The organism is Puerhibacterium puerhi, assembly GCF_009846865.1.
Classification (GTDB): domain Bacteria; phylum Actinomycetota; class Actinomycetes; order Actinomycetales; family Cellulomonadaceae; genus Puerhibacterium; species Puerhibacterium puerhi.
The window spans coordinates 1-52,779 of sequence record NZ_WUWN01000016.1; the positions used below are offsets into that span (position 1 = coordinate 1).

72 protein-coding genes and 3 pseudogenes (1 of these 75 only partly in view) are annotated in these 52,779 nt (G+C 69.2%); 18 read left to right on the plus strand and 57 right to left on the minus strand.

Annotated elements, in window-relative coordinates; genetic code table 11:
• Positions 1–851 (plus strand): annotated as a pseudogene (locus GSF02_RS10180) (SARP family transcriptional regulator); the annotation flags it as partial.
• Here the strand turns inward: GSF02_RS10180 and GSF02_RS10185 are convergent.
• Positions 817–1,236: a VOC family protein gene (locus tag GSF02_RS10185; protein WP_159795531.1), complete on the minus strand. Its 420-nt coding sequence runs from the start codon at positions 1,234–1,236 to the stop codon at positions 817–819. The pseudogene GSF02_RS10180 and the gene GSF02_RS10185 sit on opposite strands and share 35 nt — an antisense overlap.
• Positions 1,233–2,462 (minus strand): acyltransferase family protein, encoded by a 1,230-nt coding sequence (locus GSF02_RS10190; protein WP_159795534.1) that lies wholly within the window; start codon positions 2,460–2,462, stop codon positions 1,233–1,235. Before GSF02_RS10190 ends, GSF02_RS10185 begins: the two co-directional genes overlap by 4 nt.
• A 284-nt stretch (positions 2,463–2,746) precedes the next feature.
• Here GSF02_RS10190 and GSF02_RS10195 point away from each other — a divergent pair, with 284 nt between their 5' ends.
• Positions 2,747–4,042, plus strand: a complete 1,296-nt coding sequence (locus tag GSF02_RS10195; RefSeq protein ID WP_159795537.1) for a glycosyltransferase — start codon at positions 2,747–2,749, stop codon at positions 4,040–4,042.
• A 91-nt stretch (positions 4,043–4,133) separates the two neighbouring features.
• Here the strand turns inward: GSF02_RS10195 and GSF02_RS10200 are convergent, their stop codons facing one another.
• From GSF02_RS10200 to GSF02_RS10225, 6 genes are all read right to left on the minus strand, one after another.
• Positions 4,134–4,778, minus strand: a complete 645-nt coding sequence (locus GSF02_RS10200; protein WP_159795540.1) for an HAD-IA family hydrolase — start codon at positions 4,776–4,778, stop codon at positions 4,134–4,136.
• A 127-nt stretch (positions 4,779–4,905) separates the two neighbouring features.
• On the minus strand, positions 4,906–5,289 hold the full coding sequence (locus GSF02_RS10205) for a cupin domain-containing protein (RefSeq protein WP_159795543.1): 384 nt from the start codon (positions 5,287–5,289) through the stop codon (positions 4,906–4,908).
• Positions 5,290–5,436: 147 nt separating this feature from the next.
• A complete protein-coding gene (locus GSF02_RS10210) occupies positions 5,437–6,039 on the minus strand; it encodes a TOPRIM nucleotidyl transferase/hydrolase domain-containing protein (RefSeq protein WP_159795546.1) in 603 nt (200 codons plus the stop codon).
• Positions 6,040–6,192: 153 nt separating this feature from the next.
• Positions 6,193–6,768 (minus strand): potassium channel family protein, encoded by a 576-nt coding sequence (locus GSF02_RS10215; protein ID WP_201308874.1) that lies wholly within the window; start codon positions 6,766–6,768, stop codon positions 6,193–6,195.
• 33 nt (positions 6,769–6,801) lie between these two features.
• Positions 6,802–7,110, minus strand: coding sequence for a hypothetical protein (locus tag GSF02_RS10220; RefSeq protein WP_159795549.1), 309 nt, complete (start codon positions 7,108–7,110; stop codon positions 6,802–6,804).
• Between the two features lie 79 nt (positions 7,111–7,189).
• Complete coding sequence (locus GSF02_RS10225) at positions 7,190–7,672, minus strand: hypothetical protein (protein ID WP_159795552.1); 483 nt, start codon at positions 7,670–7,672, stop codon at positions 7,190–7,192.
• A gap of 145 nt (positions 7,673–7,817) precedes the next feature.
• On the opposite strand from GSF02_RS10225, the gene GSF02_RS10230 reads away from it, so the two are divergent.
• Positions 7,818–8,792: an alpha-hydroxy-acid oxidizing protein gene (locus tag GSF02_RS10230; protein WP_235915494.1), complete on the plus strand. Its 975-nt coding sequence runs from the start codon at positions 7,818–7,820 to the stop codon at positions 8,790–8,792.
• Here the strand turns inward: GSF02_RS10230 and GSF02_RS10235 are convergent.
• The 24 genes and pseudogenes from GSF02_RS10235 to GSF02_RS10350 all read right to left on the minus strand — a co-directional run bounded on the left by GSF02_RS10235 (position 8,763) and on the right by GSF02_RS10350 (position 20,015).
• Positions 8,763–8,999, minus strand: coding sequence for a glutaredoxin family protein (locus GSF02_RS10235; protein WP_159795555.1), 237 nt, complete (start codon positions 8,997–8,999; stop codon positions 8,763–8,765). The genes GSF02_RS10230 and GSF02_RS10235 overlap by 30 nt on opposite strands.
• 71 nt (positions 9,000–9,070) lie before the next feature.
• Positions 9,071–9,265, minus strand: a complete 195-nt coding sequence (locus GSF02_RS10240; protein WP_159795558.1) for a hypothetical protein — start codon at positions 9,263–9,265, stop codon at positions 9,071–9,073.
• Complete coding sequence (locus tag GSF02_RS10245; protein WP_201308875.1) at positions 9,262–9,609, minus strand: nucleoside triphosphate pyrophosphohydrolase family protein; 348 nt, start codon at positions 9,607–9,609, stop codon at positions 9,262–9,264. Before GSF02_RS10245 ends, GSF02_RS10240 begins: the two co-directional genes overlap by 4 nt.
• Positions 9,609–10,193, minus strand: coding sequence for a DUF3310 domain-containing protein (locus GSF02_RS10250; protein ID WP_201308876.1), 585 nt, complete (start codon positions 10,191–10,193; stop codon positions 9,609–9,611). The genes GSF02_RS10245 and GSF02_RS10250 overlap by 1 nt, the downstream gene beginning before the upstream one ends.
• Positions 10,194–10,207: 14 nt before the next feature.
• Complete coding sequence (locus GSF02_RS10255; RefSeq protein ID WP_159795560.1) at positions 10,208–10,771, minus strand: hypothetical protein; 564 nt, start codon at positions 10,769–10,771, stop codon at positions 10,208–10,210.
• 35 nt (positions 10,772–10,806) lie between these two features.
• Positions 10,807–11,457: pseudogene (locus tag GSF02_RS10260) on the minus strand (hypothetical protein); the annotation flags it as partial.
• 65 nt (positions 11,458–11,522) lie between these two features.
• Positions 11,523–11,732: a hypothetical protein gene (locus GSF02_RS10265; RefSeq protein WP_159795563.1), complete on the minus strand. Its 210-nt coding sequence runs from the start codon at positions 11,730–11,732 to the stop codon at positions 11,523–11,525.
• Complete coding sequence (locus tag GSF02_RS10270) at positions 11,729–12,160, minus strand: hypothetical protein (RefSeq protein ID WP_159795566.1); 432 nt, start codon at positions 12,158–12,160, stop codon at positions 11,729–11,731. Before GSF02_RS10270 ends, GSF02_RS10265 begins: the two co-directional genes overlap by 4 nt.
• On the minus strand, positions 12,126–12,413 hold the full coding sequence (locus tag GSF02_RS10275; RefSeq protein WP_159795569.1) for a hypothetical protein: 288 nt from the start codon (positions 12,411–12,413) through the stop codon (positions 12,126–12,128). The genes GSF02_RS10270 and GSF02_RS10275 overlap by 35 nt, the downstream gene beginning before the upstream one ends.
• The gene (locus GSF02_RS10280; protein WP_159795572.1) at positions 12,397–13,533 is read right to left on the minus strand and encodes a metallophosphoesterase family protein; all 1,137 of its coding nucleotides are present in this window, start codon (positions 13,531–13,533) and stop codon (positions 12,397–12,399) included. The genes GSF02_RS10275 and GSF02_RS10280 overlap by 17 nt, the downstream gene beginning before the upstream one ends.
• Positions 13,534–13,574: 41 nt before the next feature.
• Positions 13,575–13,802: a hypothetical protein gene (locus GSF02_RS10285; protein ID WP_159795575.1), complete on the minus strand. Its 228-nt coding sequence runs from the start codon at positions 13,800–13,802 to the stop codon at positions 13,575–13,577.
• Positions 13,799–14,005 (minus strand): hypothetical protein, encoded by a 207-nt coding sequence (locus GSF02_RS10290; RefSeq protein ID WP_159795578.1) that lies wholly within the window; start codon positions 14,003–14,005, stop codon positions 13,799–13,801. The genes GSF02_RS10285 and GSF02_RS10290 overlap by 4 nt, the downstream gene beginning before the upstream one ends.
• Complete coding sequence (locus GSF02_RS18870) at positions 14,002–14,661, minus strand: toprim domain-containing protein (RefSeq protein ID WP_235915495.1); 660 nt, start codon at positions 14,659–14,661, stop codon at positions 14,002–14,004. The genes GSF02_RS10290 and GSF02_RS18870 overlap by 4 nt, the downstream gene beginning before the upstream one ends.
• A gap of 28 nt (positions 14,662–14,689) precedes the next feature.
• Positions 14,690–14,866, minus strand: a pseudogene (locus GSF02_RS19155) (CHC2 zinc finger domain-containing protein); the annotation flags it as partial.
• Complete coding sequence (locus GSF02_RS10305; RefSeq protein WP_159795586.1) at positions 14,863–15,417, minus strand: hypothetical protein; 555 nt, start codon at positions 15,415–15,417, stop codon at positions 14,863–14,865. The pseudogene GSF02_RS19155 and the gene GSF02_RS10305, both read right to left, overlap by 4 nt.
• Positions 15,414–15,794 carry a hypothetical protein gene (locus GSF02_RS10310; protein ID WP_159795589.1) on the minus strand — a complete coding sequence of 127 codons (381 nt, stop codon included), beginning with the start codon at positions 15,792–15,794 and terminating at the stop codon, positions 15,414–15,416. The genes GSF02_RS10305 and GSF02_RS10310 overlap by 4 nt, the downstream gene beginning before the upstream one ends.
• Positions 15,795–15,799: 5 nt before the next feature.
• On the minus strand, positions 15,800–16,567 hold the full coding sequence (locus GSF02_RS10315) for an AAA family ATPase (RefSeq protein ID WP_159795592.1): 768 nt from the start codon (positions 16,565–16,567) through the stop codon (positions 15,800–15,802).
• A 61-nt stretch (positions 16,568–16,628) separates the two neighbouring features.
• The gene (locus GSF02_RS10320; RefSeq protein ID WP_159795595.1) at positions 16,629–16,820 is read right to left on the minus strand and encodes a hypothetical protein; all 192 of its coding nucleotides are present in this window, start codon (positions 16,818–16,820) and stop codon (positions 16,629–16,631) included.
• Positions 16,817–17,230, minus strand: a complete 414-nt coding sequence (locus GSF02_RS10325) for a hypothetical protein (protein WP_159795598.1) — start codon at positions 17,228–17,230, stop codon at positions 16,817–16,819. Before GSF02_RS10325 ends, GSF02_RS10320 begins: the two co-directional genes overlap by 4 nt.
• A gap of 12 nt (positions 17,231–17,242) precedes the next feature.
• Positions 17,243–17,620 (minus strand): hypothetical protein, encoded by a 378-nt coding sequence (locus tag GSF02_RS10330; protein ID WP_159795600.1) that lies wholly within the window; start codon positions 17,618–17,620, stop codon positions 17,243–17,245.
• Positions 17,613–18,161: a hypothetical protein gene (locus tag GSF02_RS10335; protein ID WP_159795603.1), complete on the minus strand. Its 549-nt coding sequence runs from the start codon at positions 18,159–18,161 to the stop codon at positions 17,613–17,615. The genes GSF02_RS10330 and GSF02_RS10335 overlap by 8 nt, the downstream gene beginning before the upstream one ends.
• A gap of 71 nt (positions 18,162–18,232) precedes the next feature.
• Entirely contained in the window at positions 18,233–19,141 is a 909-nt protein-coding gene (locus GSF02_RS10340; protein ID WP_159795606.1) for a YqaJ viral recombinase family protein, read from the minus strand.
• On the minus strand, positions 19,142–19,405 hold the full coding sequence (locus tag GSF02_RS10345; RefSeq protein ID WP_159795609.1) for a hypothetical protein: 264 nt from the start codon (positions 19,403–19,405) through the stop codon (positions 19,142–19,144).
• 154 nt (positions 19,406–19,559) lie between these two features.
• Positions 19,560–20,015, minus strand: a complete 456-nt coding sequence (locus tag GSF02_RS10350) for a hypothetical protein (RefSeq protein WP_159795612.1) — start codon at positions 20,013–20,015, stop codon at positions 19,560–19,562.
• 274 nt (positions 20,016–20,289) lie between these two features.
• Here GSF02_RS10350 and GSF02_RS10355 point away from each other — a divergent pair, with 274 nt between their 5' ends.
• Entirely contained in the window at positions 20,290–20,430 is a 141-nt protein-coding gene (locus tag GSF02_RS10355) for a hypothetical protein (RefSeq protein WP_159795615.1), read from the plus strand.
• A 64-nt stretch (positions 20,431–20,494) separates the two neighbouring features.
• Here GSF02_RS10355 and GSF02_RS10360 read toward each other — a convergent pair whose 3' ends face one another.
• The 25 genes from GSF02_RS10360 to GSF02_RS10475 form a co-directional block, all read right to left on the minus strand.
• Positions 20,495–20,683, minus strand: coding sequence for a hypothetical protein (locus GSF02_RS10360; protein WP_159795618.1), 189 nt, complete (start codon positions 20,681–20,683; stop codon positions 20,495–20,497).
• Positions 20,684–20,771: 88 nt separating this feature from the next.
• Positions 20,772–21,014, minus strand: coding sequence for a hypothetical protein (locus tag GSF02_RS10365; protein ID WP_159795621.1), 243 nt, complete (start codon positions 21,012–21,014; stop codon positions 20,772–20,774).
• The gene (locus tag GSF02_RS10370; RefSeq protein WP_159795624.1) at positions 21,011–21,934 is read right to left on the minus strand and encodes a M15 family metallopeptidase; all 924 of its coding nucleotides are present in this window, start codon (positions 21,932–21,934) and stop codon (positions 21,011–21,013) included. The genes GSF02_RS10365 and GSF02_RS10370 overlap by 4 nt, the downstream gene beginning before the upstream one ends.
• An 81-nt stretch (positions 21,935–22,015) precedes the next feature.
• Positions 22,016–22,195: a hypothetical protein gene (locus GSF02_RS10375; protein ID WP_159795627.1), complete on the minus strand. Its 180-nt coding sequence runs from the start codon at positions 22,193–22,195 to the stop codon at positions 22,016–22,018.
• The gene (locus GSF02_RS10380; protein ID WP_159795630.1) at positions 22,188–25,466 is read right to left on the minus strand and encodes a hypothetical protein; all 3,279 of its coding nucleotides are present in this window, start codon (positions 25,464–25,466) and stop codon (positions 22,188–22,190) included. Before GSF02_RS10380 ends, GSF02_RS10375 begins: the two co-directional genes overlap by 8 nt.
• Positions 25,466–26,590 (minus strand): hypothetical protein, encoded by a 1,125-nt coding sequence (locus GSF02_RS10385; protein ID WP_159795633.1) that lies wholly within the window; start codon positions 26,588–26,590, stop codon positions 25,466–25,468. The genes GSF02_RS10380 and GSF02_RS10385 overlap by 1 nt, the downstream gene beginning before the upstream one ends.
• Positions 26,587–27,447 (minus strand): hypothetical protein, encoded by an 861-nt coding sequence (locus GSF02_RS10390; protein ID WP_159795636.1) that lies wholly within the window; start codon positions 27,445–27,447, stop codon positions 26,587–26,589. The genes GSF02_RS10385 and GSF02_RS10390 overlap by 4 nt, the downstream gene beginning before the upstream one ends.
• 83 nt (positions 27,448–27,530) lie before the next feature.
• Positions 27,531–28,400: a phage distal tail protein gene (locus GSF02_RS10395; protein WP_159795639.1), complete on the minus strand. Its 870-nt coding sequence runs from the start codon at positions 28,398–28,400 to the stop codon at positions 27,531–27,533.
• A complete protein-coding gene (locus GSF02_RS10400; RefSeq protein ID WP_159795642.1) occupies positions 28,390–32,418 on the minus strand; it encodes a hypothetical protein in 4,029 nt (1,342 codons plus the stop codon). The genes GSF02_RS10395 and GSF02_RS10400 overlap by 11 nt, the downstream gene beginning before the upstream one ends.
• On the minus strand, positions 32,400–32,681 hold the full coding sequence (locus tag GSF02_RS10405) for a hypothetical protein (protein WP_201308879.1): 282 nt from the start codon (positions 32,679–32,681) through the stop codon (positions 32,400–32,402). The genes GSF02_RS10400 and GSF02_RS10405 overlap by 19 nt, the downstream gene beginning before the upstream one ends.
• Before the next feature lie 143 nt (positions 32,682–32,824).
• Complete coding sequence (locus tag GSF02_RS18610) at positions 32,825–33,166, minus strand: phage tail assembly protein (protein ID WP_201308880.1); 342 nt, start codon at positions 33,164–33,166, stop codon at positions 32,825–32,827.
• Between the two features lie 107 nt (positions 33,167–33,273).
• On the minus strand, positions 33,274–33,834 hold the full coding sequence (locus GSF02_RS10410) for a phage tail tube protein (protein WP_159795645.1): 561 nt from the start codon (positions 33,832–33,834) through the stop codon (positions 33,274–33,276).
• 78 nt (positions 33,835–33,912) lie between these two features.
• On the minus strand, positions 33,913–34,419 hold the full coding sequence (locus GSF02_RS10415; protein WP_159795648.1) for a hypothetical protein: 507 nt from the start codon (positions 34,417–34,419) through the stop codon (positions 33,913–33,915).
• A gap of 3 nt (positions 34,420–34,422) precedes the next feature.
• Positions 34,423–34,839, minus strand: a complete 417-nt coding sequence (locus GSF02_RS10420) for a hypothetical protein (RefSeq protein WP_159795651.1) — start codon at positions 34,837–34,839, stop codon at positions 34,423–34,425.
• Positions 34,832–35,203: a phage head-tail adapter protein gene (locus GSF02_RS10425; protein WP_159795654.1), complete on the minus strand. Its 372-nt coding sequence runs from the start codon at positions 35,201–35,203 to the stop codon at positions 34,832–34,834. The genes GSF02_RS10420 and GSF02_RS10425 overlap by 8 nt, the downstream gene beginning before the upstream one ends.
• Positions 35,200–35,667: a hypothetical protein gene (locus tag GSF02_RS10430; RefSeq protein WP_159795657.1), complete on the minus strand. Its 468-nt coding sequence runs from the start codon at positions 35,665–35,667 to the stop codon at positions 35,200–35,202. The genes GSF02_RS10425 and GSF02_RS10430 overlap by 4 nt, the downstream gene beginning before the upstream one ends.
• A gap of 80 nt (positions 35,668–35,747) precedes the next feature.
• Positions 35,748–36,782, minus strand: coding sequence for a phage major capsid protein (locus GSF02_RS10435; RefSeq protein ID WP_159795660.1), 1,035 nt, complete (start codon positions 36,780–36,782; stop codon positions 35,748–35,750).
• Between the two features lie 73 nt (positions 36,783–36,855).
• Complete coding sequence (locus tag GSF02_RS10440) at positions 36,856–37,431, minus strand: DUF7239 family protein (RefSeq protein ID WP_159795663.1); 576 nt, start codon at positions 37,429–37,431, stop codon at positions 36,856–36,858.
• Between the two features lie 165 nt (positions 37,432–37,596).
• The gene (locus tag GSF02_RS10445; RefSeq protein WP_201308881.1) at positions 37,597–38,757 is read right to left on the minus strand and encodes a VG15 protein; all 1,161 of its coding nucleotides are present in this window, start codon (positions 38,755–38,757) and stop codon (positions 37,597–37,599) included.
• Positions 38,758–38,770: 13 nt separating this feature from the next.
• Entirely contained in the window at positions 38,771–40,264 is a 1,494-nt protein-coding gene (locus GSF02_RS10450; protein ID WP_201308882.1) for a phage portal protein, read from the minus strand.
• 18 nt (positions 40,265–40,282) lie between these two features.
• Complete coding sequence (locus GSF02_RS10455) at positions 40,283–41,944, minus strand: terminase (RefSeq protein ID WP_159795666.1); 1,662 nt, start codon at positions 41,942–41,944, stop codon at positions 40,283–40,285.
• A gap of 32 nt (positions 41,945–41,976) precedes the next feature.
• Positions 41,977–42,519 carry a phage terminase small subunit gene (locus GSF02_RS10460; RefSeq protein ID WP_159795669.1) on the minus strand — a complete coding sequence of 181 codons (543 nt, stop codon included), beginning with the start codon at positions 42,517–42,519 and terminating at the stop codon, positions 41,977–41,979.
• A 21-nt stretch (positions 42,520–42,540) separates the two neighbouring features.
• Positions 42,541–42,855, minus strand: coding sequence for an HNH endonuclease (locus tag GSF02_RS10465; protein WP_159795672.1), 315 nt, complete (start codon positions 42,853–42,855; stop codon positions 42,541–42,543).
• A 10-nt stretch (positions 42,856–42,865) separates the two neighbouring features.
• Positions 42,866–43,501: a hypothetical protein gene (locus tag GSF02_RS10470; RefSeq protein WP_159795675.1), complete on the minus strand. Its 636-nt coding sequence runs from the start codon at positions 43,499–43,501 to the stop codon at positions 42,866–42,868.
• Positions 43,483–44,928 (minus strand): glycosyltransferase family 2 protein, encoded by a 1,446-nt coding sequence (locus GSF02_RS10475; RefSeq protein ID WP_159795678.1) that lies wholly within the window; start codon positions 44,926–44,928, stop codon positions 43,483–43,485. The genes GSF02_RS10470 and GSF02_RS10475 overlap by 19 nt, the downstream gene beginning before the upstream one ends.
• Positions 44,929–46,546: 1,618 nt before the next feature.
• Here GSF02_RS10475 and GSF02_RS10480 point away from each other — a divergent pair.
• From GSF02_RS10480 to GSF02_RS10545, 14 genes are all read left to right on the plus strand, one after another.
• Positions 46,547–46,873, plus strand: a complete 327-nt coding sequence (locus GSF02_RS10480) for a hypothetical protein (RefSeq protein WP_159795681.1) — start codon at positions 46,547–46,549, stop codon at positions 46,871–46,873.
• 185 nt (positions 46,874–47,058) lie between these two features.
• Positions 47,059–47,436: a hypothetical protein gene (locus GSF02_RS10485; RefSeq protein WP_159795684.1), complete on the plus strand. Its 378-nt coding sequence runs from the start codon at positions 47,059–47,061 to the stop codon at positions 47,434–47,436.
• A gap of 100 nt (positions 47,437–47,536) precedes the next feature.
• Entirely contained in the window at positions 47,537–47,725 is a 189-nt protein-coding gene (locus tag GSF02_RS10490; protein WP_159795687.1) for a hypothetical protein, read from the plus strand.
• Between the two features lie 153 nt (positions 47,726–47,878).
• On the plus strand, positions 47,879–48,535 hold the full coding sequence (locus GSF02_RS10495) for a hypothetical protein (RefSeq protein WP_159795690.1): 657 nt from the start codon (positions 47,879–47,881) through the stop codon (positions 48,533–48,535).
• 101 nt (positions 48,536–48,636) lie between these two features.
• Positions 48,637–49,638, plus strand: coding sequence for a hypothetical protein (locus GSF02_RS10500; RefSeq protein WP_159795693.1), 1,002 nt, complete (start codon positions 48,637–48,639; stop codon positions 49,636–49,638).
• Between the two features lie 2 nt (positions 49,639–49,640).
• Positions 49,641–50,264: a hypothetical protein gene (locus GSF02_RS10505; RefSeq protein WP_159795696.1), complete on the plus strand. Its 624-nt coding sequence runs from the start codon at positions 49,641–49,643 to the stop codon at positions 50,262–50,264.
• 18 nt (positions 50,265–50,282) lie between these two features.
• Entirely contained in the window at positions 50,283–50,486 is a 204-nt protein-coding gene (locus tag GSF02_RS10510; RefSeq protein ID WP_159795699.1) for a histone-like nucleoid-structuring protein Lsr2, read from the plus strand.
• Positions 50,479–50,733: a hypothetical protein gene (locus GSF02_RS10515; protein ID WP_159795702.1), complete on the plus strand. Its 255-nt coding sequence runs from the start codon at positions 50,479–50,481 to the stop codon at positions 50,731–50,733. The genes GSF02_RS10510 and GSF02_RS10515 overlap by 8 nt, the downstream gene beginning before the upstream one ends.
• Entirely contained in the window at positions 50,730–50,993 is a 264-nt protein-coding gene (locus GSF02_RS10520) for a hypothetical protein (RefSeq protein ID WP_159795705.1), read from the plus strand. Before GSF02_RS10515 ends, GSF02_RS10520 begins: the two co-directional genes overlap by 4 nt.
• Before the next feature lie 22 nt (positions 50,994–51,015).
• Positions 51,016–51,180: a hypothetical protein gene (locus GSF02_RS10525; RefSeq protein WP_159795708.1), complete on the plus strand. Its 165-nt coding sequence runs from the start codon at positions 51,016–51,018 to the stop codon at positions 51,178–51,180.
• Positions 51,181–51,392: 212 nt separating this feature from the next.
• Positions 51,393–51,767 carry a hypothetical protein gene (locus GSF02_RS10530; protein WP_159795711.1) on the plus strand — a complete coding sequence of 125 codons (375 nt, stop codon included), beginning with the start codon at positions 51,393–51,395 and terminating at the stop codon, positions 51,765–51,767.
• Positions 51,764–51,907, plus strand: coding sequence for a hypothetical protein (locus tag GSF02_RS10535; protein ID WP_159795714.1), 144 nt, complete (start codon positions 51,764–51,766; stop codon positions 51,905–51,907). The genes GSF02_RS10530 and GSF02_RS10535 overlap by 4 nt, the downstream gene beginning before the upstream one ends.
• Before the next feature lie 254 nt (positions 51,908–52,161).
• Complete coding sequence (locus tag GSF02_RS10540) at positions 52,162–52,443, plus strand: hypothetical protein (protein WP_159795717.1); 282 nt, start codon at positions 52,162–52,164, stop codon at positions 52,441–52,443.
• Positions 52,440–52,779, plus strand: the 5' portion of a protein-coding gene (locus GSF02_RS10545) for a hypothetical protein (protein WP_159795719.1). 26 nt of this gene lie beyond the right edge of the window; 340 of the gene's 366 nt are visible here — the first part of the coding sequence; its start codon is at positions 52,440–52,442; its stop codon lies off the right edge, out of view. The genes GSF02_RS10540 and GSF02_RS10545 overlap by 4 nt, the downstream gene beginning before the upstream one ends.

Sequence of the window (52,779 nt, forward strand, 5' to 3'; positions counted from 1 at the left end):
TCGCGCGCGCGTCGGCGGACCCCGGCACGCTCGTCGCCGCCCTCGGCGCGCAGGCTCTGCAGACGGCCTGGCGCGCGGGGCTCGCCCCGGACCGGGACGCGATCGGCGCCGAGGTGCTGGACGTCGCCGGGCGGCACGGGGCCCCGACCGGGCAGATCCTCGGGCACCTGCTGCGCATGCAGGCCCGCGGCGCCCTGGGCGACCTGCCCGCGGCCGAGCAGCACGCCGCCCGGGCGGCGGCCCTGGGGCGACGGCACGAGCGCCCCCTGGTCGAGGTGCTCGTCGCGTGGTTCCGCGCGATGCGGCTCGCCGTCGAGGGTGCGCCGCTCGCGCAGGCCGAGGACGCCTACCGCGCGGCGGACCGCGCGCTGGCGGGCGCCGGGATGCCGGGCATGCGGGAGGGCCTGCTGCCGCTGGCGCTGCTGTGCCTGCGTGTCGCCCGGACGCCGGCGGACGCCGACCCCCGCGACGTCGTGCCCGCCGCCGTCGCGGGCGCGACGGTCGACGACGGCCCGTACGCCCCCTGGACGCGGCCCTGGCGCCTGCTCGCCGCGGGCCGCCCGGACGAGGCCCGGGCGGCCGTCGCGCGGCTGCCCGACCCGCCGCCGGGCCTGCTGCTCGAGGCGCAGTGGGTGCTCGCCGGGCGCGCCGCGGTCGCCGTCGGCAGCCGGGCCGTGGCCGAGCGGGCCCGGCGGGCGCTCGCGCCGGCAGCGGCGGAGGTCGCCGGCGCCGGCAGCGGCACGCTGACGGCGGGGCCCGTCGCCGACCACCTCGCCGCGCTCAAGGCGTTCCTCGGCGCCCCGGAGCCCGGTCGTCTCACTCCGCCGGGCCGAGCTCCTGGAAGATCGTGAGCTGCAGCCCGGCGGGAGCCTCGAGCCGGGCGTTGAGGGAGCGCCAGGGGGTCTCGGTGGGCGGCGCGAGGAGCTCGGCGCCGCCCTCGTCGACGAGCCGTGACGTCGTGGCGCGGGAGTCGTCCACCTCGAACGCCACCCGGACGTGGCGGGCCACCTGGCGGCCGACCTCGACGTCGTCGATCAGGCGCTTCTGGGCCGGGTTGGCGATCTCGAGCGTGGCCCGGCCGGCGTCGAGGATCGCGACGTGGGCGCCGTCGCCGCCCTCGTAGGCCTCGAGCTGGGGCAGGCCGAGGACGTCGCGGTAGAAGGCCAGCGCGGCGTCGTAGTCCTCGGCCTCGACGACGAGGCGGAGCTGGCGGACGGGCGGTGCGGGCTCGGTCATGGCGCGATCGTGGCACGGCCCGGCGCGCTGCGGTGCGAGGTGCTGCGGTGCGAGGTGCTGCGGTGCGAGGTGCGCCGGCCCGTCGGCCACAGCCGCGCCGGACGCCGCGCCGCCAGGTCCTCCACCCAGCCCACCGCGAGGATCACGAGCCCGAGCATCGCCCACACCAGGGCGAGCTGGAGCCAGGAGCTGTCCAGCAGCCACGGGATCGACAGCTCGAGCGCAGGGACCGCCCACAGCACGTCGACCAGCGGGACGGTGAGCGCGAGCAGCACGTTGTGCCACAGGTAGATCGTGACGGCCCGGTTGTTGATCAGCGTGACGGCTGGGTCGAAGGGCCGCAGGAGGCGCGGCAGGCTCGACCACGACGGCGAGACCCGCAGCAGCATCAGGCACGCGCCGAGGGACCACAGGGCCTGGGCGAGCGGGTTGAGGTTGAGGTCCCAGCCGTACTCGTCCGCGGCGCTCCCCGCCCACCCGATCCCGGCCAACATCAGCACCGTGCCCCCGACGAGCACGCGGCGCAGCGGGACCCGCTGGAGCACCCCGTCGTTGTGGGCGAAGCCGAGCATCCAGCACGCGGCGAACGTGACGACGTCGGTGACGGGGCTGTCGATCGGCTCGGGCAGCGCCACGACGCCGACGCCCAGGACGACGGCCGGCACCAACGGAGCCAGCAGCGTGGGCCACGGCCACCGCCGGAACACCCGCAGCAGCAGCGGTGACAGCAGGACGAGCCAGAAGTAGGTGCGGACGTACCAGAGGATCTCGGCCGACTGGAACGCCCAGGACGGTTCCACCGCGCCGTCAGCCGGCCCGACGCTCGCGGGGGCGGCGGGGTCGCCGACCGGCACGAACCACAGCACCACGCCCCACCAGCCGCCGGGCGCGGTGGCGGGGCGCCAGCCGGCCCACAGCAGCCCCGCGAGGATCGCGGTGACGTAGACCCACAGGGGCAGCAGCAGCCGCCGCGCACGCCCGCGGACGACGGACGGCGCGGGCCGCTGGAGCGAGCGGGCCATCAGCGACCCGGCGAGCGCGAACATCACGCCCATGGCGGGGAACACGATGCTCAGCCAGCCGGCACCGGTGAACGCGTGGTAGGCGACCACACGGACCAGCGCGACGGCGCGCAGGAGGTCGAGATACCGGTCGCGGCCGGCGGTCCGCCGCGACGGCGGGGCGGCGACGGTCTGGACGGTGGTCGGAGGACGATCGGCGCTCATCGGCACGGCTCGCGCCGGCCGGACGCGGGGACCGTCGCGGGCGGCGCGTCGCGCCGGCAGGACGGGCTCGCGGACGTCGCTGTCATCGGTGGACCTCCCCGTTGCCGACCGCCGTCGAAGCGCCCCCGCCCGTTCAGGGTAGGCGTGCGCCGGGGACCGCGGAACGGCGGCCGTGGGTGAATCGGGGGCGCGCCGCCGCCCTGGTGGCCCGTGCCCCGCCCCTGCCATAGTCGGACGCATGGCGACGGCGAGGATGGACGCATGGCGTCGGTGATGGTGGACGCATGGCGTCGGTGATGATGACGGCCATGCCGTTCGCCGGGCACGCCCTGCCGCTGTGCGCGGTGGCGGCCGAGCTGGTGCGGCGCGGGCACGACGTGCGCGTGCACACCGGCCGGCAGTACGCGAGGACCGTCGAGGCGGCCGGGGCGCGGCCCGTGCCCTGGCAGCGCGCCCCGGACCTCGACGAGCGCGACCTGGCCGCGACGTTCCCGCGGATGCGCGAGCGCAAGGGCTTCCGCCAGGTGCTCGTCAACCTCGAGGACCTGTTCTTGGGCACCGCCCCGGCGCAGGCCGCCGACCTCCTGGCCGCGTACGACGACGAGCCGTGGGACCTGCTGGCCGGGGACCCCATGGCCCTCGGCACCCGTCTCGCGGCGGAGCGGCTGGGCTGCCGCTGGGCCACCGTCTCGCCCATCGCCGTGTGGCCGCCCGGCAAGGGCATCCCGCCCACCGGCCTGGGCCTGACGCCCGCGCGGGGCCCGGTCGGGGCGGCACGCGACGCCGTGCTCGGCGCCGCCGTCGCCGCCGGCACGCGCCCGCTCGTGCGCCGGTACCGCCGCGCCCGCGCCGCCGCCGGCCTGCCGCCCGACCGGGAGAGCTTCGCCACGCTGTGGTTCTCGCCCCGGCTCGTCGTGGCGGCGGGCTCGCCCGCCCTCGACTACCCGCGCGCCGACCTGCCGCCGCACGTGCGCTTCGTCGGGGACCTCACCGCCGGCAGCGCCGCCCCGGCGGGGGCGGTGCTGCCGGCGTGGTGGGACGACGTGGCGCGCGCCGAGGTGCCGGTGGTGCACGTGACCCAGGGGACGGCGAACGTGGACCCGCGCGACCTCATCCTGCCCGCGCTCGAGGCGCTCGCGGACCAGGAGGTGCTGGTCGTGGTGGGCACGGGCCACCGCACGCCGCCGCTGCCCGGCCCGCTGCCCGCCAACGCGCGGGTGGCGTCGATGGTGCCGTACCCGGCGCTGCTGCCGCGCACCGCGGCGATGATCACCAACGGCGGCTACGGGGGAGTGCTCCAGGCGCTGCGGCACGACGTGCCGCTGGTCGTCGCGGGCGGCGACCTCGACAAGCCCGAGATCGCCGCCCGCGTCGCCTGGCACGGCGCGGGGGTCGACCTGCGCACCGGCACGCCGCGCCCGGCGGCGGTCGCCGCGGCCTGCCGTCGCGTCCTGGCGGACCCCGGCTTCCGGGCCGCCGCGGCGCGCCTCGGGGCCGACCTCCGCTCCCGCGGCGGGACGCGGACGGCGGCGGACCTGCTGGAGGAGCACCTGCGCACGCCGGTGCCCCGCGGCGAATAGTGTGCCAAGCACCGCGAAGACCACGCGCCGCGGACGTCGCGTGCGCCGGCTGCACCGCGCCCGTGGCCCACGGGTGACCCCGCCGGCCCGGCTACCCGACGGTCACCGCGAGGCGGTCGGGCAGGACGGCGAGGGCGACGGAGGTCAGGTCGGCCACCACGGCGTCGGCGGCCGTGAGCCGGGCGGCGTCGTGCGAGGTGGCGACGGCGAGCGTGCGCGCCCCGGCGGCCGCGCCCGCGGCGATGCCGGCGGGGGCGTCCTCGACGACGAGGCACCGGCGGGGGTCCGCGCCGAGCGCCGCCGCGGCCTTGAGGTAGCCCTCCGGGTCCGGCTTGCCCGCGCTGACGTCCTCGGCGGCGACCAGCACCTCGGGCAGCGGCAGCCCGGCCGCGGCCAGCCGGGCGCGCATGATCGGCCGCGCGCCGGAGGTGACTGCCGCCCAGCGCCGTCGGGGCAGCCGCGCGAGCAGCGCCGGGGCGGCGGGCAGCGCCGTCACCTCGTCCAGGTCCGTGAGCTCGAGCTCGGCGAGCTCGGCGACGGCGGCGCCGCGCTCGCCGGGCGGCAGGAAGAGCGCGAGGGTGTCCTCGGTCCGGCGCCCGTGGCAGACGCGCAGGATCTCCTCGGCGTCGAGCCCGCGACGGCCGGCCCACGTCCGCCAGATCCGCTCGACGGCGGGCGTCGAGTCCACCAGCGTGCCGTCGATGTCGAACAGGACGGCCTCGACGTCGAACCTCATGGCCGCCACGCTATCCGCGGGGCACCTCCGGGGCGCGGCGGCGCACGGCCGGCCGGCCGCGCGGGCGCGGCGGTGCCCCGCGGCTCCCCTCGCGGGGCCGCCGTCGCCCGTCCCGGCCGGTCACGGCTCAGGGCGTGGTGGACCCCCCGGCGTCGGCCGCCTTCGCCCAGTTCGTCGACCCGTACCAGTCGACGACGATCACCGTCTCGTCCCCGACGACCCAGGCGTCGTGCCCCTGCGGCAGGCTGGTGACGTCGCCGGGGCCCGCCTCGATCTCCCGGCCGTCGGCCATCCGGATCTTCAGGTGGCCCTGCAGGTGGTACTGGAAGTGCGGGGCCTCGCACAGCTCGGTCCCCGCGATCGGCCTGACGTCGTTCGACCAGCGCCAGCCCGGCTCCAGGACGAGCCGGCCGATGGTGCTGTCGCCGACCTCCAGGATCTCGGCCTTCCCGTGCGGGAAGGTGCGCACCTCCGCCGGCTTGGCGAAGGTCTCGTGCTCCACCGTCTGCATCGCCGTCTCCTCTCACGGCTCGCGACTCACGCTCCGGTGCGTGGGTGGTGCACCCAGGATCGGTCCCCCCGCGGGCGGGGGACCAGGGCCCTTCGGCCCGTCGCGTCCCGGCGTCGCGCCGGCGTCGCGCCGGTGGGGTCGCGCCGGTCAGGTCTCGTCGGTCGCGCCGTGGGGGAGCGGCACCGGCCGGCCGGCGGCGCGGGCGACGACGTCGTCGAGCAGCGCGCCGATCGGCGGCGGTTCGGCGGGCGCCGCGGCGGCGAGCGCGCGCCCGTAGTGCTCCTTGCGGCCCGCCGTCGTGCCCCAGAACCGGTGGAGCCGGTCGACGGCGGGCCGGCCGCGCCACTCCGGCTGGCCGCTGAAGGTGCGGAACCGGTCCAGGTGGCCCTCCTGCTCGACGACGGCGAGCGTCGCCTCGACACCGAGGGCGCGGACCAGCTCGTCCTCGAGGTCGCGCACGCAGGCGTGGAAGCCGAGGGCCGCGAGCTCGGCGCGGTCGCCGCTCTCGGTCAGCCCGTGCCGGCGCAGCGCGCGGGCGACGAAGCGCTCCTCGGCCGCGTCGTACAGCCCGCAGACGCCGGCCCCGCCCGCGAGGGCGGCGTCCACCGCGCGGCCGGCGCCGCCGGCCCCGCCCATCGTCACGACGACGGCACCGGCCGCGCGCAGGTCGAGCCCGCGGCGCGCGGCGAGGGTCTCGACGGCGGCGCGGTCGCTCGCGCCCTCCACCAGGACCACCGTGCGTACCGGCATGCGCCCCAGCGTCCCGCGGCCGGCGCGGCGGGGCAACGGCATACCCGCCCCGGCGGCACGGAGCGAGGGAATGGCCACTGAATAGTGTGCCAAGCGACCGTGTCACCCGCCCGGTCCGCCCATGCGGGGGGCGCCGGGCCTCGACGACCGGGGTCACCGGTCGCGCGGGTCCTCGACGGCCGGGTCGGGCGCCGGGTCGGCGGTCTCGGGCGCGGTGGTCGGTGCGGGCGCGGGCGCGGGCACCGCCGAGGACAGCAGCCGGACCGCCGTGCCGAGGTAGATCAGGTCGAACAGCATGTGCACCGTGACGACGAGGCGTGCCCCCGTGCCGGCGGCGTGGATGTCGCCGAACCCGACGGTGCTGACCACGGTGACGGCGAAGTAGAGAGCGTCGGTGCGGGTGCGCAGGCCGACGAACTGGCCGGGCCACAGCGTCGCGACGGCGTAGTACACGAGCGCCGCGGCGAGCACGAGCACGTACAGGGCGGTCAGCAGCCGTTCGATGCGCCGGTAGGCGACCGGGAGCCGGCGGATGCGGCGGCGGTTGCGGGCCAGCAGCACGCCCAGGCCGGCGAGCGCGGCGACCGCGCCGGTCAGCCGCAGCCAGGGGTGCTGGGCGTCCTCGAACCGCAGCGGCAGCAGGAAGTAGGCGGCCGTCAGCAGCGCCAGGACCACCGTCGTGGTGGTCAGCAGGCGGATGACGTCACGGCCGGGGCCTGCCGGCGGCATGAGCCGAGTGTGGCACGCGCCGGCCGGGGCGGCTCAGCGGGGGCGGGCGGCGCCCGGTCCCGTCAGGGGGACGAGCACCGCGCCGTGCTGCGCGAGCGCGGCGTCCTGCGCGGCGGCGTCGGCCCCGGCCGCCAGCTCGGGGACGCGCTCGCGTCGCGGCCCGGCGGCGCCGGCCGCGGGGGCGGGACCGCGTACCAGCGTCGCGGGCCCCAGCGCCGCCTGCTCGTACGGGGACCCCAGCAGGGGGTCGGGGGCCCAGCGCAGTGGCGGCGCGGCCGCGCTGTCGCGGTCGACGGCGGACGCGGCGACCGGGCCGGTCTCGGCGGCGGGGGAGGCGCTCACGCCGCGATCGTAGACGCGTCGCGGCGCCCGGTCCGGCCGGTCCCGGCCCGGGCGCCGCAGGTGGTGGGCGTCGTCCCGCTCACCCGGCGTCGAACCGGTCCTCCTGCAGTCCGGGGTCGTCCGCCCGCACGAGGTGCGGGTCCTGCTGGGCCTGGCCGCTGTCGAAGCTCTCCCGCTCACCGGTCTCGGCCGACTCGGCGACCTCCGCCTGGCCGCTGTCGAAGCTCTCCCGCTCACCGGTCTGCGCCGAGTCGTGCAGCCCGGCCTCGCCGGTGTCGTAGCTCTCGCGCGTCTCGGGGTGGGCGGAGTCGGCTCCGGCCGCCTGGCCCGTGTCGTAGCTGTCGTCGGGGACGAGCCCCTGGTCCTCGGCGAGCCCGCCGGCGCCCTCCACGCGCCCCGGGGAGACCGCGCCCGTCCCGGCGGGCTGCGCCGGGTCGTGCTCCGGGCCCGCGTCGGCGAGCTCGGGCTCCTCCTCCAGGTAGGGGTCCTCCTCCGGGACGTCGGGCGTGGGCACGCGCTCGTCGTCGGTGGCGCCCGGCATCTGCGACTGGTCGTTGCTCATGATGACCTCCTCGGCGTGTCCGTACGGAGTGCCGTCCGATACGTCACCGTAGGCACGCAGGCCGGGCGCTCGCAGCGCGACCCCGGGACGCCCGCGGGCCCGTACGGGGCAGACGGCGGGGCACCCGGCGTGCGAGCATCCAGGAGTGCTGAGCGATCTCGCGCGCCACGTCGGGGTGGGCCGCGCCGTGCAGAGCGCCGTGTTCCGGGCCGGGGTCTACGGCCACCGCCCGCCGGTGCCGGTGGCCCCCGCGGCGCTCGCGGCGGCAGCCCGCCGCCGCATGTCGGCCACGGGGTGGGCGTACGTCGCCGGCGGCGCCGGGGCCGAGCGGACCATGGCGGCCAACGCCGCAGCGTTCGCCCGCCACCGTATCGTCCCCCGGCAGATGGTCGACGTCGGTCGCCGGGACCTGAGCACCACGCTGCTCGGGCGGGAGCTGCCCGCCCCGCTGCTGCTCGCCCCGATCGGCGCGCTCGAGCTCGCCGTGCGCGGGCCGGCGCGCGCGGAGCCCGAGCTCGCCCGCGCGGCGCGCGACCTGGGGCTGCCCGTGATGATCTCGTCGCAGGCCTCCACCCCGATGGAGGACACCGCGCGCACGCTCGGCGACGCCCCGCGCTGGTTCCAGCTGTACTGGTCGGACCACGACGCGGTCGTCGAGTCCTTCGTCGCCCGGGCGGAGGCCAGCGGCGCCGGGGCGCTCGTGGTCACGCTGGACACCCACGTGCTCGGCTGGCGCCCGCGCGACCTCGACCTCGGCTACCTGCCGTTCGCCCGGGGGCAGGGGATCGCCCAGTACACCTCCGACCCGGCGTTCCGCCGCCTGGTCGAGGCGCGTGCCCGCGGCCTGCTGCCGGACGGCGGCGCGGTGCCGCCGTCGGGCCCCGCGCCGCGGCCCACGCCCGCCGCCGTGCGGTCGCTGCTGACGATGGCGCGCCGGTTCCCCGGCCCCACCGCCGCGAACCTGCGCTCACCCCTGCCGCGCGCCGCCGTCGAGACCTTCCTCGAAGTCTTGCGAACAGGGATGCCACCCTCGAACACGAAAAAGCCCCCGCCACCTGGGCAAACGCTCAGGGGCGGGGGCTTCTGCGTTTCAGGCCGCGTGCTCGACGAGGGACTGTAGCTTGTCCGGGCTGTAGCCGGACCAGTGTCGGTCGCCGGCCACGACCACGGGCACCTGCTGGTAGCCGAGAGAGGCGACCAGGGCGTGCGCCTCGGGGTCGGTGCTCACGTCCTTGACGTCGTACTCCAGGCCGAGCTTGTCGAGCTTGCGGTAGGTCGCCTTGCAGCCCTGGCAGTCGGGCGTGCTGTAGACGGTTACGTGGGGCATGGGTTCCTTCCAGACAGAGAACCGGGGCCGCACCGCGTCAGCGATGCAGCCCCGGCAGGGGGGGGTAGTGGTTAGGCGTCCTGGTGCTTGGGCGCCGGGGGATCGAAGTCGATGGCGTCCTCGTAGAGCGTCGCGAGATGGTCGCCGTAGGACGTGATCGTCACGCCGATGCTCAGGTCCCGAGCGATGGGGTTCTGATCCAGCGCCTTGTCGATGGCGCCAGACAGGTCGAGGACGAGGCGCAGGATGTCAGGGTGAAGGCTCATCGGTTATCACCCGACCCCTGGAGGACACCGCGCTCGGCTCGGTCGGCGAGCTTGGCGAGGTTCTCGCTGGCGACGGACTCCAGCGGGGCCATCAACTCGTCCGCGATCATCGCCACGAACCAGAGGATGTCGCCGAGCTCCTTGCGGATCAGGTTGTAGCGGTCGCCGCTCAGCGCCCCGTTGTCATCCCTGATCGCCTTGGCCCAGTGGCCGGCCAGCTCTCCCGCCTCGGCGGCGAGGCCGGGGACGAGGTAGTGCAGCCCCTCGCGGCCGTCAGTGATCTCGCGACCGGGGTAGATCGCCGTCTCGCCGGCACGGAGTTGGTACTCCTCCAGGGTCAGCATCAGGCGTCCTCCTTCTCGATCTCCTCGATGGCCCAGCCGAGGTACTTGTGGGCCTTCTTGAGGTCTTCCAGGGCGTTGCCCTTGTACTGAGCCCGGAGCACGTACTTGACGACGTTCCCGAGGGCGTAGTCCTTGAGCCAACCCTGGGCGCGGATCACGTCGATGACCTCGACCCCGTCGGGCATCCCCGTGGAGTAGTGCGCCGGGTGGTCGACGGCGTCGTTCTCGGCCTTCACGGGGTTGCTGATGGTCAGCTTCCCGATGTCGGTGTGGTCGACGGTGAGGTCGTTCGTCGTGAACTTCTTGGCACAGATGCGGCCGTCCGTGATGCAGCACGTGTCGCCAGGCTTGGCGTCGCAGCCCTCGGGGAGCGGCTTGAGATCCGTCGCATGGACACTCCGACACACCGGAGCCCCGTCCATGGTCGAGGTCCACTCGCGCACATCGGAGTGAGTGGTCACCAGGAATGAACCGCTCTCCGGCGCTACAACCTCGACGACGGTGCCGGACGGGAATTGGTGGTCCCAGTGCGCCGCATCGCCGGTCACTACGGCCAGGTCACCGGGCTCGAACTCGTGCGTCATTTGCTTCTCCCTCACTACTTTTCAGGCTTCACGTAGCCGGGGCACTTGGCGGAGCATCCCCAGCACTTCGGGTCGGCTTTCCTCACCGAGTGGGCGTCGGCGCCGTGACCACACCGAGCGCACACGGCTCGGGTCTCCTTGGTCTTCATGGCGTCCTTGATGAACTCCCGGCGCCTCGCCGCGCTCTGCACGGGGAAGACCCCGCACGTGCCGAACAGGCCCAGCTCGTTCTTCTCCAGGGCCTTCTTGGCGGCGTTCTCCGTGCCGTAGAGCCCGTACACGAGGTTGTGGCCCTCGTTGCGCATGGCGACCATGTGCCAGTCGCGCTCGGCGAAGAGCTCGTAGGACGTCGACACGACCGCTCGCGCGGCGGCAGCGATGTGCTTCTTGCGCCCCTCGGTGAGCGAGGCGAGGACCGCCTTGGCGGCGTCCTCCAGCGTCTCGGCGCCGTCGGCAGCCTTGAGCGCCTTCATCACCGCGGCGACCTGTGCGTCCTCCAGGACGTCGACAACAGCCGCCACCTCCTCCTCGACGGCGCTCACCTCGTCGCCACGGACAGAGAGGCCGGGAAGTGTCACTGCACGCTCCTTGGTTCATTGATGCCGGCAAGCCTTCACACCGTGGTCAGCAAGTGCCGGCGGAGATTCAGGCCGATCCACTCCGTGTAGGCCGGCGGGATGCACTCGAACAGGCCGTTCCACGTCATGTCGTGGTCGATGCCCAGGAGGGCCTTCACTACGCCCTTGTCGGGCGGGACGTAGCCGCCCTTGCGGACGTACTTCGCCTCGTACTTGTCCCGACGGGCACCGCCGTAGGCGCCAGCTACCCACTTGTGCGCCGAGTGGTCGCATGCGCGGGGCGCCTCCAGGCCCCAGTTGGTCTCGAAGAGGCGAAGCCGCTGGAGGTGGATGGTCTCGCCGTCGGTGTCCGTGGTGTGCATGTTGAACATGCAGCCGCACAGCCCCACCGGGTCGACCATGTGCGGGCCGGCGTCCTTCACGTTCTCGATCACGAAGGGCTTGCCCGTGGCTTCCAGCGCCTCGCGCACCTGCGGGATCAGCTTGGGCCACTTGGTTTCGCGGCCGGCGTTGCCTCGCGTGTATCCCTGGCACGGGGGAGAGGCGTGGATCGCGTCGAACTCGTGACCGTGCTCCTTCACGAACTCGATGGCGTCGCCCTGGTGGAACTCGAAGGGGTAGCGCTTCTCGAAGCGCCCCTCCAGGTCAACGCCCACGACCTCGAACCCGGCGCGGTGGTAGCCGACCGCCGCCCCCCCCTTCGCACGAGAAGAGGTCGAGCAAGCGCGGTGTGCGGTAGTTCGTCAAGGCTTCACACCTCGTCCTGCTCAAGCGCCACAGAGGCGGCGATCACGTGCTCGTAGCGACCGAACCAGCGCCGGTAGGAGGTCTCCTCCGAGCCCTCCAGGTCGAGTTCCAGCCCGTAGTCCAAGGCCATCTGCATGGCGGCATCCCAGGCCTTCGCCTGCGCCTTGTCCGCCGAGCGCCACGACCGGGCGCTCACTAGCACTGCAACGATCATCCGAACCCCTCCCGGTCCAGCCCGTTCGCCACGTCGGCGAGCTTGCTTGCTGCGGCCTCCACCGAGGCCTGTACTGCGGATCGGCTCGCACCCTCCCACTCGGCCAGGAGGCCGTAGGCGGAGCGCCTGTGCGTGCCGTCGTTGATGTGCCCGTGCTCGCCCCCGAGGATCGAGAAGCGCAGGAGGCGCCGGCGCTCGGTCGGAGTGAGAACCGGCTCCTCCCAGGCGGTGCGGACATCGGCAACCATCGCCATCCACGTCCCCGTGTGGGACGGGTCCGCCGACCCTCGCGGCATGTCCGGGTCGGCCTCGTAGGGGCTGGCGATCCCGTTGGGGATGCTGCCTTCCCAGAGGTAGGGCAGGAGCAAGGTGACGAGCTCGGAGGTGTACCCGCTAGTCGTCGCGGTGCTGATCTGCCCAGTCCTCATAGGAGATGTCCTTGTCGTGCTTCTGGAGCTCGCGCTCCAGGTGCTTACCCAGGTGGCCCTCCAGAGCGAACGTGCGGGCGCCGTCGGTGTAGTCGACGTAGCGCCAGTGCGTCGCCAGGTAGAGCCACGCCTCCTGCTCCAGGTCTTCGACCGTCGTCACCCACGGGGATCCGTAGCGCCGGAAGGTCCGGCTGGCCGCCTGCTTGACGGACTCGACGACGTTCGGTGAGCTCAGGTCAGAGGACTGCGACATCGCGCCACCCCTTCGCGTCGAGGGTCATCGCCATCACCCCAGGCGCGGACTCGGCGCCCGAGATGTTGCGCCACCAGGCCGAGCCGTTGTCCGACGTCGGGGCCACGAAGAGCCATCGGTCGTCGCCCCACGTCTGGATGCGCAGGTTGTGGAAGTGCCCGAACACCACCAGGTCGGCGGTGCCGATGGGCGTACGGCCGGCGGCCTGCTTGGCGAGGAAGTCCGGGAACCTGTCCGGGTTGCTCACCTGGTGCCCGTGGGCGAGGCCTACGACCTTCCCGCCGAGGGCCTCGATGGCGACCGAGTCCGACGTCCGCTCCGGGGCGTAGAACTCGACGTGGCCGTAGCGCTCGGGGTAGACGCTCGCCATGTCGGCGACCTGGGTCAGAACCTCAATGCCGTAGTCCTCGGTGGCGTTGCCCATGTTCGACTTGCCCTTGCGGACCCGGCAGTGGTTCGAGCCCACCGACAGCACCTTCACCGAAGGCGCCAGGCGAGAGGCCTCGTCGATCCACGTCCACAGCACCCGGCGGAACACCCGGATCTGCTCCGTGAGGGACAGGTCGTTGGTGCGGTCCGAGGAGCCGTCGCCCGACTCGAAGTTCTCGATCCCGTCGCCAGCGTCGAAGAGGATGATCTCCTCGGGCTTCACCTCGCGGCAGTAGTCGCGGAACCCCTCCAGGCTCGCCTCCAGGCGCTCCAGGAGCTCCTCGACACCGCCGCGGGCATCCACCTTGCCCACCTGGAGGTCGGCCAGGACCGCCAGGACCGAGATGCTCTCGGCCACCGCCTTGAAGGCGGGCGCCTTGCGCCGGTCCCGCTTCACCGCGCGGTGCAGGTCGTCCAGGTCGGGGAGCACGACGCCGGCCGCAGCGGAGCCGCGGCGAGCGAACGTGAACCGCGAGCTCTTGCCTACCTTGCCGCCGAGCATCGTCCACTCCGAGGAGCGGAGGCCGGTGACCACGTACTCGTCAGGATCCAGCCCGTAGTTCTGGAGAAGGGTGCGGGCCTCGCCCTCCGGCGCAGTGGTGGAGTCGGGCGCCAGGTTGACGGTGGCCTCCACCGTGTCCCCCTTCACCTCCAGGGCTCGCGTCAGCGCCTTGTCGGCGGGTCGGTTCACGCTCGGCGTGGGGGGCAGAGCCTTTGCAGCTTCGGCTAGTGTCACGTCAGCCTTCCTCTCCGGTACTTCTTCACAGTGCTGGCGGACACTTCGATGTCGTGGCTTGCCTTGAGCTCGCGGATAATCGCCTCTGCCGACCACGCAGGATTGTCGAGAAGGGCCATGAGGCCCTCGAACTCCTCGGGGGGTAGGCGATGGGCCAGGGTCTCCGGGAAAGACGGCCTGCGCGGCTTCTCCGGCTCTCTTCGGGCCGCTTCTGCCAGGCTCACTCGCAGTTCTCCTCGTAGAACTCGGGCCAGATGTCCTCGCGGGCGGCGATGAAGTCCTCCGCGTACTCGTCCACCCAGGCGTGCCGGGTGCAGAAGTCGCTTCCCGGATCGGCCGGCTCTCCGCACTTCTCGTCCGGCCCGAAGGCGGGGGAGTCAGGGTTCGGCGACCCCTTGAACACCACGTACTCGCAAGCTGCCGTCACGCGATCAACCCCCTCAGTCCGTCCGCTCCGTGCTTCATGTAGAGCGAGGTCACGTCCTCGCCTGACGGGAGGTAGACCGGGTTGGCGCTGCGGATGCGCGCCACCATCTCCTCCGTGAACTTGCGACCCGCCTCATCCCCGTCGCCCCACACGTAGACGTTGGAGAATCCGGCGAAGAGCACGCGGTGGTGCTTCTTCCAGACGTTCGCGCCGGGGTATCCGACCGCTGAGCCGAACACCTTCTTGAGAATGAGGGTGTCGAACTCGCCTTCGGCGATGTGGATGTCGGGCGAGCTGCCCATGAAGGACTCGACGTTGTAGACGCGAGCCTTCTCCTCCGCGAAGCCCAGGTACTTCGGGCCGTCGGTGGTCACCCAGTCGGGCCGGCGGAACCTCATGGACACCGGGTGCCCGTCGGCCGCGAGGTAGGGGATGGACAGCCAGCCGGCGTAACGCTCGAACCCCGGGTAGTCAGTCGCTACGAGACCAAGACGGCTTCCAAGCGCGTCTTCCTTCTCGACGCCTCTTGCCTTTAGCCACGCGGCTGCCTCCCGCGTAATGGAGTTCGTAAACGTCGTCGTCGCCTTCTCCAGCCACTCCCTCCGCTGGCGAGAGAGAGGTCTCAGTGGCGAATCGGACTGCTCCTCGGAAGTCACAGTTCTCCATTTCTTGAATTAGCGACCACGAGTCACCGCCACGCCCGCAGGAATGGCAGTGGTAAAGGCCCTTGTTGAGGTCGAGCGACAGAGACGGCCGTGCGTCCTTGTGAAAGGGGCACGAGACCATTCCGCGCTGCCCATGAACCGTGACCCCGTAGTGCGCGAGAACTTTCTCCAGCTCCGGCTTCGGGGTCTTGGTCATGCAGCCTCGGCCTCCTCGCTCGCAAGGTTGCGAAGGCGCCGGTTCTCCTTGTCGTACGCATCCCTGATCCGGTTGCGCTCGCTTTCCGGCAGGGCGGTCCAACGCTTGAAGCGAGGCGTCTCGCCGAACCGAATCTGCTTGTTCGGCCATCTCTCCCTGACGACCTCCTCGATGAGGAGGAGCCGCTGACCGAAGGGGTCGGGGTGCTGAATGAGGCGGGTGACGAACTCCTTGCGCTCGTCGTCACTCAGGGCGTCGTAGGCGCCGGGCGTGAACTCCACAGCCCGGCGCACGGCCACCTCGTCGATGAACGGCGAGTAGTGGTCAGAGTCGGCAAGCCATGTGCGCAGCGTGCGACGAGCGTTGGAGCGCTTTGTCTGGGCGGCACGACCGGTCTCGGTGGAGAGCATCCCGAGGTTCTGCGCGATCTCATTGACCACGCTGGCGGTCACTGGAAGGTCCTCGAACTTGTCGCCCAGCTCGCGGTTGGCGATGACGGCGAACTCCTCGAAGACCCGCCGACGCAGGTCGGCCGTGGATCGGTGCGTCACGAGTCCGCCTCCAGGATGAAGTAGTCCCGGACCGTCGTGACCACGTAGGCGTCGAGGATCGACTTCCCGGGGCGCTTCACAACGGCGATGCCGTCGACGAAGCTCGGGTTGAGGCCCCGGCGGCGGATGAAGTGCTCGCGCTCCTTCTGGGCCTCAGCCACGTAGCCGGAGAAGTTCATCTCCTTCTCCGCCTTGGCCTCGATCACCGTGTAGAGCACCTCGCCGCCGGAGCCCTCCCGGACCACGAGGTCGCCCTCGTCATCGACGCCGGCGAGCCGGAGCCGCTCGGCGTCCAGGCCGACCTCGCGGAGGGCGTTGAGAAGGTCGATCTCGAACCGTGCGCCACGCTGGCGCGCAGCCTTCTGCTTGCTAGTCATCAACCCTAAACACCTTCCTTTGCGGGCTCCCAGCGGTAGAACCGGACACGCTCCGGGTCGGACCACAGGGTGATAGGGCGAACAGCGCCCGGGTCTTGCTTGCCACCGCGGTTCTTCGTGATGGCTACGCGGTACTTGCCGGAGGTCTCGTCCAGCGCGACCGACAGCACGCGCTCAGGCTTCTCGGACATGCCGTTCTTGACCTGGTCGCGGGAGGGCGGCACCCACAGGGGAGCGCCGTGGACCTTGTCGGTGGCGTGATGGAGGACGATGATCGTCGCGCCCGTGGTGCGGGCGAGCTCGGTCAGCCGGCTCATCACTTCCATCTGGACGCTGTACTCGGCCTCGGCGTCCTCGAAGTCCATGAGGTTGTCGAAGACGAACACGTCGGGGTAGGCGTCGTGGAGCTCGACATACGCCTCGATGTGCCGTTCGATGCTGGGCCACGTCATCGGGCTCTGGAAAGAGAACTCGAAGGGGGTCGCGGCGAGGGCATCGAGATACTTCTCCATGCCCTCGCCGGTGTCCCGCGCCGTCTGGACCTGCTCGATGGTGTCGCCAGTGATGCAGGCGGCCAGACGGGAAGTGGCGTCATCGCGGCTCATGTCCGCCGAGAAGTACAGAGTCCGGCTCTTCATCATGGCGGCCAGCCACATGGCGAACAGACTCTTGCCCGACCCGGAGCGCCCCGCGATCATCAGGAGCATCCCCTGACGAAGGCGGAACCTCCACGGGTCGTCGTACAGCTCGGCGAGCTCAGGGAGCCTCGGCATCTCGACGCCTGCCTCACCCTCACGGACGAATGCACGTGATGCAGTGAGCAGGGCGAACTCCTTAGATGCTCAGGGTGACGGCGATGAGTGAAAGGTTGAGGAGGATCCCGAACGCCGCGGCGAGGTAGAAGCGCGTGCGCGCGATTGGCCTACCCGAGACCTTGGCCGAGAGCGCGGCCAGCGTGAGGATGACGCCGGCGAGGATCACGTCCCAGACGAAGAACGCGATGAGGACCCACTGCTGCCAGATCACTTGAGGTACTCCGGGACGTCGGCGAGAGCGGCGTCGCGCTTCTCGATGTAGGCCTCGGCCAGCTTGTACGCCTCAGCGGAGCCGTCCTCGAAGGACCAGTACGACGTGCCGCCGGTCTTCGACTTCTTCTTGGTCAGCGTGACGACGGTGCCGTCGCCCAGGCACTCCTTGAGCTGGTTCACGAGGGCCACGGCCTCGATCTGAGCGTTGAGGAAGAGGGTCGGCTCGACGCCCTTCTCGGCGGTCTCGAACACCGCCAGGTCAGCGAAGACCACGTCCTTGAGCTCGCCCTGGTAGCACGGGTGCTGCGGCTTGAACTCCTTGGGCTCGGCCAGGATGGCGAACGCGTTGGCGTGCTCGGCCGGCTTGAAGAACGAACGGTCGGACGCGGTGAACTTCTTGAGTGCCAAAGTGGATCTCCCTCAGTGGTTGTGCTTGCTGGTGCGGGCGAAGAGCAGGTCGATGTCAGTCCGCATGTCGCCGATGGCGTTCGCGAGCGCCTCGATGTTGTCGAGGACTGACTTGTCGAACTCGGGCTCGACGCGGACGCGGACGGTGCCGATGGCCGCCTCCCCCTCTCGGGAGCGGAGCGTCACGATCTCCTGCTGGAGTCGGTCGATCTCGTCGCGGGCCTGCGTCAGCTCGCGGCCGGCGTCCTCGTAGGCCTGGCGGTACTCGTTATGCCGCACTCCGGCGGCCTCGGCGCGCTCCTCGGCGGAGTAGTACAGCCGCCGCCACGAGTCGGCGCTCGCCCTCCAGTAGTCCCTGTCCTCCCGCAGCCGCTTCTCGGTGCTACGCATTCAGGGCCTCCGTGCGTGCCTTGGCCGCGGCGGCAACGTCAGGCCGCGCGAACTCCGACTTGAACTTGAGGAACACCTGCTGGAGCTCCGACTTCGACGTGGCCGCCTCGATGGCCTCGAACACCGGCTCCCGCTTCGGCTCCTCGACGGGCGGGTTGGTGGCCGGCGTGGCGTCGGCCCACGGGTCGTCGGCCTTCTCCTCGATGACCTCGCCATCCAGGACTCGCACCGCGACGTCGACCGGGGTCTCGGTGCTGTCCGCCGGGGGAGTGCCGTCAAGGCTAAACACCTTGTCCTCACCCTTGGCGCCTCGGTCGCTCAAGCGACGCGGCTTCGACGAGTCCTCCTGGCGCCACAGGCGCTCCACCTCGGTCACGAGCTGAACCAGAGTGAGGCCGTCGGTCTCGACACCGAACGCCTTCCCGAGATCCCGCTTGATCGACTCGGGCGAGCCGTGGGCGACAAGCCACGTCCCGTCCTGTGCGTATCGCTCCGATTCACGCCGCTTGAGCGTGATCGAGAGCCCCTCCTCAGATGCCATTCGGCTTCCTCCCGATGTCTGGGGTCCCTGCCAGGGGTACTTCTAACCGATGTTGACTGGTCGTGTCAAGCCTAAACACCGGGCCACTTTCTCGCCTGTCGCACCAGGTAGGGGACACCTCGACCCTGGCGCTGCCGGCGGGCCACGCGCAGGGTCCTCGGCTCCTTGCGACCAGGCTCGTAGTAATGCGTGTCGATGTACTGCGACTTGCCCGCGAGCTTGGTGATGGCGGACTTCGCCGCCACGAGGCGGGACTCGGCCGCCTTGAAGGCGTCGTCGGCGGTGATGAACTCCTGGGCCAACTGCTCAGGGATGATCTCCACCTTGCCCTCGATGATGCTGTCGTTGAGCCGCTTGAGTGCGCTCAGAGTCGCCGGATGGTCGTCCAGCGGGGGCTCCACGTCGCTGTCCAGGAGTGCGCGGAACTCGCGCACACGAGCCTCCAGCTCTTCCAGCCGGCTCGTGTCGCGCTCCACCACATACTCGCGGAAGTCCAGGAACGGGCCGATCACGGGCACGTACACCCGGGCGAGGTCCGTCTGGCAGAGCATCTGCCAGTCCACCTGTGCCAGGTAGTAGGGCGGGATCTCATCCGTGCCCTCCTTGCCCCAGCCATCCCACTTGGCCGTGCTCTTCGCCTCGGCGCCGATGCGCTCGAAGTCCGTGGTCAGCGCCAGCGCGTCCAGCGTGGCGATGCCCCAGTCCTCGAACGGGACGGTCACCTGCTCCTCGTAGTCGAGGAGGTCCGGGTGGCGATCACGCCACCACGCCAGGATCGACGGCTCCAGGTAGGTGCCACGACTCTGCGAGTCCGTGGTCACCTCCTCGCGCGGGACCCTGCCCTTCATCTCCAGCCAGGTCGCCAGGGGAGAGGACCACGGGGACACCCCGAGGATCGCCGCCACCTTGCTCCCGGACACCAGCTTGGACCACGCCTCACTGCCCGGCGTGAGGTCCACGTCCTGCGTGCTAACGCTCAACTAGAGCCACCCTTCGATCTCGCGTGCGTCGGTCGGGGTGAGGTAGAGCCGCAGGCAGTCGTCCACCTCCGGCACCTCGCCGATCTCCTCGAACGGGATCACCTCCAGACCCTGACGCTTCGCCTCAGCCAGCGCCGCGGCGAGGCCCTCGTCGTCCGTTGCGTCGTCGACCGGCGTCTCGATGTAGAGATCGCCGCCCTCCCAGTCGAGGACCAGCTCCGTGCCGGCCCCAAACAGGATGACGCTCTTCCCCCTGGGTGCCACTCCTTGACTCCCTCTCAATGTAAACCGTTGACGCCCCTCGCGCCGTCAAGGCTTTCTACCCTGGCAACGGAACGGGGCGCAAGGCCCGGCGAACCTTTTCACCCTCGGCCTCACGCCCCGTCGAAGAGGATGCCCCGCTAGAGGGGCTTGCGGGTCACTCCCGCGATGGCAGAGCTCGCTCCACCTTGTCGGGGACCCGGATCAGGTCAGTGTCTATGCCCGGGCGCGCCGGCACGGCGAAGAAGTAGGGCTCGACGTCGGGGTCGTAGTGGACCACCCGGCCACTCTTCTGCAACTTCGCCTTCCAAGACTCCAGGCGCCGAAGGCCATCCTCGGGCACGGGGAGACCCGCGCGGCGTCGTGCCTCGCGGGTCAGCATCACGTAGTGCCCTCGGTTGCGGTGTTCGTCCCGGACCTTCCAGGGAAGTAGTTGCGGATCCCACGCGACTCGGCGCTTGAGCCCGCGCCGACGCCCGTAGTTGGACCACATCTGAATCGTGGTCTCGATGTTGTACTTCTCGCGGTAGCGGTCAACCATCTGCGGGTAGGTGGCCCCCTCATCGAACCAACGCTTGACCTCAGTGTGGTCCTGGATCTTGCTCGCCGGCATCGTTCTTCCCCTCCCTTCGCGCTTGGCGTCTACTACTGCTCTGACTGGATCGTCCACCCGCTCAACCCTGCTGTCAAGGGTGAACAGTGCCCCAGTGTTGCACGACTAAACACCTCGCGCCTACGCTAGACACCCATCGAAGAACACAGGACGCGGGTGAAATTGCATGGCACGCAAACAGGTAGTGGTCTGCGACGTCTGCGAGGCTGTGGGTAAGCCCACAACCCGCTATCGGATCACGCGAGAGGGTCAGCGATTCGAGGTTGACCTCTGCGTGGATCACGCCAAGCGCATCGAGGCGCTCCTGTCCGGCAAGGCCAGTGCGCGAGCAACCCCTGCACGGTTCGAAGACACGTTCGCGACCTTCGAGGAGATCGAGGCGCGCAAGCGGCAGCGCCAGAGCGAGAGCGCCTGAGACAGCAAGAGAGCCCCCTCACCCGCCGGGAAGGCGAGCGAGGGGGCTAGTTGCTTCTGGGGGGTCACTCCGACTCGGAGCTCTCCGCGGGCGTGTTGGCGTCAGCGAGGCCAAGCAGGGCGTTCAGGAGGAGTCCCCAGAGGGCACCCTCCTCGCCGTTCAGCAGGCCGTAGCCAACGGCAACGGCAACGGCAGCGTTGCCGACGCGGTACAGGTATCGCCGCGTCTTGGCGCTGGGCATCTTGAACTTCATGGTCCCTCCAAATGCCCTTCTGAGGGCATGAGAAAAGCCCCTAGGGCAATCACCCTGGGGCTTGCGGGTTGGTGGCGGAGAGGGGCGCCTAGGCCCCTAGAACGCGGCTCAGGACTTCTCCGAGACCGGCGCCGCCGACCATTGAGGCTCCGGCGATAATCCAGAGTCGACGCTCGATGTTGCGAATGCGGGCTTCGTGATCGTCCCGGGAATCGTTCAGCTCCTTGAGCTGCCCTTCGATGCGAATGACCCGCTCCCTCGTATCAAGGCTTACTTCGTAGATGGATTCGAGGGAGACCTTGGCGTGCGGGTTTTCCGACAAGGGAGTCACCCCGCGTTGGTCAGCGTGACCGTGAGGCCGTCAAGCGCCTCGTCGATCTTGTCGAGGACGGCCTTCTTGATCGCCTCGCCATCCAGGCCCTTGGACTGCGCGAGCGCAGCGACGGCAGCCTCCAGGCCGTTGATCTTCGCGGCGTCGCGCTCGGTCTTCGCCTGCGAGGCCATGAGCTTGGCCGGCCAGTCGGGCGTGACACCCTTGACCAGCGTGCTGTCGAGGCGGGCGATGGCGGCCATGAGCTTGGCCGGCCAGTCGGGCGTGACACCCTTGACCAGCGTGCTGTCGAGGCGGGCGATGGCGGCCATGAGGTTGGCCGTCCAGGGCACGCCGTCCTTGCCGGTGCGCGGCACCTTGTTGCCGTTCAGCAGGACCTTCTCGGCGGCGCGCTTGAAGTCGAGGATCTCCTTGAGGGCAGCATCCTGCGCGGGGGTCATGTCATCCTCCTCGGGCTTCTCGCCCTTGTGTTTGTCCTTGGTCGGGTCGTAGACCAGGTGCCACGGCTCCTGGATCCGGCCCCGGCCCTCCGTCTCCGTCCAGCCGTGCTCGGCGAGGATCGGGAAGGCCTTCTTGCGACGGGGGTTGTCGAAGTCGCCCACGCCGCCGAAGTCGATGACGTCGACAGCCAGGGCCCAGCCGTGGTTCGAGATGCCGGGCGGGGCAGCGTGCGCGGTGCCGGTGAAGTGGTAGCGCCGGCCCTGCCAGACGCAGCAGGCCGTCTCGCTCGCCTTGGCCACGCGGTGCCGCGCGAGGAAGAACTCGACCTGCTCGTCGTAGGTGCGGTTCCAGCCGCGGACGCGGAGCTTGATGCCGGTGCGCCGCTCGACATCGGCGATGGCGCGGTTCCACGACTCGGCAGCGTCCTTGCGCAGGAACGCGCGCTGGTCGCCGCTGTTGCCGTGCTTTCCGTAGGGCATGAGTTCGGCCAGTAGCCCCGGAGGGCACTGGCCGTTGGTGTATGTCTTGCCGCCGAAGGTTTTTGTCGCGGCCATAGAGCCTCACATTCCAGTTGTCTCGGAGCTGTCGGGGGCGTCGGCCTCGTCGCCCACAAGGGCAGAGGCCTCATCCGCGGTCAGCCAGCCGAGAGCCACCGCGCCACGGATGTTGCGCTCCGTGAGCCCGTCGTGGTCCTTCATCGCCCAGCGCTCGATGTACCGCTGTCCGTGCGCGTCAGCCATTGGGCTCCTCGCTCTCCTCCGGGTCATACCCGTAGATCTCGCTGATGATGTCGTCGTCGGCGAACTTGTCGTAGACCGGGCTCGGCTGCCATGCCGTGGGCTCCTTGCCCTCCAGCACCTCAATGCGGTTGGTCAAGTCCCGCAGCACGAGGATCAGCTCGGCCGCCAGGCGGTCGTAGGCGAAGCCGTTCGGCTTGCCGTCCACATCGCGCGTGACGAGCTCCGGCGCGATGTCCTGCACCTCTTCGACCACCACGCCGACCTGCCTCGTGGTCGGAAGGTCATCGCCTCGCATCCGGGCGTCGATGGCCGCCTGCTTGTCCAACCATGACCGCACCGGCATGTGCAGCAGGCGCGTGTTCGGCTCCACGTCCTGGACGTCGTACTTGTACTGCTTGAGGGACGTGGAGCGCGCCAGGGTGTAGTCGGACGAGATGTAGACGTTCGCGCCGGCCGACGTGGTGCGCAGGTAGACGGATCGGCTACGGACGCGCGGGCCATCGGTGGTCGCCATGACCTCAAGAAGGCCCCAGCCGCGATTGTCGTTGCCGCCGTAGATCTGCAAGCCCGGGTCGCCCGGGGTTCGCAGGATGTGCCCAAGGCGGTTGCCAGTGTCCGCTCCGAAGAACTCCATGATGGTCTCGCCGCTGGATACCTCGGGCGACACGCGGAACATCATCTTGTCGAGCGGCGAGCTGATCGAGAGCGACTGGGCTGTATACGAGCCGCGCTGCACACCCTTCTCGTCGTAGATGAGCATGCCGCCTTCCCAGAGCTGAAGGCGTCGCACATCCTTGGCGTCTCGGTACACCTGGATCGGAAGGCCGGCGGTGCTGATCTGAGTCGTCCAGCGATAGACGTCGTTACTGTCGTACAACCAGATGCCGGGGCGCGTGATGTCGTTCGAGGCGTTGCTCAGAACCATGCGGGTAGCGGAAGAGGCTGTCTGGACGATGGCGCCGGTGATGACCTTGCCGTTGAGGGCGTTGGCGGCGATCTTGTCCGCCGTGATGGCGTTGGCAGCGATCTTCCCTGCGGTGACCGCGTTCGCCTCGATCTTGTCGGCCGTGACCGCATTGGCCGCGAGCTTGTCCGTGGTGACGGCGTTCGACTTGAGCTTGTCCGCGGTGATGGCACCATCGACGATGAGCGAAGAGTCGGCGGCGTTCGTGAGCGTCGGGTTCACAACGAGCAAAGAGCCGCTAGAAAACCACGTCTTCTGTAGATATACGCTGATCGAAACGACGCCCGGCTTCGGCGTGAAGATGAAGTCGAGGTAGGGGATGTCGGCGCCGAACGCATTCGCGGCGATGGGGTCCGAGTTGAGGTACTCCAGGGTGGTGCCCGCGTCCTGCCCCTGGGTGGCGACAACCCAGCGCACCTGGCGCGTGACGCCAGAGGGCATGGAGCCCGCGATGCCTACCCCGACCCGGAGGCGGTAGGACGCCCCCGGCTCCACATCGAAGGCCTGCTCGCGGCCGTTGCGTGCGGTGTACCCAGAGCCGAGCCGGATCGCATACCCGAAATTGCCGTCGGTGGTGTTGCCCCCGTCAGCCTTGATGCACCAACCAACGTCCGAATCTTTGAATGCCTGCACCGTGGAGCCCGACCAGCCCCCGTGCGGCTCGACGCCGGCGGCCGGGTCCCAGGGGATCATGTTCGGCCCCGAGCCGATGATGACCTCCGACGCGAGCACACGCCCTGCGGCGATCTTCTTCGCCCACAGGTTCTCTGCGACGGCAGTGTTGAAGCCCGCCCCAACGGCGGTGATCTGGTCGGCGTTCAGCTTGACGAAGGAGCCGACGGCGCCGGCAACCTCTTGGGCGTTCACCTGCCGCGCACCCACGGCGCCATCCACGATGAGGGACGCATCGCTCATCGCATACATGGCGACGAACGCGACCTCGAACACGGTCCCGGCGGCTCCGCTGGCATGCACCGACACGCTCATGCGGTCGCGGTTGGTGTACATCGCGAACGACCCGCCGGAGAGCCCGTCGCTCGTGAGCGTCACCCACTGCCCGCGTGTTGCGGTCGAGGCGTCGAGCTCGTTGGTCAAGAGCGGCCACGCGTTGCTAGCCCCGTCGCGGAACAGACCTGCGCGGAGGCGAAGTCGCCCCGTCGAGCCGGACACCACGCGAGCGCGCATGACGAACCGGAACCGCTTACCCCCCTCAACCTGCGGAGTGTCCCCGCTGGTCGGCCACGCGGCATTGGGAACGCTGTAGTCGTTCGTCGTGGGCGCGAACCGCATCACCGGTGTCGGGGCGCCGTCCGGCCCATCCTGGACGGTGGTGTAGGACGCAGCGCCAGCGTTCACCCAGCCCTGCCCACCCTGGGCGAAGTCGGGCTCGGCGAGTAGGTTCGCGCCGCTGCCGATGACGACCTCGTCCGCGAGCACCTTCCCCGCGGCGATCTTCTTCGCCCAGAGGTTCTCGGCGACCGCAGTCTGGAAGCCGGCGCCGATGGCCGTGATCTGGTCGGCCCGCAGGTCCAGGAAGGTGCCGACGGCGCCGGCCACCTCCTCGGCGTCCAGCCGCGCGGTGGCGATAGTCCCGGACGTGATCTTGGACGCGGCCAGGTTCGGGATGATCGTCGGGTCGAGCCCGTAGGGCTGCCAGTCGGTCCCGTCCCAGCGCCACGCTGCGGTGCGAGCCCCAGAGGCGTTGCGCTGCTCCCAGACCGCACCCACGGGCCGTCCGGCGCCATCCGCCTTCGTCGGCGCCGCGGTGCTGCTGGTGAGCAGTTTCTCGGCGAGGTCAGCCGCTTCCTGTGCGCGCTCGATGCTGTCCGGCAGCGTCGTGGTGATCGCCGTCTCAGCCTTGTCGAGCCGGGTGTTGAGACCGCCGAGCTGGGTGTTGAGCTGCCCCATCTCGTTGTTGAGCTCGGTACGCGCCTCGTTCAACTGCGTGTCGAGGTTGGTGAGGTCGGTGCGCAGGTTCGGCAGCGTGGTGTTCTCAAGCTCGTCGAGATCGACCGCGAGATCACCCAGGTTGTTTGCGAGCTCGCCCATCTCACGGTCGAGCTCTTCACGAGCCTCCGTCAGCTCGGAGGCAACCTGCTCCGCGATGTCGCCGGCGCCGCGAGCCGCGTCGTAGAGGTCAGGAACGGTGATGTCGAGGAAGTCCTCACTCGAACCGTCCGCGCTCTCTCCGGTCGGGATCTGGAGGGAGGACCATGCCAGTCGGGGCGAGTTCTCGACGGCGGCGAGGCGGCGCTTGATCGTGGTGATGTCAGTCGCAAGGCGTCGGAATTCGCGCGACTCGGGCATTAGACCTCCACGAGTGTCAGTGTCATTTGGTCCGCGTTGTCGGGCTCGGTGACCATCTCGACGATTCGTGCCCAGCGGTCCAGCGCGACCCATCCGGTGTGGCCGGAGACGAAGATTTCGTCGCCGACATCGAAGGAGCCGAGTCGCGCGTGCGGGTGGTCGATGACGTTCACCACGTGCATCCGCGGCTTGCCGACAAGCCACGAGAGTTCACGCCGTGCGGAGTTGGACAGGGCGGTCTTCGAGCGCGCCGTCTTGTCCGTGTAGACGTGGACGCGACGCAGCCCGCTCGCGCCGGAGCGGTGCAGGGTGGTGTTGACCATCGCCTTGCCCTCGCCGGCGCCGAGCGCCAGTACGTCGGAGGCGTAGTCGTCGTCGTCCGCGTCGAGCGTCGGGGTCACCGAGACGTTCTCGCCCAGGGCGAAGCGCAGATCCTCGCGGCGAGACCCGATGGTCGGGAAGCCGAGCTGGAGTCGGTGGCGCAGGGAGTTGCCCGACCAGGAGGTGTGCTCCAGGTAGTCGAACGGGGTCTGCACCGCCAGGTCGTCGATCACGCGGCCGAGGTCGTGCGTCGACCACCACTCCAGGGGGAAGGGCTCCGCCTCGTGGTGGGTCCAGCCCTCCGGGAGCTTCTTGGGGTCGGCCGGCTTGACGACGTTCCCCTTGGCGTCCGTCCAATACTCGGCAGTGCCGATGCGCACGGTGCTCTTGGTGGCGTCCACCTGGACGCCCAGGTCGCCGTTCTCCTGGTCCTGGAGGTGGCTCCAGATGAGGCGGACCATGTCCAGCGGGTCGACGTTGAGGCGAGCCTGCGTGGAGCCCGTCCAGGGCATCCTCTGGGGGTAGCCCGAGATCCCCATGCAGTCGATCTCGGCCCGTTGCCCATCGAGGGTCCAGGGCATGAGGATCCCGCCGCCGCGGATGTAACCGTCGGCCTCTGCCCAGATGGCCGTGCCCCAGGGGCGGAGCACGGCGTCCAGGCGGCTGAGGTGGATGGGGATGGTGCCCGTGAGGCGACCGGGGCCGGACAGCGTGCGGGTGATCTCGACGTTGCTGAGGGGCAGCTCCCAGTCGAGGAACTCGCCTGACGGAATCGCCTGAGCGATGTACCGCCAGCGCGTCACTTCGTGTCCTCGTAGAAGTAGACGTCGTAGAGCACCTGGCTCTGATTGAGCGCGAGGGTGCCCGACTTGCCGCTGGAGCGGGTGCCGTACAGCGAGATCGCCTGAGTCGTCTCCAGCCACCCGTCAGGCACATCGAAGCCGCCCGTCACGGTGAGGCTGGCACGCGAGGTGACCGCGTTCGACGGCTGCTCGAAGTCGTAGGGAAGGTTGCTGGAGATCTGTCCGCCAAGGCGCACGTCGATCAAGCCGGAAGTCGAGCCGGTCACGAACAGCGAGGACAGGTGCGCAGTCACCTGGACCTTGGTGGCCCACTGCGGCACGTAGACCGTCGGGAGCCAAGAGGTCCACCGGGTCTTGCTCGTGCTGGTCAGGGCGGAGTTGCCGCCCGGCACCGTGGCCTCGATGATCCGGTTGCTTCGAGGGGCGACCAGCCGGCGGACGTCGGTGATCATGTCCGCGGTGATCGTGGCCGTGTTCGCTGGGATGTTGATGCGCGCCAGGGCGATGCACGGGTACTGGAGGCCGAGGCCATGAGTACCGGCGGTGTTCGCGGGCACGCCCTCGATCACGTCGATGTAGGCGTAGTCCATCGCCTGCGGATCGGCCGGCCACGTGCCCTCGTACTGCGGGTCCTTGATCCGCGCGATGACCAGGTCCGTGCGCCCGCCAGAAGAGCCGGTGGGGGTGATGCGGATGTCCGTCGAGCTGCCACCGAAGAGCACGTACGACTGGAACGTCCCGCCCGAGTAGGCGGAGTTGGCCGCACCGATGCCGGGGAACACCCGGATGTTCGGGCCAGGCGTGGTCGTGGGGGTGACCTTGAAGGAGGTCGGCGTACCGACTCCGGAGGTTCCCATCGTCGACATGTGGGCGAGGGCGCGAGCAACCTCCACCGGGTGCTCAACACCCCCGCCGATCATCCAAGGCTTACCGTCAAGCGTCACAAAGTCCTCCAGGCGTCGCTCCACGCGACGGTTACCGACGCCTCACCAGAGCCGCCGCCAAATTGAATTTCGTGAGTACCCGGCGCGAGTCGAAGGTCAGCGAGCCGGGTAGTGCGATTGAGCATTCCTGCGACAGAGGCGCCGTCATTGCGAAGCACTGTCATTGCGCGCGAGTCCACGGTCACGGACTGGCCGGCGGCAATGGATCCGTTGAGGCGGACCATCTTTCCGCCGATGCGAGCCCACGGGTTTGTCGCATGCCCCGTGAAGGTGACCTTGATCGGCGCCGGAATGTCGCCACCTACCGTGATGAACCGATAGGCGATGTCCGACGTCTTGGTCGTCGTCAGGGGCGAGACGAGGGGCGCGACGATTCCACCGGTCGACGGCGGGATTCCGAAGACCTGCGCCGACTGCGATGTGTCGTCGAAGTGGATCGCCTCGGTGAGCTGGAACTCAGCGGTCACCTCGGCACGGCCGCGCGTGACCAGAGGGTCCGCGGTGGGGACGGTCAGTCGTCGAGGACGTCCCCACACCCGGCGCCATCGACCAGCGATGTAGTAGCGCAGCGGGACGTCCGTGCCAGGTGACGCAGTGTTCGCCGTGCGCCACGCCTGCACCAGGCGCGCCACGGCGTCCTGCGCCCCCGCCTCGCCCCCGGGAACCAGGGAGCGGAAGCGGAGGCGCCAGACGGGCGGGATCGCAGTGTCCCGCCCAAACAGCGTGCGTCCATTGATCACTGCGTCCGTCGTTTCGACGCCGAGATCAATGACCTCCCAATCGAGAGTTCGCCATGGCCCGTTGACGTGTCCGAATTCGTAGCCACTGAGGGAGAAGACCTCAGTGTCATTCGGCTCAACCGGCATAGCGTCCTCCACGGGAGATACCACGGACTTCATGGGCAATTGCCTGGGCGATTTCCTCGGCGGTAGCGCCAGGCTTGGTCACCGAGACCTGGATGTTGACGTCGCCCGAAGGGGCGCCCACAGGTACGGGGGAATCGGCGATGGTGCCGTAGGGGGCGGATGCGACCGGAACGGCCGTGTCAATGCGGCCCTCGAAAGGGCTCTGAACATCCGTCGAGCTGACTACGTCGGCGACGCGATTCATGGCTCGGCGAAGGTGCGACATTCGCTCCTCGATGCCGACGACCAGGCCGTCGACCACATAGCCACCCATCTCTCGCGTGACACGAGAGGGCGAGTGGATGTCGAGTGCGCTCTGGATCGCCGACTTGGCGATGCCAGCGAGGCGTGAAGCCGCCGCCCGGACCGCTCCCTGCTTGGCACTGATGCCGTTGGCGAACCCCTGCCCCGCGGCGAGGCCGTCAGAGAACAGGAGCGATCCAGCGCCGGGCACATCAACGACCTGGGCCAGGCCCGCTGCCGCCGTCATCACGAAGATCGCCGACGTCGAGATGCCGTTCGCGAACGAGTTACCGGCGGCGAGACCCTGCGTGTGCAGCAGGAGCGCGGTCATGCCGTCGAGGGCGACAGGCACGGAGCCTGCGACTTCCCGCCCTGCGCCCTGGGCTTCACCGGCAGTGCCGGAGATCCCGGTCGCGAACGAACCACCCGCCACGGCACCAACCCCGGCAAGTGCGCCACCGGCAGCGCCGGCCCCGCTCACCGCCGCGGCGGCAAGGGAGGCGCCCACGCCCTGGACGGCCGTGAGCTGGTCGAGTACGCCCTCCTTGTAGCGCAGGGCCGCGGCGGCTCCGGCCTCACCCACTGCCGGCTGCCCCGCGTTGAGGCCATCGACCAGTTGGCCCACGGCACCGCCCGCCCCGATGTTGAGCGTGATGCCCATGTCTTCGAGGTACTGCTGGGCCTCCGGCGACAGCTTGGACAGCTCGGCCGCGACGTCCTCACTCATCTGGGCGAACGCGGAGCCGACCGCGCCCGCGGCGCCCTCAGTCTTGAGGCGGACGATCTCCTCAAGGCGCGAGAACTCCTCATCCGAGGCGTCGACAAGCTGGGCGACCATTGGGGCGCCCTCCTCGCCGAGCCGGGCGAGCTCCTGGATCACGGCGTCGGAGACGCCTCGCTCCTTGATGGCGACCAGGTTGTCGGCCCACTCACTCATCGCGGTGGCCTGCTCTTCGAGCTTGGTCAGCCACGCATCAACGGAGGGCAGGGCCTCCTCGTCGAGCCCCGTGGAGAGGTTGATGAACTCCTTGGAGGTGTCGTTGATCGACTGGAGGAGCGACGGCGTCAGTCCGTTGACGCGATTGATCGCGTCCTCGTACTGGGCGAATGCAGCCTGCTGCGCAGCGGCCGCCTGGGCGGAGCGCTGGGCGGCGAGCTCCTCGGCGATTGCCTGGCTCTCCAGCGCCTCCTTGTACTGGGGGAGGTGCTCCGTGACGTCCTGGAGCGACTGGCCCTTCTCGGACAGCTTGAGGTTGACGTAGTCGAGGGCGGCGCCGAGTGCCTCCTCGTTGCCCGAGAGCACGAGGTCAGCAAGGGCCTTGTCCAGCCCCTCGACGTCCTCTGCCGCCTGGTTGAAGGCGGGCGTGTTGAGCCAGGACCAGCCGGTGAAGGACTTGCCCGACTCGACCTTGTCCCAGAACCCACCCGTCGACTTCTCCAGGCGCTCGAAGGCGTCCGCGAGTCCGTCGATCTGGTTGGCCGAGAAGGCGCTGTCAGCGAAGGGCGCGAGGAACGTCTTCTGGAACCAGTTCGGCTCACGGCCGGCGAAGAGCTTGTCGATCTCCTCGATGGTGGTCGCGCCGGCCGCCAGTGCGTCGAACGACTTGACGAGCTTGCTGGAGTCAGGCGCGTTGACGTTCATCTTCGACAGCCCGTCGGCCACGAGGCCGACACCTGTCGCGACGGCGGCGATGGCGATGAGGCTCTTGGAGATGCCGTTGATCGCCTTGCCCATGCGCTCGGCGTCAGGCGCCCTGCCGAAGAAGGTCGTCAGGCCGGTGATGGTCTCCACCAGCGACTTGCTCGCAAGGGCGAGCTTGAGGCCGCCGAGGGCCAGGACGACGCCAGCGAGCGCAGGCCCGGAGCCCAGTGCGGACGTACCGAGCGCGACCAGCCCCTCGGCGAGCCCGGTCACGGCGGGCAGGGTGACTTCGAGGATGTCGCCGACCGTGTCCGCCAGAGACTCGATGGCAGGCGTCAGGCTGGGCAGGATGTCGACAGCCGCCCGCGAGAGCGACGTGATGAGCTCTCCCAGGAGCGGGCCGAACTCGCGGGCCAGGGTGCCGGCCAGGGTGCCGATGGCTCCGAGAGCGTCGCCCAGCGGCTTCCAGATGCCGTCGAGGGCGGAGATGCCCTCGCGGATGCCGTCGAGGAAGTCGAGGAACCCGTAGGCGAATCCGTCGGTGTTGAGCGCCTCGAAGATCCCGCGCACGAGATCGCCGATGCCCTCGCCCGCGGTTCGCATCGCCGGGGCGATGACCTTCGGGAAGTCGGTGAAGAACCGCTTGACCGCAGGACCCGACTCCCTCGCGATGAGGGACATGGCGTCATGGGCGGCGGTCAGGACGTCAACGAGGTTCGAGCGGAAGGGCTCGCGGTTGACGACGTCCGCGACCTTGCGCAGCGTGTCGTGCAGTTGCGCCAGGGAAGAGCCGCCCGCCTCATCGGCAGCCTCAGCGATTCCCCAGAAGATTCGGCCGGTCTCGCGAAGGACGCCGCCCAGGTGACCGAGCTGCGTGATGGCCGTGTCGATGTAGTCGTTCAGACGGCCCGTGCGGTCCGCCTCGACCAGCCAGTCGGCGAAGCCCTCCGCAACGCGCTTGTACCAGCCCGCCAGGCGGGGGAGGTACTCGGCTCCGCGACGGCCAAGGACCTCGATGGAGGTCGCCAGAGCGCCGTTCGCGCTGGCGGCGATGGCGATGGAGGTCGCCAGGTTCGAGAACATCGGATGGAGCGACCCGTCCAGCGCCCCGTTCAGTTCAGCGGCGAGGCCACCGAACCAGACGCCCAGGGCGCGCGAGGTCTTGATCAGACCGCCCTCGAACTGCGGGAAGAGGTCGTCGACCACGCGGCGAATCGGCCCCTCGGCGATCCCCCAGAAGGCATCCGACATCGAGTCCTGGAGCCGGCTGAGTCGCTGGCCGACCTCGGGGATGACCGCGTTGAAGTCCTTGAGGACTGCGACCGCGGCGCCGATGCCGAACGCGAAGCCGCCCGCCATGCCCGGCAGGGCGAACACGAGTCCGCCGATCTGAGCCAGCGCCTTCGACAGCGCGAAGGTGTTGCTCAGCGCCGCCAGGAGACCGGCGCCGAGACCCATGACCGCCTCGGCGATGGTGCCGATGAGCGGGATGTTCTTGTCGAGGTTCTTGAACAGGTCCCAGATGTTGCGCAGGGTGCTCGACAGCAGGCGCACGCCCGCCAGTGCGGCGAGGGTCGCCTCGGCTCGGGCGACGGACGCCTTCGAGACGTTGACGAACATGGTGACCACACGGTCACGCGAGACCCGGGCGAGCTCGGCGCGAGCGACAATCGAGTTGACCTTCGCTTCAAGGTCGACAGAGTCGCCGTCGTAGTCCTCGATCAGGTCATCGAGTTCCTTCTTGACCTTCTTGCGCGACTCGTCGTCCAGCTCGGCGAGGATCTTGATTTGCTTGTCTCGCAGGTAGCGGTCAAGCGTCTCCGAGACGGCGCGCGTGTGGACCAGGAGGCCGTCCGTGTCGAGGGCGGCCTCGAAGTAGATCCGCCGCTTGCGCCGCTCGGAGGTGCGGTTCATGCGGGTGACCACGGCGTCGGCGTGCTTCTCAAGCATCTTTGTGTTGAGAACAGCATCGACCGTCAGCTTGAGGCGGTTCTCGATCTGCTCAAGCTGACGCTTGAGGTCGCGTCGGAAATTGCTCGTGTCTGGATAGACTCGAACACTAACCCGACCAATGGTCACGCCGGCGTCTGCCATGTGACACCCTTTCCGCTATCGCGCATGAGTTTGCCCATCCAGGCACGGTGTAGATCAGCCACGGTGACGGGCTTGCTCTGCTTCTTGACGACCTTCGGTCGCGGGTACTTCGGCAGTTCCGGCGCCTTCTTCTTCCAGTTGCCGGTCGCCTGCGTGTTGAACTGCATGGCGTCAAAGAAGTCCGCCATCATGTATCGGTCTCGGGTCCAGCCGAAGTGTTCGACCCACTTCTCGCGGCCGCCCTTGTGCATGGCGAGAGTCATGGAATCCTCGGGGAGCCTCTGGATCTTCGCCATTACGAAAGAGGCGCGGACTTCGCCGTCCATCACCTGTCGAATGACTTCAACGAAGTCCGTTTGGTAATGGAAGGCGAAGTCCGCGTATAGGGCCTCTCCGTAGTCGTCGATCAGCTCTCCGAGGGCGAGGCTTCCCCCAGGTCGGTCCCCTCAATCCACATCTCGAAGTAGGTCAGGAGGACGCCCTTGTCGCCGCCGGCCGCGGCGACCAGCCGCTTGCCGCCGGCCGGGGTCTTGGCCGCGTCGATCAGAAGCCCGGAGATGACCTCGTCCTCGTCGGCGCCCTCCTCGCTGATGGACTCCTTGAGGTTGGCGAGGCGGTCGCGCACCTTCTTGTCGAGGCGCAGCGGGTTGACCAGCTCGACAGGCTCCTTGCCGTCCTCCAGGTCGAAGACCGTGGGGCCGAACTTCTTGTCGGCGGCGGCGCGAATGTCGCTAAGCTTGATAGCCATTTGGTTGACGGACCTTTCAGGCGTGTGGGTGGTGGGTGGCAGACCGAAGGCAGGGGAGGACCCCGGCCCTGAGCGGGTCCGCCGATCACTCAGGGCCGGGGGAGTTGTCAGGAGCCGGTGACGCGACCCATCGGGGTCACGGCGTAGGTCCACTCGTTCGTGTCGTGCTGGAGCGGCGTGATCGCCAGCGGCAGCGAGGCGAGGGACTCGGTGTCCGCGAGGTCGACGTCGTCGCCGCGGAAGATCGAGACCTTCGGGGCGTAGATCGCGAACACGTGGGACTGGTCCTTGAAGACGGCCAGGAATGCGCACTCGGTCGGCGCGGGCACGGTCGGGACGCCGAGAAGCGAACCGTCGTCCTTGACGTCGACCATGTTGGTGCCGTAGTAGAGCTTGAGCCCCGGCTCGTCCCACTGCTGGAGGTTGATCGTGAACGTCTCCGTGCGGTCGGAGTAGACCACCCGCAGGTTCTTGTTCTGGAGCGTGCCCAGCGTGGTCGCCTCGCCGCCCTCGGAGGCGATAGCCATGATCTCCTCAAGGGAGGTGTGGCCGATCTCGTCCCAGGGGTTGGCGGGCGTGTCGAGAGAAGTCGGGAACTCGGTGCCGACCGGAGCCGTGTACAGCCGGCCGGTCGAGATGACAAGCGTTGCAGCGTCGTTACGCGCCATTGATGGATTCCTCCGTGAGAGGGCATGAGAAAAGCCCGCCCTCACGGAGAGGAACGGGCTCGGTGGAATGTCTTTGGATCAGTCGCGCGCGAAGGGGCGGCGAATCTTGATCGTGTAGAGCGACTCATATCGAGTCACGCTCGTCGGAAGGTCGGCGTACTGCACCGGCCCCTGTGACGTCGCCCAGTCCGACTTTCGCGTCGGTCGGTTCGTCATGCGCAAGGCGCTCAGCGAGCCATGCTCCGTAGAGTCCTGCTCACGGAAAGCTCGGAAGAGGGCGACTCGAATGGCATCCGAGAAGAGCGAGGCCTTGCGATCCCCGTCGGGGTCCTCGGTGAAGACGTGAACGAAGATCGAGGCCCAGTCGATGAAGCGCATGTCGCCCGTCCAGAACTGGTTCGTGGGGGCGACGCGGATCACCGCGAACGGGAACATCCGAGGCTCGGGGATCTCGGAGTAGATCCGTGCGCCCGGGAGGCGCCGGCGGACGATGGGCAGGATGACGTCCTCCACCGGGGAGAACTCAGCCGTCTCCAGGACGGAATCAGGCAGGTCCGGCATCTCGTCAGGAGGGAACAGGGACACGGCCTACCTCCTGTTGTTGCGGTTGTTGGATCGGAAGCGGCCATCCCGCATGCGGGGGCCGATGGACCGACCGTCCACGGGAACCGAGAAGGCCAGGCGCAGAGGCGCCACGGGGTCCATCTCGCCCCAGGTGGACGACGTGCCGGGTCCTCGACCGAACTCGATGGACATGGCCGCACCGAGTCCGCGGTCGTCGGAGAGGACCACGTAGCGGTCGAGCTTCCCCTTCACGACCTCGATGTCGGAGTGCTCTCCGTACTCGCCCTCGGGCCACTTGCGGCCGTGCGCCGCGAGGATTGCGTCGGCACGCTTGGCGCCGATGGCGGCCACATCGTCGAGCGCCCACTGCGTCACGCGGTGGTAGGCGATGACCTTCGTCGCCCTCATCCCGTTGCTGGCGCGCCTGTAGACCTCAGCCACCAGGCGCCTCCTTGGGGGGAGGGCTCGGGCGCTGGCGGAGGTCGATGCTCCAGTGCCGGGTCTGCCGAGTGCCCCAGCGCAGGGACGGGGGCGTCACGACGTCCCACTCCTCGCCGTCGAGCTCAGCGCGAGACCACAGGTCGACTCCAGGGATGCCGGCGTCCACGATCACGCGCGTCACGTTGATCTCGACCTGGCCGGCGCCAACCTCCGCGCGCTGGGAGCGCTGTGGGATGACCGCCGCTCGGACGGTCACCTTCGAGTCGGGGTCGGCGACCTTCTTGAGGTTGCCGCGAGAGTCGGTGATCAGCTTGGTGCGCCAGAAGGTCACGTACCGGCCGCGCCGCCTCTGCACACTGCTCACCAGGGCTCCGTGTCGCTCGCGTAGTAGGGGAACGGTCGCTCGCCCGGCCAGCCGGAGACCGGCACGTAGTACGGGCGGTCGTCCGCCGCGCCAGGGCGCGTCTTCCATGCCGTCATCGGGATCGAGCCGAAGCCGACGCCTCGCGTGATGGTGGAGAGCGTCTTCTTCTCGTCCTCGGTCAGGTAGACCGACCCGGCCTTGTCGCCGATGTCGGCCCACTGGAGGGTCTCGTCGCCCGCTCGTGACGTGACGAGACCCTGGTTGTTGACGACGTAGCGCCTCGCCGCGGCCAGGACGATGGTCTTGGCGACCGGGGGGATGTTCTGAGGGGTCCAGTTGAGCCCCTGGGCTCGCACGAGCGCGGAGGCGTCCTCAAGGGCGCTCTCGGCAAGGACCTTCTCCTGCTCGTCGAGCACCCAGTCGAGCCGGTTCTGGAGCTCCTCAAGGGATGCCAGCGGTTCCACTGCTCACCTCCTGAGCACAGCTAGAGCGGGTGGTGGACCGGAGTAGTGCCCACCACCCGCTCCGCAGGGGTCAGGGGAGATCAGCTACCGGCCAGCGGGATGCCGGTGAACTCCGACAGCTCCTCGTTGTCCGTGGTGGTGGACACGGTGTTGCCCGAGCCGGAGGTCTTGATCTCGACGGCGCGCACGAAGTGGTTCTCCTTCGAGACGGTGCCGTTGTGCGGCGTCTCCGCAGCGACCGCCACGATGGGGTCCTCGACGTACTGGAAGCCGGGGTACATGTTGAACACGGAGCGGTCCTGGAACCGCTCGGTGTCGTAGTCCATGAGCCAGCGCAGACCCACGTTCAGCTCGCCACCGGACGAACCGGAGCCACCGAACGGGACCGACTGCGGCACGGACGGCGTACCCGACAGGAAGATGAACGCCGAACGGACGAAGGCGTAGGCCGAGTCCGAGGCGATCTCCTGCGAGACGGCGATGGTCAGGCCGTAGAGCTCGCCGATGATCGCGCGCTCCAGGGCGGCACGGGCGCGGGTCTCGCCCACCGCCGAGGCGATGGAGAGCGCGTCGTCCGCCAGCGCCTTCTCCTCCCAGTCGGTGCCCAGCAGGAGGACCCGCTGACCGTCCGGGACGTTGAGGCGGTTGAGGGCCTGGCGCGCGGCGCGAGCGACCTTACGGATGTCCGCGTCCTCGCCGGCGTCGATGAAGACCTCGTAGGGGGCGCCTCGCAGAGCGTCCACCGACTCGTGCTCCAGACCGCGACGAATCGAGTCGGTCTGGGCGCCGATCAGTCGACCGAAGCCGCCGCCGAAGTCGAAGTCCTTCTGCTCGTCCGTCAGCTTCACGGCCGAGTACACGTCGTCACCGAACGTGACGGTGACCTTCCGCTCGCTGTACTCGTCGAACTGGATCGGCTGCGAGCGGTCGTTGCGCCAGCCGTACCGGCGGTAGGGCAGCACGCCGGGCACGACGACACTCACGGCGTCGCCCTCGGCGCCCTTGAACTCGTCGATGCCCTTACGCGCGAAGAACGTCGGGACAACGAGCTTTCGCTCCAGGAGGGTCGCAGCAGTTGCGGCGACCTTCTCCGGCTTCACGGGGTTGTGAGCCATTGGTTACCTTTCGGGAGGCATGAGAAAAGCCCCCCGCGAAAATCGCGAAGGGCTTCGAGAGATCGGTGTGTTGTCACCAGGACGACGCGCGGTACACGTCCTCGACGAGATCGTCGATGTCCTCGGTGCTGGGGGTGTCGGTCGGGTCCAGCCCGCCCTTGGGGTCGCTGCCACCACCACGCGCGGGGCGAGCGAACTGCTTGAGGATCTCGGCGTCGGACGCCAGCTCCTCCTCGGTGGACCCCTTGAGCCGCTCGGCGAGCTCGTCAGGGAGGTTGAACTTGCGCGCGACCTTCTCGCGCGTGAGCGAGAGCTCCAGCTCGGAGACCTTCTGGTTGTACTCGTCGACCGCCGCCTGGAACTCCTCGGGCGTCTTGGCGTCCTTGAGCTTGTCGCGGAGGTCGTTTCGCTCCGTGCGGTAGCGAGCGGCCTCACGACGTGTGCGGCTCAGCTCGTCCCTCGCCCATGCGGGGAGGTCGTCCTCCTTGTTGCCACCCTTGTCCTCGTCCTTGGGGGTGGGGGTGCCGTCCTCCTTCGGCTTCGACTCGTCCGCCGGGGGCGTGTCGTCCTTGGGGCCGGAGCCGCCCTCGTCAGAGGGCTCCTCAATGAACATCAGGCGGGGGTTGCGGAGGTGCATCTTCGGGGTCACTCGTCGCCTCCTGGGCGTCATGTGGTGTTGTGCGGAAAGCCCCAGCACCGGGCCGGGGAAGGGGGAAGGGGGAAGGGGCCGTCGCGGTAGCTGCAACTACCCACGGCCTCTGCGCGCAGCGCAGCAATGCGAGGAGCCGTGGAGGACACCAGGGGGAGGGCGGCTCTACTCGCGTGAGAGGTATCGGTCTTGCCACTCACGCCCGTCAGCGGACGCGAGCCATCGCTCCCAGTGGGCGATGCGCTGTTCCTCGGGCATGTCGGCGGTGAGGCGGAAGAACTTCCGCCAGAGCGCCACGGCCGCCTTGCCGCTCGTGCCGTCGGTGACCTTCGGCCACCACTCGCCATAGATGCGGTTGAGGCGGTAGATGTCGGACTCGTCGTACTGCCGCGTTGAGTAGACGGGCTCGGCGTAGCACTTGCAGTTGTCGTGATAGAGGTCGCCGTCAGCGGTGATGGTCGCGGAGGCCTTCGAGCGGTAGAGGACCAGGCCGCGGGAGATGAGCATGGCGCACCACCCGCAGGGCGTCCCCGTGCGCGAGCGGCGCACATAGCCGATGGCACGGGGGTCCTCCTCCGCGTCGCGGAAGATTTCACCGCGCCCCGCGTTGAGGGCGATGCGCTCGGCCGCTGCCGCCTGCCGCGCGCCGGCCTGCGCCTTGGCCTCAGACCGCTCGGCATCGACTTCGGAGGCGGGCGCCTCGTCGTCGAGCCCCTGGATGCGCTTGAGGTAGCCCTCCTCGCCGAGCGCCTTGAGCACGACGCGAAGTTCCTCTTCGGCGTCCTCGTCCTCTTCGGCCCGCTGGCGCTCGGTGCGGGCGATGTCCTCGCGCAGTGCGCGACGAAGCTCGTCGTCCGTCAGGTCGAACAGGTCCACGCCCTCGTCGTCGCGAGGGGCCGTGGGGCCAGGGGCGTCGTCGCGGGGGCGGGTGGGGGTCTCCACCGGCTCCACGGGGACGTAGAGGTCGTCGCCGGCGTCGTCAGGAAGCTGCGACTCGGCAAGCTCGGCAAACGCCGTGCGGAGTTGCCCGAGCGTGACGTAGGTCGGGTCCGGGTCGTTCGGGTCCGGGACCGTGCTGCCCGTCATCAACGCCCGAGTCAGGCGGTAGAAGGCGATGCCGAGTTCGCGAGACTGCGAGCGGCGCGACATCACCATCTCGACGGCGTCTTCGAGCCATGCCGCCGCGGTGCCCTGAGCGTCGGTTGCAGACAGCCGGCGCCACAGCACCAGGGCCTCTTCGATGGTCTGGGCGCCGATCCTGACGAGTGCCGCCTGGAAGGCGAGTGACGCTGCCGAGGCCTCTGCGAGAAGGTCGTCGGGGTCCATCGGCTACCTCTCGTCAGGCGGCGTCTTGCGCGCCGCTCCTGGTGGGCTGCGGGATCGATCGGGTGGACCGGCCGCCAGAGGCTCGGGTGAGGGCCTCGGCCATCTGGAGCTCGGCGTCCCCCTCCTCGGCCAGCTCTTCCCAGCGCGTGAGCTCGGCCTGCGTGACGCCACGAACGCGCGGCCACAGGCCGCGCGCCGGGATGCCGAGGTTCTGGGCGAGCTTGCCGAGTGCATCGGCGTCCTGGGCCATCGAGCGCGACTCCATGTCGCGCCACACGACCTCGCCGTGGAAGTCCTCGGCGCGGGCGGTGTCGCCCTCCAGGCGTGCGGCCAGGCGGAAGACGCGCTCCCAGGCCTCGCCGAAGGCGTGCTGGTACTGGCCCACCTTCCGGTTGAAGGTGGTCTCAGCCGCGTTGAGGGCCTCGGCGCTCAGGTTGGCGATCTGCCCCAGCAGGTAGGTCGGAGGCGTCTGCGTGGCCGCAGACAGGCGCTCGGACACGTCCTTAAGGGCGGAGATGTAGCCATCCAGGGGCGTCTCGTCCAGAGTGCCGAACTCGACCTCGGGGTCCTCGGCGTAGAGCATCTGCTTGCCGTTGACCTGGACGCGCAGGGGCTTCGGCTGCCCGTTGTCGTCAAGCTCAGGCTCGAAGCCGATGACGTGGCCGTCCTCGTCGAAGATCGGCTTCTGCACCATCGGCGGAGCCATGCCCGTGACCGTGCGCACTTTGAAGGAGCCGTAGGTCTGGGCGATCAGCAGGTCGAACGCCGTCTGGTTGAGGCGGTCCTGGAGCGGGATGATCTCCTCGACGATGCCGTGCGTGCGGCCGTCAAGGTCGACCTCGATGGCGAACCGAGTGACTGGGCACTCGTCGGCACCCGTGTCTCCGACCTCTTCGAGCCGCAGCTTGTCGTAGTCGTCGGTGAAGGACACCTCGTACTCGATGGGGCCGTCCCAGAAGCGCGCCTTGCCGGGGCGCTTAGCGGTAGGCCATCGGGACACGTGGATCGCGGCGACCGGGTCCTCGTCAGAGGCCGGGTCGTCGTAGATCGCAGACGTGCGCAGGGGGCTCAGGCCGCGGGTGTAGGTCTTGCCATCGTCCCCGATCTCGGTGACCGTGAAGCTGTGCCCGTAGGCGACGGCGGCCAGGTAGATGGCCGTCTGCCTCGCGTCGAGGCGCGAGCGCTGCCAGTGGTCCCACGACGGATCGTTGACGATCTCCGTCGCGTGGTCGCTCTTGCCAGCGGCCTGACGGCCGGCGCGGAAGCCGTCCACGTAGCACCCCTGGACGGGGGCGCGCACGAGGAGCGGCACCTTGTTGTCGATGGCACGCTTCGCGAGGAGCTTGTACTCGTCGTCCGCCATCTCCGGCATGTAGGGGTCCGGGTGGTCCCCCTGGAGGTAGGCGTCGACCGTGAGTAGATGCTCTTCGAGGTCGTGCTTGAGGATGTTGAGGAGAAGGATGGCCCGCCCGCGGGGCGAATCGGTGTTGATTTCCTCGGCTGCCACGGGTTGCCTTTCGCGAGGTCAGAAAGCCCACATGCGCCCGGTGCGTTCGCGCTTGGCTTCCTTTCCGCGAGCCGCGATATCGGAAGCTGCTTTGTGCGCGAGCATGAGCGCCGCATAGGCGTCGACCTTCTTGGGGGAGTCAGGAGACTCCTTGGAGAAGGAGACGCCCCAGTCATTGGTGCGGCGCCGTGCATTCATCACGTGGCGCTGGAGCGTTAGGTCGTTGTTGTGGTGGATGCGCTGGTCGAGGACGGCGTTCATCAGCGCCTCGTGCGCGTAGGTGGAGGCCTTCTTGCTGCGCATGTCCCAGCCGATGGGGGAGTTGCCTGTCGCCTTGACGACCAGCCCCTCGGCGTAGGCCTTGGTCCACTCGGTGATGTAGGACTCCCAGAGGGAGACGTCGGCGTAGAAGCCGCGCACCTTGTAGAGGGCGAAGGCCTCGTGGACGCGGGAGTCGACTTCCTCCTGCGGCACCTGCCACTTCTTGCCCTCGGCGCCCTGGAGCGAGTCCCAGCCGATGGGCTTCTCCCAGAGCCCGAGGATCTGCACGAAGCCGTCGGAGAGGCGGTAGCCCACCAGAGCGGTGGCGTCGTCGGTCTTGCCACCGTCGAAGCCGAGGGTGATCTCGTCGCCGGGGCGGAGTTGCTCGTCCTCGAAGCCCTTGGACAGCCGGCGCCACTCGTCAATCGAGTAGATCGAGTCCTCGTCCGCGATGATCTGGTTGAGCCAGACGCGGCGAGACAGGGCCGGGCTGAACGTGATGTCGAGGATGGACTCGACGACGTCCTGCGGGTTGAGCCAGTAGGCGTCGCCGCGGACGCCCTCGATAATCCGAGGCAGGAGCACCGGATCGAGCGGAGCCTGGGGGTGCGCCTCGATGGAGTCGTACATGAGGCCGACGTCGGCGGCGCGGCCCTCCTGCACCTGCTCGTAGGAGTTTCGGATGCGCTCAGCGGCGCTGTCCTCGCCCGGGACGTAGGCGTTGGTCAGGGCGACGTAGCGGCCACCGACCTTCTTGACGTTTCGCTCGATGGCCTCGTACATGGCGATGCCCTGGTTGCCGGACACCCAGTGCCAGACCTCGTTCGCCACCACGAACGTCGAGCGGAAGCCCTCCAGCGAGCGGGGGTTGCTTGTGACGGCCACGAGGTTGATCGAGCCGTTGAGGCCGCGGATCTGCTCGCGCCCGATCTCCAGGCTGAACTCCGCCTTGAGGGCGTCAGAGATGAGCGACGGGAAGAGGGAGAAGGTGGTCTTGGTCTGGTCGCGCGACACAGCCGCGACCTGGACCCAGGCGCGCGGGTGGCGCTTGCCGACCGGGTTGCCGTCCTTGTCCCAGTGCGAGAAGCGCGAGGGGCCGCAGAACTCGATCAGGCAGATGACTGCCAGAAGCGGGTCCTTGCCGGCGCCCTTGAGGCGCTGCATGCAGGCCTTGCGGTAGATGAATCGCCCGTTGGCGTCGACCGCGTAGAACCAGAGCAAGAAGCGCATCTGCTCGGGCGTGAACTTCCAGAACTTCGACTCGTCGTCGAGGTCCCGGATGCGCGTCGCGCACCAGCCGATGATCTGCCAGCCGAGCGTCTTCTCCGGCAGCTTCCAGGACCCGTCAGGGTTCCGCTGCCAGGTGGGGCCGATGTAGGTCGGCTCCAGCACCTCGGCGTCGAGATCCAGCTTCTCCAACCGCTCCCGCTCTTCGGCGGTGAGCGGCGCCGTCACTGCGCGAGCCCCAGGGCTGCGCGAGCCTCGTCGATGGCGATGACCTCGGCCGAGTCCTCCTCGGGCGCCGGCTCAGTGAGCTCGATGCGGGCCTTGAGTCGGTCGATCTCGGTCATGCCTAGGCGCCCGAGGGCGTCGAGGAGCGCGCTCAGCTTCATTGCCGAGCCGCCCTTCGATGGCGTGGGAGGGAACTTGGGCAGCTTGCCCTCGGCGATCAGCCGGTCTCGCTCCGCCTTCGGGGTCGCGTCCCAGCGCTCCCGAACCTCGATGGCCTTCTCGCGGCGGTCCTCCTCGTGCTTGTAGCGGGAGACCTCGTCGCAGATGGCGTAGGCGAAGGCCCAGTCCGAGTTCTGGAACCGAGCGGACTGGCCGCTGGTCTTGAGCGCCTCGAACATGCGGCGGGCGATGGGGTGCCAGGACTTCGGGATGTTCGGGATGGTGACCGGCTGGAGCTCCAGATGGATCGTGGGCTGCTGGTCGCCCCCCTTGCGCTCTCGGGGCCGCGCGAGCTCGGACTCGCGCTTCGGGCGTGCGGGCATTCGGCCTACCTCCGGGGTGGCTCAGAGCAGGCCCGGATGCCTCTCGGGCCTGAGAAACTTCTTGGCGTTCTGCGCCTTCTTGGCGTTCAGGGCTCTTGCTCCCTCGCTGCTGCTCTTCACGCGGTGGTGGTCATCGCAGATGGACTGGAGGTTGTCGAGGGAGTGGTCGTCGCCCGGAATGATGTGATCGACCTGGGTTGCGGCGTTCGGGCATCGCCTTCCATCTGGGAGGGGGATGCAGCACCGCCCGCCGTCGCGGCGAAACACGCGATGGCGGATTGCTTGCCAGTCCTTCGGGAGTCGGTCGCGCCGGTTCGAGTTGGTCCAACCAGGCACGGGCGCCTCCTCAGAATCGGACGACTCGCTCGTTCCACTCGGGGACGCCGTAGGCGTGCGCCTTGCGCGGCAGCACGCGGGGTCCGTCGGCGGGGTTGAGGAGCGTCGGGCCGTCGCGGTGGTCTACCAGCGACGGGAACGTGTAGCGGATCGGCAGGCCGGCGTCGCGGAAGTAGCGCCCGAGCCTGCGGTCGTAGGGGAGCGCGCTGTGCTCGACGAACGCGAGCATCGGGTCGACGTGCTCGGTGGGCATCGCGACCCCCACGCCCCACAGGAGCGAGACCGTCTCCAGCCACGAGGCGCCGATGGTCTCGGCCGCCCTCACCGCACTGTCGATGTGCGAATGAGGCATCGGGTAGGAGGTCCCGACGTAGAGACCGATGCATGTCCGCGGCGCCGTGGCGATGCCGTCAGCGAATCGGTAGCGCAGGTCCATCGGTGCGATGGCGTCGTCCTGGAGCACCAGGCCCCAGTCGGCGCGTCGGTCGATGGCGCCCCAGGCTCGATCCCCGGTGTCGTTCTCGCCGCGGCCCTCGTCCCAGACGATGCGATCCGCGCCGACCGTCCACGCGAGCTCCTTGGCCTGCGCCTCTCGGCGCGGGTGCGCCATGACGACGACGGAGAGAGTCAGCGGTGCTTCCACCATGCCCAGGGGGTCCTCTCTTCGGCGCGGAACGCGGTGTGGACCCCAGGCCCCGTGACAACGCGGTCGCCGAAGCGCTCGTGCGCCACGATGCCGAACGCGATCATGTCGCCGATGGCCGCGGGTGCGGGGTCGGTGCCCCAGAACCGCTGCGCCTCCAGGTCGTAGTAGAGCTGGACGATGCCGTGCGCGAAGGCCATGACGTCATCGCGCGTGCCCCCGAGGAGGCCGGCGTTGAGCATCGGGTCGCGGCGGTGCGCCTTGAGGAACTCCTGGTAGCGACCGGCCGGGTGATGCTTGAGCGCCCACTCGTCGTCGTAGGTCTTCGGCTCAGAGCCGACGTAGACCTTGCCGGGCTCCATCTCGTCCCACGGGGCGTGGAGCATCTCGACGTCCGAGCCATCGGTGGCCCACACGTAGCGGTACTCGGGGTGCTCCCGGAGGTGCTGGTAGATGTGCAGCCAGCGACGCATGTAGACGTTCATGTCCACGGCCGGCACGCGCTCCAGCACTGCGCCCGACGGCGACGACTCCAGCTCGTCGGCCAGCACCACCGCGCGGGCGCCGTTGATCGAGTCGGCCCACGCCTTGAGGGTGGACGCCTCGGCCTTCCACTTCTTCGCCCGCTGCGGGTCAGGCTGCGACGTCAGGAGCGTCGTGATGACGACGTCCACAGGGTCGCGGTACGGCACGTGGGCGAAGTAGCCCTCGTCGCGCCGTCGATTGTGGATCTCGGCGTTGCGCTTCGTGAGCTCTTGGCGGTCGGCTAGCGGAACCGAGCGCTCAACGGCCTGGTGCTCGTCCAGGCTGTAGATCAACTTCTCGGAGCCCGCGACGTCGGCGTAGCGCCACGTGGTCAGGCCGGCGTGGTGAATCCTGTTCGCCAGGTCGCTGTGCTCGTACATCCCGCGCCCGTAGACGGGGTCGAAACCGCCGACCTTCTCGACCGCGGAGCGGTGGTAGTAGAGCATCAAGCCGCGCTGCCCGGTGTAGGCGACGTGCTTGTCGTCCCGATAGACCTCTGCGATGTCCCGCAGCTTGCGAGGGCCTGCAAGGTCGAGGAACTGGTACGACAGGTGCGGCTCGGGGGAATCGACGTAGGGCTTCCACCAGCCGTCGGCGATGGGCCACGCGTCGTCATCCCAGAGGAAGAGGTGCTCGACGCCAGCGTCCATCAAGAGCTCAAGGCTCTTGTTCTTTGCGGCCACAATGCCGCGAGACTTCTCGAAGCGGAAGTCCGCATTGTCGACGGGGGTGGAAGAGCCATCGTCGATCACGACGAGGACTGCGGCGGGAGGAAGGTGCTTGCGGTGATGCTCTAGCGCCTTTGCTAGAACATCGTGCCTGTTGTGCGTCGTGACGGCGACGCCAATTCGCGGCGCTGCCTTATCGGCGGGGACGAAGGTGGTTCCATCAACGATGACTTCCAACTTGTCCCCTGTTCAGTTGTCACGACGGGCAGAGCGAAGAGAAGGGCACTCGCTCTCAACGCGAGGCAGCGGGAGGAGGGAGGGATTCTGCGGCGGAGGGCGAGTGCCAAGCACTAAAGCCCTAGTCTTTAGGGCTTAGAACTTTAGGAGAAGTAGAGCCCGTTAGGGCTCTCTAGCCTCTAAGAAGTAGAGGGTCTCTAGCCCTCCTAGACCCTAGAGGACTAGGAGGAAGTAGGTACTAGGAGAAGAGGAAGGTAGAGGTCTCAGAGCCCTAGTGTCTTGAGCCCTTGTCTCTTATCTCTTACCCCTCTATAGGGTAGTAGGACTTGAGACCCCCGCCGCGTTGGGGTCTAGAGAGGGTGATCTGTGTCACACAGGCTCTGACCTGCGACGATACCCGCCAGAATTCTCAGGCCGAGCCCAACGGCGAGCTCGGCGGGTGGCGAAGGGACCCTCCCCCAGGGGGTGCCCACCTCGGGTGCCCCGGAATCCCCGAGAAGGCGTGTGTGCCTCTCTGGGGGCCTCAAAGTTGCGCACCCTTCCCGGTCTACCTGGACGCCATGAAAGGCCGGGAGAATGCGATTCTGACCCCTTCCCGAGGGGTGAATGAGCTGAAGGTGGAACATCCTGAAAGTGGCGCTCGGTCTGCGGCTGAGACCCGGCGGTGGGGCGTCACCCCGGCTGGGGGTCATAGCCCAGGGTTGGTGGGTCCTGAGTTGGGGGCGCACGCGCCCGAGCGCACGTGCCCTGGCACGGGGGCTCACACAGCGCGAGCGCATGAGCCGAGCACATGAGCCGAGCGCGCATCGCTTGGCACTGTGGCGCTGTGAAGGGAGCGCATGCACAGCGCTCGTCACACAGCGCGAAGGAATGGCGCTTGGACACATCGCTTCGGCGCTGCGCTGTGCGTGCGTGAGCGCGGCGCGCAAGGGCGCATCACATTGCGCCTGTCGCTCGTGCTGCCCGTCGCTCAGCCGTGCCGCTAGGCGTGCTGTGTGGAGCGTGTACAGCGCGGTGTGTATGGGCACTGTGTGGGCGCTTGTGCCTACCGCCGGCGCCCCTGGCGCACGACATGTGTGGGTGAAGCTCACCGGCCCTGATCTGCGAAGACACGCCCGCTCGAAGAAATCTCGTGTGAAGAGTTGACAGCATCCCGTGTAGAGGGTTGACTACAGACATCGCCACGGAGCGGGGAACCACTCCCGGAGGCGGTCCTAGGTCGGACGTAGACCCGCTGAGCAGGGCTAGCGGCAGTCCGGGAACGGGACAACTACACACAGGGCATCGCGAACGATTCCGCGAACTAGCAACGTCCCCCGACAGTGCGCAGAGCGCACGGGGTAGGGGAGTGACCCAGCGCATAGGCGCGGAAGAATCCGGGAGTGCAAGCCACCTTCACACCGTGGACCACCGGGAAGTAACGACAGCCCAGTCTCACGAGCGCCCCGCGTGGCGGGGAAACGTGAGCACAAAGACGCGACGCCGTGAGAGGGCGCGCGCACCAACATTCTTCGCCTAGGTGCTGGCCGTTCAGACGGGCACTAGCGCACAGCGCTACGCGGTTCGATTCCGCGCTAGGCACTCGGAAGGCTTCAACAACTCACGAAAGGTGCGGACGGTGAACGCTCTGGAAATCGTGCGGAACGTGCTCGGCGAGGCCGACGGCGTCGCTTCTATCGAGTGGGCGGACAGTGAAGAGGTGGGGGTCGTCGTTCGGTTCTCGGACGGTGGCCGACTCGTGGCGCTGAACGCGGACAACGTCTGCGAGTGGCACGACGGCGGCATCGGGGACCACGTGCGCGCCTACGCCTACGCGACGCCGGACGTCTACGACCACGAGACGGGGGAGTCGTTCGACCCCATCGGCGCGGTCCCGTCGTCGTTCCTGAGTGAAGCGGTCTTCTGGGCCGCTCACGCCCCCGCCGAGGATCTGGAGGCCGTGTGAAGCCTGACCACCTGACCACTGTGCAGCGCCGAGGCCCGTAGTCCATTCCGTGACGGGGGCCACGGATGAGAGCCCACGCGAACACGGGACGCGCGTCGAGAAGGGGCGCGCGGGCGGGTTCGATTCCCGCCGTGGGCACAACGGACGTCGCACGGCGCGGCGTCCCTGAGTCGAGAGGTAGAGCGATGGTTGCTGACGGGCGCTGGAATTGGATGCCTAGCGGGCTGAATCTGACCGGCCTCGGCTGGATTCACGACGTCGCCGACGAGTGGGCGGAAGCTCACCCCATCGCCACGGCGACGTTTGACGTAGGCGCGCCCGCGTCGGTGCGCGTGCAGCACGTCTCCGGCGAGCGGTCGGTGGTCGTGGAGTGGGACGCCACGCTGGGTGAGTATCAGATCACCGTGGGCGACGTGGACGCGGGTACGCGCACGACCTTTGAGCGCTCCCGTGCTGCCGCCACGCGGGCCATGCTCGACGCGCTGAACGCATGGCTTCCCGTGGACATGCCCGCGGGTGAGTACGCGGCACTGTCTCAGCGGCTCTACGCCACGCCGGCGTGACGCGCGGTCCTGACGCGCTTAGGGCGCCACTAGGGGGATGACCTCTGGTGGCGCTCCATGTGTTGCAGGCCCCATGACACACACGAGAGGAAACGGAACCATGGGAAAGTCCTTCAACGACCTGACGCGCCGTAACCAGCTGACCGGCGCGGGTGACGACGACGTGACGCGCGAGCGTGTGAAGCGCGAGAGCGTGCGGCGTGAGCGCTACCGGGCGCGCGCTGCGATCCGTAGGGGCGCGTGGGACGCGCTGACGAACAACCGCCGACGCGCCGTTAGCGTCGCCTGAGTGTGGAGGCTTGACGCTGTGGTGAGCACTTCGACTCCTACCGCCCAGTGTGACCGCTGCGAGGCGGAAGGGTGCATCTACCCAAGAGAGAAGACGTATGGCGAGGCGCGGCACTGCCTGTGCTGCGGCAAGAGCAACAGGAAGCTGACTCCGATGACGCACACCGAGGCCGAAAGGCTCACCATGACTGCCCACCTCACCCACGCCCAGGCCGCCGCCCGCGACACTCTGCGCGATCTCCTGCCGCCCGGGGCCACCGTCCGCGTCATCATCCGCCACGTCTCCGCCTCCGGCATGATGCGCACCATTTCGCCCGTCGTCGTTGTCGGCGACAGCGTGCGCGACCTCTCCGGCCTGGTCGCCCGCGCCGGGATCGGTTTCCGCGAGGACTCGAAGCGCTACGGCCTGCGCGTGGGCGGCGCGGGGATGGATATGGGCTTCCACCTGGTGTACTCCCTCTCGTCGGCGCTCTACCCCGACGGCTTCAAGTGCACCGGCCACCAGTACACGGAGACGCGCCGCAACGGCCGCCGCGTGCTCGGATGCCCGAGCAACGCCCACGCGAACCACTACGGCGCCATGGCGCGCGTATGGAACGAGACGCACCCCGACAAGCTCGCGGCCATGGATGACGCGGATTACCGGCGCTCCCTGCCGTCCCTCACGCCCGACGAGCGCAAGGCCGCCCAGCGCGAGCTGGAGAGCATCGTCGCCGAGCGACAGGCATGGATCGCCGCCCAGCCGAACTACCGCCGCGGCGTCCTCCACCGTGACGGCGGCTACGCGCTGCACTACGGCGGCGCCCTCTGACGGTCGGCCCCGCCAGCGTGGCGGCCCGGCGCCGACGCCGGGACGTCGCGCGGGCAGTACCGCCCGCACCTCCGTACGCCTCACGAAAGAGAGCCGGACCCATGCCGCACCCCCGCATCTTCTCGCCCCGCACGCTCGCGTCGGCCGCCGTCGGCCGTCTCGTGCACACGACACTCGACCACCACGCCGCGACCGCCTACGCCGACGCCCGCGAGCGCGGCGAGACGGTCACCCTCGCGCTGCACCGCGCCCGCGCCGAGTACGTGGCCGGCCGCGTGCTCGACGTCGCCGCGCCGGGCGACGTCGCCGACGCGCTCGACCTCTCCGACGTCTACGCGGCCGACGTCTACACCGTGAACCTCGCCGAGCTGGCGCGTCTGTGGCCGCTGCTGGACGACCAGGGCGGGCAGGTCTACACCCGCGACGAGGCGGGCGCCCTGCACCGCGTGCGCACGCCCTACCCGCTCGACGGGCGCCGCGTGCGGCTCTACGTCGCCGTGCTGCCGGACGACGAGACGACGCCGGACGGCGAGGCGTACGACGCCGACGGCGACGACGACCCGCGCGCCGCGTACGACGCTGGGGAATGGCGGTTCGTCGGCGTCGCGGTCGCGGCCGTCGACTGGCAGGGCCGCTGCGCCCGCGCCGCGCTCTGGGGGCTCGACCAGGGGCGCTACTGGCCCGGCAGCGACGAGGCGCAGATTCTCCACGTGCTCGGGGACCTCATCGGCGACGTGGCCCGCCGGCTCGACGCCGACGCGATCCCGTCCGAGGCGCGCGCCACGTGCGGCCACTGCGGCAGCGTGTGGGACGCCGAGCTCATGCCGACGCCGGCCGGCCGGTGCCCCTTCGAGGCGGAGCACGAGTACCCCGACGAGGACGCGCGCGACCACGCCGAGACGGTGCCGGGCGCCGTGGGCTACGTGCCCATGCGCGACGAGGACGACGACGCCCGCCCCGGCATCACCCTCACCCGCGACCAGCTCGAAGCGTGGGCGGGTCGCCAGCTCACCGACGACGAGGTGAGCGACCTCGACGACGCCCTCCCGCTCTCGTCGCTCCCCGAGGTCGTCGGGACGATCGCCGCCGGCTGGGAGGCGTGACCGTGGCGAACAAGACGCGTAACACGCTGGTTGCCCTGACGGTGGCTCTCGCCGCCGCGATCCCTACCGTGACGCTGGACCAGGCGCGCCGCGCTGACGCCCGGGACTACGCCATGACGCTGAGTGAGGCGACCGAGGCGCAGGCCCAGGCCGAGGCGCGCGCCGACAGGCTCGCCGCTGAGCTGGGTGAGGCCGAGGAGGTGAGCGCGGAGCACGCGCGGAAGGTCGCCGACCTGACTACCCGTGTGGACGCCCTGACGGGGCAGGTGGAGACGCTCACGACCGAGCGCGACAAGGCCAACGCTGCCGCGGCCGAGGCCGAGCGCCGGCGCGTGGAAGAGCCCGTGGTGCGTGAGGTCGTGAAGTGGAAGACGCGCACCGTGTCGGCGCCCGCCGACGACGTGGAGCGCTTCGAGGATGGCTCGTGGAAGAACCACACCACGGGCGAGACGGGATGCACGCCGGGTGAGCTGTGCGACGACTCGCCCACCAACCTGCCGCCGTGCGAGGTGGAGGACGGGAGCACCGGCCCGCTGCCGTGCTTCTGGAATGCCAAGGAGCAGGGCAACGGTGAGGGCCGGTCATTCTGGCTGGACGCGGCTCGCCAGACCCACTACGTGAAGTGATATGGGAGGATCCCGCACATGGCGCAGAAGGTAGTGACTTCCATCCTTGACGATATCGACGGTAGCGACGCCGCCGAGACGGTGCGCTTCGCGCTGGACGGAAAGGCGTACGAGATCGACCTCTCCGCTGCCCACGCAAAGAAGTTCCGCAAGAGCCTTGACCCCTACGTGAAGGCCGCGCGGAAGGTGCGCAAGACGCGGGGGAGGAATGGCCGTGGCTGACGGAAGCGTCCCGGAGTTCCGGGCTGTCGTTGAGTGCACTTACGACCCGTGCACCTACTGCCATCGGCCGCGTCAACGTTATGCGGCGGATCATCCAAGCGGGCCCTTCGCCACCGCCGAGCAGGCGCGAGAGCATGGCGAGGGGATCGCGCACAAGGTCTACGGATTCAGCGTGCACCGCGTGCTGATTGAGGCGCGCCAGGTGACACCGTGGGAGACGGTCAGCGTCGAGGTGGAGGCCGGGTGACGACGGAGGCGCAGCCGCTCGTGACCACGGACGCCTTCCAGAGCGTCCCCGATGACTGGCAGGCGCCCGCGCAGACGCGCAAGGGCGCCGGCTCAGGCAACAAGGCGCCCGCCCGGCGCAAGCGCTATGACGTGCTGAGCCGGGAGACAGGGCGCCTCATGTTCAGCACAGACTCCGAGCTCGTGGCCCAGGCACCCCTTCCGGGTGAGGTGGTGTGGGACCGCGTGACGGGGCGTGCCTACTATGGCCCAACTGTGTAGCCTTGCCGGGAGGTGTGAAGGTGTGAAGTACCTCATCAAGATTGACGACCACGACGTGGAGGAGACTCCTAGCGTCCCGTGGACCGCGAACATCTACTACGACGGTGACCCCACGCCCATCTCGGTGGGCTTCGGGAACAGCCCTGGCAGCGCTGTGCGTGACGCGATGCGCGAGGTGGACTGGTGAGCCGCAAGGACCCCCGCGCCGGCCTGACCGGCGACGAACGGCGCTGGTGCGTGCCCTACACGGTGAAGGGCGCACACCGAGGCTTCGGCACCCTGACGATCCGAGCCGCTGACGCGGCAGACGCACTGAGGCGCGCTGAGCTGTGGCACGCGGAGTTACCCAAGCGGACGACCCGAGCCGTCGTCTACGGCGTACCTGTGGAGGCTTGACACATGACGTTCAAGGCTGGCGACACCGTGCGTTGGCGCGGGCATGGCGAGTACCGACCCTTCGGCGACGTGTTCGTCCTCCTGGACAAGGCGCCCGCCGTGCGGCGCTTCCTGACGCACAACGCGGCGCGGTGCGAGACGCCGGAGGGCACGGAGATTGGAAGCCACTTCGAGCGCAAGTGCGCCTCGTGGCACTGGCGCAACGGCTCGCACCGCCTCGGTGGCGGGCAGGGGCAGGCGTGGTGGCTCCAGGACGCGCACACGGGCGCCGTGTCGCCTGACTACGTGGCACGGGAGTCCGAGCTGGAGCCGATGCTCACGTGGCAGGACACGGCGGCCATCAACCAGCTCTTCGATGACGAGAGGGAGGCGGCATGAGTCGCATGGCTGAGCTGGCGATGGTCTGCGAGGGCTACGGCATCGACCCGCGCCGGCCTGACGCGCTGACGCTGGCGACGTTCGCCGCTGACGTCGAGGACGACCTGCACCGGCTCCCGGTGCGCGAGGGGGAGAAGTGAATCGAGAGGCACTGATCACGGAGCTGAACACGACGCTCGTCGAGATGGGGAGCAACCGCTCCCGGAGTGGGAGACGGACCTATGGACCGACAAGTTCCTCTACGGCGTGAGCCGCGTCGTGCTGGCCGTGGCCGAGGCGCGAGACGCGGGGATTCACCTCGCGGCGGCCTGACGCGAGAGGCCATGCATGACGGCTGGTGCTCGGTCGCCGGCTGCACCAACCCTGACGTCTGGCACGAGCACAAGGAGAAGCGATGAGCGAGCTTGACGCAATCCCCACGGAGGAGACGGTCCCCGTGGTCCTGGCGGTCCCGAACGGCCTGGAGCGTGACGGAGAGCCCCTCTACGTCCAGCGCGTGTTCGAGGTGACCACCACGACGCTCCTGGCGGTGCAGGCGCTCTTGGAGAACGGGATCACCGATGACGTCGGGATCAAGGTAGCGATGACCGCGATGGACATTGCCGGCTGTGGCGTGGAGCCGGGGCTGGCAGAGCAGATCGCTGCGCACCTGGCGGAGAAGGGGAGACTGGCATGACGAGCGCCGCCCCCGAGGTGGAGTGGCGCATCGAGGGCACCTGGCTCGTGGAGGTCGCCAACGAGCACACGTGCGGCACTGGCCCGCATGGGCACTACGGCGCCCACGAGCCCGGCTGTGGCCTGGTGCCGATCCAAGACCTGTCGCAGCTCGACGGCTTCGCTGAGTTGCTGGAACGGGCGCGGGCGGATGGCGCCCGAGGGGCGCTGCTGAGTGCGAGGGCTGGACTGGAGCGGGCGATGCTCGGCACCACGGACGGCGACCTCATCTCCCCCGACAGCGACGTGCCCGCGGGCGAGATGTACCGTCTGGCCGCCGAGCACATCGCCTCCCGCG

Excerpts from the sequence above, each read along its gene's own strand:
- GSF02_RS10185 (WP_159795531.1), bottom strand. The coding sequence starts at position 1,236 with ATGACCGAGCCCGCACCGCCCGTCCGCCAGCTCCGCCTCGTCGTCGAG.
- GSF02_RS10190 (WP_159795534.1), bottom strand. The coding sequence starts at position 2,462 with ATGAGCGCCGATCGTCCTCCGACCACCGTCCAGACCGTCGCCGCCCCG.
- GSF02_RS10195 (WP_159795537.1), top strand. The coding sequence starts at position 2,747 with ATGGCGTCGGTGATGATGACGGCCATGCCGTTCGCCGGGCACGCCCTG.
- GSF02_RS10200 (WP_159795540.1), bottom strand. The coding sequence starts at position 4,778 with ATGAGGTTCGACGTCGAGGCCGTCCTGTTCGACATCGACGGCACGCTG.
- GSF02_RS10205 (WP_159795543.1), bottom strand. The coding sequence starts at position 5,289 with ATGCAGACGGTGGAGCACGAGACCTTCGCCAAGCCGGCGGAGGTGCGC.
- GSF02_RS10210 (WP_159795546.1), bottom strand. The coding sequence starts at position 6,039 with ATGCCGGTACGCACGGTGGTCCTGGTGGAGGGCGCGAGCGACCGCGCC.
- GSF02_RS10215 (WP_201308874.1), bottom strand. The coding sequence starts at position 6,768 with ATGCCGCCGGCAGGCCCCGGCCGTGACGTCATCCGCCTGCTGACCACC.
- GSF02_RS10225 (WP_159795552.1), bottom strand. The coding sequence starts at position 7,672 with ATGAGCAACGACCAGTCGCAGATGCCGGGCGCCACCGACGACGAGCGC.
- GSF02_RS10235 (WP_159795555.1), bottom strand. The coding sequence starts at position 8,999 with ATGCCCCACGTAACCGTCTACAGCACGCCCGACTGCCAGGGCTGCAAG.
- GSF02_RS10240 (WP_159795558.1), bottom strand. The coding sequence starts at position 9,265 with ATGAGCCTTCACCCTGACATCCTGCGCCTCGTCCTCGACCTGTCTGGC.
- GSF02_RS10245 (WP_201308875.1), bottom strand. The coding sequence starts at position 9,609 with ATGCTGACCCTGGAGGAGTACCAACTCCGTGCCGGCGAGACGGCGATC.
- GSF02_RS10250 (WP_201308876.1), bottom strand. The coding sequence starts at position 10,193 with ATGACGCACGAGTTCGAGCCCGGTGACCTGGCCGTAGTGACCGGCGAT.
- GSF02_RS10265 (WP_159795563.1), bottom strand. The coding sequence starts at position 11,732 with ATGATCGTTGCAGTGCTAGTGAGCGCCCGGTCGTGGCGCTCGGCGGAC.
- GSF02_RS10270 (WP_159795566.1), bottom strand. The coding sequence starts at position 12,160 with ATGAGGACTGGGCAGATCAGCACCGCGACGACTAGCGGGTACACCTCC.
- GSF02_RS10275 (WP_159795569.1), bottom strand. The coding sequence starts at position 12,413 with ATGTCGCAGTCCTCTGACCTGAGCTCACCGAACGTCGTCGAGTCCGTC.
- GSF02_RS10310 (WP_159795589.1), bottom strand. The coding sequence starts at position 15,794 with ATGACTAGCAAGCAGAAGGCTGCGCGCCAGCGTGGCGCACGGTTCGAG.
- GSF02_RS10315 (WP_159795592.1), bottom strand. The coding sequence starts at position 16,567 with ATGCCGAGGCTCCCTGAGCTCGCCGAGCTGTACGACGACCCGTGGAGG.
- GSF02_RS10330 (WP_159795600.1), bottom strand. The coding sequence starts at position 17,620 with ATGCGTAGCACCGAGAAGCGGCTGCGGGAGGACAGGGACTACTGGAGG.
- GSF02_RS10335 (WP_159795603.1), bottom strand. The coding sequence starts at position 18,161 with ATGGCATCTGAGGAGGGGCTCTCGATCACGCTCAAGCGGCGTGAATCG.
- GSF02_RS10350 (WP_159795612.1), bottom strand. The coding sequence starts at position 20,015 with ATGCCGGCGAGCAAGATCCAGGACCACACTGAGGTCAAGCGTTGGTTC.
- GSF02_RS10360 (WP_159795618.1), bottom strand. The coding sequence starts at position 20,683 with ATGAAGTTCAAGATGCCCAGCGCCAAGACGCGGCGATACCTGTACCGC.
- GSF02_RS10370 (WP_159795624.1), bottom strand. The coding sequence starts at position 21,934 with ATGCCCTACGGAAAGCACGGCAACAGCGGCGACCAGCGCGCGTTCCTG.
- GSF02_RS10375 (WP_159795627.1), bottom strand. The coding sequence starts at position 22,195 with ATGGCTGACGCGCACGGACAGCGGTACATCGAGCGCTGGGCGATGAAG.
- GSF02_RS10380 (WP_159795630.1), bottom strand. The coding sequence starts at position 25,466 with ATGCCCGAGTCGCGCGAATTCCGACGCCTTGCGACTGACATCACCACG.
- GSF02_RS10390 (WP_159795636.1), bottom strand. The coding sequence starts at position 27,447 with ATGGGAACCTCCGGAGTCGGTACGCCGACCTCCTTCAAGGTCACCCCC.
- GSF02_RS10395 (WP_159795639.1), bottom strand. The coding sequence starts at position 28,400 with ATGCCGGTTGAGCCGAATGACACTGAGGTCTTCTCCCTCAGTGGCTAC.
- GSF02_RS10400 (WP_159795642.1), bottom strand. The coding sequence starts at position 32,418 with ATGGCAGACGCCGGCGTGACCATTGGTCGGGTTAGTGTTCGAGTCTAT.
- GSF02_RS10405 (WP_201308879.1), bottom strand. The coding sequence starts at position 32,681 with ATGACTCTCGCCATGCACAAGGGCGGCCGCGAGAAGTGGGTCGAACAC.
- GSF02_RS18610 (WP_201308880.1), bottom strand. The coding sequence starts at position 33,166 with ATGGCTATCAAGCTTAGCGACATTCGCGCCGCCGCCGACAAGAAGTTC.
- GSF02_RS10410 (WP_159795645.1), bottom strand. The coding sequence starts at position 33,834 with ATGGCGCGTAACGACGCTGCAACGCTTGTCATCTCGACCGGCCGGCTG.
- GSF02_RS10435 (WP_159795660.1), bottom strand. The coding sequence starts at position 36,782 with ATGGCTCACAACCCCGTGAAGCCGGAGAAGGTCGCCGCAACTGCTGCG.
- GSF02_RS10445 (WP_201308881.1), bottom strand. The coding sequence starts at position 38,757 with ATGGACCCCGACGACCTTCTCGCAGAGGCCTCGGCAGCGTCACTCGCC.
- GSF02_RS10460 (WP_159795669.1), bottom strand. The coding sequence starts at position 42,519 with ATGCCCGCACGCCCGAAGCGCGAGTCCGAGCTCGCGCGGCCCCGAGAG.
- GSF02_RS10470 (WP_159795675.1), bottom strand. The coding sequence starts at position 43,501 with ATGGTGGAAGCACCGCTGACTCTCTCCGTCGTCGTCATGGCGCACCCG.
- GSF02_RS10485 (WP_159795684.1), top strand. The coding sequence starts at position 47,059 with ATGGTTGCTGACGGGCGCTGGAATTGGATGCCTAGCGGGCTGAATCTG.
- GSF02_RS10490 (WP_159795687.1), top strand. The coding sequence starts at position 47,537 with ATGGGAAAGTCCTTCAACGACCTGACGCGCCGTAACCAGCTGACCGGC.
- GSF02_RS10495 (WP_159795690.1), top strand. The coding sequence starts at position 47,879 with ATGACGCACACCGAGGCCGAAAGGCTCACCATGACTGCCCACCTCACC.
- GSF02_RS10500 (WP_159795693.1), top strand. The coding sequence starts at position 48,637 with ATGCCGCACCCCCGCATCTTCTCGCCCCGCACGCTCGCGTCGGCCGCC.
- GSF02_RS10510 (WP_159795699.1), top strand. The coding sequence starts at position 50,283 with ATGGCGCAGAAGGTAGTGACTTCCATCCTTGACGATATCGACGGTAGC.
- GSF02_RS10530 (WP_159795711.1), top strand. The coding sequence starts at position 51,393 with ATGACGTTCAAGGCTGGCGACACCGTGCGTTGGCGCGGGCATGGCGAG.
- GSF02_RS10535 (WP_159795714.1), top strand. The coding sequence starts at position 51,764 with ATGAGTCGCATGGCTGAGCTGGCGATGGTCTGCGAGGGCTACGGCATC.
- GSF02_RS10540 (WP_159795717.1), top strand. The coding sequence starts at position 52,162 with ATGAGCGAGCTTGACGCAATCCCCACGGAGGAGACGGTCCCCGTGGTC.